General features: G+C 63.2%; 49 protein-coding genes (1 of these 49 running past the window's edge). 33 read left to right on the forward strand and 16 right to left on the reverse strand.

Annotated features, from left to right (window positions below; all coding sequences use genetic code 11):
• A partial coding sequence (locus HWX36_RS07265) for a carbohydrate porin (protein ID WP_175951507.1) occupies window positions 1-1,435 on the reverse strand: 1,435 nt, incomplete at its 3' end.
• Window positions 1,436-2,510: 1,075 nt separating this feature from the next.
• On the opposite strand from HWX36_RS07265, the gene HWX36_RS07270 reads away from it, so the two are divergent.
• Window positions 2,511-2,648 carry a hypothetical protein gene (locus tag HWX36_RS07270; protein WP_175951508.1) on the forward strand — a complete coding sequence of 46 codons (138 nt, stop codon included), beginning with the start codon at window positions 2,511-2,513 and terminating at the stop codon, window positions 2,646-2,648.
• An 807-nt stretch (window positions 2,649-3,455) separates the two neighbouring features.
• Here the strand turns inward: HWX36_RS07270 and HWX36_RS07275 are convergent.
• Window positions 3,456-4,166 carry a response regulator transcription factor gene (locus HWX36_RS07275; RefSeq protein WP_175951509.1) on the reverse strand — a complete coding sequence of 237 codons (711 nt, stop codon included), beginning with the start codon at window positions 4,164-4,166 and terminating at the stop codon, window positions 3,456-3,458.
• 489 nt (window positions 4,167-4,655) lie between these two features.
• Here HWX36_RS07275 and HWX36_RS07280 point away from each other — a divergent pair, with 489 nt between their 5' ends.
• From HWX36_RS07280 to HWX36_RS07290, 3 genes are all read left to right on the forward strand, one after another.
• Window positions 4,656-4,964 (forward strand): H-NS histone family protein, encoded by a 309-nt coding sequence (locus HWX36_RS07280; RefSeq protein ID WP_244136336.1) that lies wholly within the window; start codon window positions 4,656-4,658, stop codon window positions 4,962-4,964.
• Window positions 4,965-5,529: 565 nt separating this feature from the next.
• Window positions 5,530-10,902, forward strand: a complete 5,373-nt coding sequence (locus tag HWX36_RS07285; protein ID WP_279613382.1) for a YadA-like family protein — start codon at window positions 5,530-5,532, stop codon at window positions 10,900-10,902.
• Window positions 10,903-11,006: 104 nt separating this feature from the next.
• On the forward strand, window positions 11,007-11,801 hold the full coding sequence (locus tag HWX36_RS07290; RefSeq protein WP_244136342.1) for an EAL domain-containing protein: 795 nt from the start codon (window positions 11,007-11,009) through the stop codon (window positions 11,799-11,801).
• Between the two features lie 313 nt (window positions 11,802-12,114).
• On the opposite strand, the gene HWX36_RS07295 is transcribed toward HWX36_RS07290, so the two are convergent.
• Window positions 12,115-12,798: a GntR family transcriptional regulator gene (locus HWX36_RS07295; protein WP_175951511.1), complete on the reverse strand. Its 684-nt coding sequence runs from the start codon at window positions 12,796-12,798 to the stop codon at window positions 12,115-12,117.
• A gap of 522 nt (window positions 12,799-13,320) precedes the next feature.
• Here HWX36_RS07295 and HWX36_RS07300 point away from each other — a divergent pair.
• The 3 genes from HWX36_RS07300 to groL all read left to right on the forward strand — a co-directional run bounded on the left by HWX36_RS07300 (window position 13,321) and on the right by groL (window position 16,559).
• Entirely contained in the window at window positions 13,321-14,091 is a 771-nt protein-coding gene (locus HWX36_RS07300) for a response regulator transcription factor (RefSeq protein ID WP_175951512.1), read from the forward strand.
• A 487-nt stretch (window positions 14,092-14,578) separates the two neighbouring features.
• Entirely contained in the window at window positions 14,579-14,872 is a 294-nt protein-coding gene (gene groES / locus HWX36_RS07305) for a co-chaperone GroES (protein WP_175951513.1), read from the forward strand.
• A 46-nt stretch (window positions 14,873-14,918) separates the two neighbouring features.
• The gene (groL, locus tag HWX36_RS07310) at window positions 14,919-16,559 is read left to right on the forward strand and encodes a chaperonin GroEL (protein ID WP_175951514.1); all 1,641 of its coding nucleotides are present in this window, start codon (window positions 14,919-14,921) and stop codon (window positions 16,557-16,559) included.
• 192 nt (window positions 16,560-16,751) lie between these two features.
• Here the strand turns inward: groL and HWX36_RS07315 are convergent, their stop codons facing one another.
• Window positions 16,752-17,618, reverse strand: coding sequence for a hydroxymethylpyrimidine/phosphomethylpyrimidine kinase (locus HWX36_RS07315; protein ID WP_175951515.1), 867 nt, complete (start codon window positions 17,616-17,618; stop codon window positions 16,752-16,754).
• Between the two features lie 254 nt (window positions 17,619-17,872).
• Between HWX36_RS07315 and HWX36_RS07320 the strand changes: the two genes are divergently transcribed.
• From HWX36_RS07320 to HWX36_RS07355, 8 genes are all read left to right on the forward strand, one after another.
• Window positions 17,873-18,043 (forward strand): rubredoxin, encoded by a 171-nt coding sequence (locus HWX36_RS07320; RefSeq protein WP_004186709.1) that lies wholly within the window; start codon window positions 17,873-17,875, stop codon window positions 18,041-18,043.
• A gap of 104 nt (window positions 18,044-18,147) precedes the next feature.
• Window positions 18,148-19,449: a hypothetical protein gene (locus tag HWX36_RS07325; RefSeq protein WP_175951516.1), complete on the forward strand. Its 1,302-nt coding sequence runs from the start codon at window positions 18,148-18,150 to the stop codon at window positions 19,447-19,449.
• 182 nt (window positions 19,450-19,631) lie between these two features.
• Window positions 19,632-20,210: a YqgE/AlgH family protein gene (locus HWX36_RS07330; RefSeq protein WP_011351143.1), complete on the forward strand. Its 579-nt coding sequence runs from the start codon at window positions 19,632-19,634 to the stop codon at window positions 20,208-20,210.
• Complete coding sequence (gene ruvX / locus HWX36_RS07335; RefSeq protein ID WP_027788201.1) at window positions 20,207-20,656, forward strand: Holliday junction resolvase RuvX; 450 nt, start codon at window positions 20,207-20,209, stop codon at window positions 20,654-20,656. Before HWX36_RS07330 ends, ruvX begins: the two co-directional genes overlap by 4 nt.
• The gene (gene pyrR, locus HWX36_RS07340) at window positions 20,643-21,155 is read left to right on the forward strand and encodes a bifunctional pyr operon transcriptional regulator/uracil phosphoribosyltransferase PyrR (RefSeq protein ID WP_175951517.1); all 513 of its coding nucleotides are present in this window, start codon (window positions 20,643-20,645) and stop codon (window positions 21,153-21,155) included. The genes ruvX and pyrR overlap by 14 nt, the downstream gene beginning before the upstream one ends.
• A gap of 73 nt (window positions 21,156-21,228) precedes the next feature.
• Complete coding sequence (locus HWX36_RS07345; RefSeq protein WP_006476735.1) at window positions 21,229-22,260, forward strand: aspartate carbamoyltransferase catalytic subunit; 1,032 nt, start codon at window positions 21,229-21,231, stop codon at window positions 22,258-22,260.
• Between the two features lie 52 nt (window positions 22,261-22,312).
• On the forward strand, window positions 22,313-23,590 hold the full coding sequence (locus HWX36_RS07350; protein WP_175951518.1) for a dihydroorotase: 1,278 nt from the start codon (window positions 22,313-22,315) through the stop codon (window positions 23,588-23,590).
• Between the two features lie 19 nt (window positions 23,591-23,609).
• A complete protein-coding gene (locus HWX36_RS07355) occupies window positions 23,610-24,467 on the forward strand; it encodes a lysophospholipid acyltransferase family protein (protein WP_175951519.1) in 858 nt (285 codons plus the stop codon).
• A 32-nt stretch (window positions 24,468-24,499) separates the two neighbouring features.
• Here HWX36_RS07355 and HWX36_RS07360 read toward each other — a convergent pair whose 3' ends face one another.
• Window positions 24,500-25,354, reverse strand: coding sequence for a symmetrical bis(5'-nucleosyl)-tetraphosphatase (locus HWX36_RS07360; RefSeq protein WP_175951520.1), 855 nt, complete (start codon window positions 25,352-25,354; stop codon window positions 24,500-24,502).
• Between the two features lie 187 nt (window positions 25,355-25,541).
• Here HWX36_RS07360 and galU point away from each other — a divergent pair, with 187 nt between their 5' ends.
• The 14 genes from galU to HWX36_RS07430 all read left to right on the forward strand — a co-directional run bounded on the left by galU (window position 25,542) and on the right by HWX36_RS07430 (window position 40,897).
• Window positions 25,542-26,423 (forward strand): UTP--glucose-1-phosphate uridylyltransferase GalU, encoded by an 882-nt coding sequence (gene galU / locus HWX36_RS07365; protein ID WP_175951521.1) that lies wholly within the window; start codon window positions 25,542-25,544, stop codon window positions 26,421-26,423.
• A gap of 40 nt (window positions 26,424-26,463) precedes the next feature.
• Window positions 26,464-27,519 carry a dTDP-glucose 4,6-dehydratase gene (gene rfbB, locus HWX36_RS07370; protein ID WP_175951522.1) on the forward strand — a complete coding sequence of 352 codons (1,056 nt, stop codon included), beginning with the start codon at window positions 26,464-26,466 and terminating at the stop codon, window positions 27,517-27,519.
• A gap of 18 nt (window positions 27,520-27,537) precedes the next feature.
• A complete protein-coding gene (gene rfbA, locus HWX36_RS07375; protein ID WP_175951523.1) occupies window positions 27,538-28,431 on the forward strand; it encodes a glucose-1-phosphate thymidylyltransferase RfbA in 894 nt (297 codons plus the stop codon).
• A complete protein-coding gene (gene rfbC / locus HWX36_RS07380) occupies window positions 28,416-28,967 on the forward strand; it encodes a dTDP-4-dehydrorhamnose 3,5-epimerase (RefSeq protein ID WP_175951524.1) in 552 nt (183 codons plus the stop codon). Before rfbA ends, rfbC begins: the two co-directional genes overlap by 16 nt.
• Before the next feature lie 12 nt (window positions 28,968-28,979).
• Entirely contained in the window at window positions 28,980-29,915 is a 936-nt protein-coding gene (rfbD, locus tag HWX36_RS07385; RefSeq protein ID WP_175951525.1) for a dTDP-4-dehydrorhamnose reductase, read from the forward strand.
• Between the two features lie 377 nt (window positions 29,916-30,292).
• Window positions 30,293-31,105 (forward strand): glycosyltransferase, encoded by an 813-nt coding sequence (locus tag HWX36_RS07390; protein ID WP_244136343.1) that lies wholly within the window; start codon window positions 30,293-30,295, stop codon window positions 31,103-31,105.
• Window positions 31,102-32,067 (forward strand): NAD-dependent epimerase/dehydratase family protein, encoded by a 966-nt coding sequence (locus HWX36_RS07395; RefSeq protein ID WP_175951822.1) that lies wholly within the window; start codon window positions 31,102-31,104, stop codon window positions 32,065-32,067. Before HWX36_RS07390 ends, HWX36_RS07395 begins: the two co-directional genes overlap by 4 nt.
• A gap of 2 nt (window positions 32,068-32,069) precedes the next feature.
• Complete coding sequence (locus HWX36_RS07400; protein WP_175951527.1) at window positions 32,070-33,083, forward strand: glycosyltransferase family 4 protein; 1,014 nt, start codon at window positions 32,070-32,072, stop codon at window positions 33,081-33,083.
• 133 nt (window positions 33,084-33,216) lie between these two features.
• Entirely contained in the window at window positions 33,217-34,008 is a 792-nt protein-coding gene (locus HWX36_RS07405) for an ABC transporter permease (protein ID WP_175951528.1), read from the forward strand.
• A 14-nt stretch (window positions 34,009-34,022) separates the two neighbouring features.
• Window positions 34,023-34,772, forward strand: a complete 750-nt coding sequence (locus tag HWX36_RS07410; protein WP_175951823.1) for an ABC transporter ATP-binding protein — start codon at window positions 34,023-34,025, stop codon at window positions 34,770-34,772.
• Window positions 34,773-34,814: 42 nt separating this feature from the next.
• Window positions 34,815-36,668, forward strand: a complete 1,854-nt coding sequence (locus HWX36_RS07415; RefSeq protein WP_175951529.1) for a DUF4422 domain-containing protein — start codon at window positions 34,815-34,817, stop codon at window positions 36,666-36,668.
• A 247-nt stretch (window positions 36,669-36,915) separates the two neighbouring features.
• Entirely contained in the window at window positions 36,916-38,067 is a 1,152-nt protein-coding gene (glf, locus tag HWX36_RS07420; protein ID WP_175951530.1) for a UDP-galactopyranose mutase, read from the forward strand.
• On the forward strand, window positions 38,064-38,921 hold the full coding sequence (locus HWX36_RS07425) for a glycosyltransferase (RefSeq protein ID WP_175951531.1): 858 nt from the start codon (window positions 38,064-38,066) through the stop codon (window positions 38,919-38,921). Before glf ends, HWX36_RS07425 begins: the two co-directional genes overlap by 4 nt.
• A gap of 104 nt (window positions 38,922-39,025) precedes the next feature.
• Window positions 39,026-40,897: a nucleoside-diphosphate sugar epimerase/dehydratase gene (locus HWX36_RS07430; protein WP_175951824.1), complete on the forward strand. Its 1,872-nt coding sequence runs from the start codon at window positions 39,026-39,028 to the stop codon at window positions 40,895-40,897.
• Window positions 40,898-40,996: 99 nt separating this feature from the next.
• On the opposite strand, the gene HWX36_RS07435 is transcribed toward HWX36_RS07430, so the two are convergent.
• The 8 genes from HWX36_RS07435 to HWX36_RS07470 all read right to left on the reverse strand — a co-directional run bounded on the left by HWX36_RS07435 (window position 40,997) and on the right by HWX36_RS07470 (window position 50,706).
• The gene (locus HWX36_RS07435; protein WP_175951532.1) at window positions 40,997-42,217 is read right to left on the reverse strand and encodes a hypothetical protein; all 1,221 of its coding nucleotides are present in this window, start codon (window positions 42,215-42,217) and stop codon (window positions 40,997-40,999) included.
• A 121-nt stretch (window positions 42,218-42,338) separates the two neighbouring features.
• Window positions 42,339-43,868, reverse strand: coding sequence for a glycosyltransferase (locus tag HWX36_RS07440; RefSeq protein WP_175951533.1), 1,530 nt, complete (start codon window positions 43,866-43,868; stop codon window positions 42,339-42,341).
• Window positions 43,869-43,882: 14 nt separating this feature from the next.
• Window positions 43,883-45,016, reverse strand: a complete 1,134-nt coding sequence (locus HWX36_RS07445) for a glycosyltransferase family 2 protein (protein ID WP_175951534.1) — start codon at window positions 45,014-45,016, stop codon at window positions 43,883-43,885.
• A gap of 246 nt (window positions 45,017-45,262) precedes the next feature.
• Complete coding sequence (locus HWX36_RS07450; protein WP_175951535.1) at window positions 45,263-46,375, reverse strand: glycosyltransferase; 1,113 nt, start codon at window positions 46,373-46,375, stop codon at window positions 45,263-45,265.
• Between the two features lie 27 nt (window positions 46,376-46,402).
• Window positions 46,403-47,425: a UDP-glucose 4-epimerase GalE gene (gene galE, locus HWX36_RS07455; protein ID WP_175951536.1), complete on the reverse strand. Its 1,023-nt coding sequence runs from the start codon at window positions 47,423-47,425 to the stop codon at window positions 46,403-46,405.
• 15 nt (window positions 47,426-47,440) lie between these two features.
• Window positions 47,441-48,577, reverse strand: a complete 1,137-nt coding sequence (locus tag HWX36_RS07460; protein WP_175951537.1) for a glycosyltransferase family 4 protein — start codon at window positions 48,575-48,577, stop codon at window positions 47,441-47,443.
• Window positions 48,578-48,628: 51 nt separating this feature from the next.
• Entirely contained in the window at window positions 48,629-49,453 is an 825-nt protein-coding gene (locus tag HWX36_RS07465) for a glycosyltransferase (protein ID WP_175951538.1), read from the reverse strand.
• Window positions 49,450-50,706, reverse strand: a complete 1,257-nt coding sequence (locus HWX36_RS07470; protein WP_175951539.1) for an oligosaccharide flippase family protein — start codon at window positions 50,704-50,706, stop codon at window positions 49,450-49,452. Before HWX36_RS07470 ends, HWX36_RS07465 begins: the two co-directional genes overlap by 4 nt.
• A 262-nt stretch (window positions 50,707-50,968) precedes the next feature.
• Between HWX36_RS07470 and HWX36_RS07475 the strand changes: the two genes are divergently transcribed.
• The 4 genes from HWX36_RS07475 to waaA all read left to right on the forward strand — a co-directional run bounded on the left by HWX36_RS07475 (window position 50,969) and on the right by waaA (window position 55,844).
• Entirely contained in the window at window positions 50,969-52,363 is a 1,395-nt protein-coding gene (locus HWX36_RS07475) for a phosphomannomutase/phosphoglucomutase (protein WP_175951540.1), read from the forward strand.
• Window positions 52,364-52,537: 174 nt separating this feature from the next.
• Window positions 52,538-53,533, forward strand: a complete 996-nt coding sequence (gene waaC / locus HWX36_RS07480; RefSeq protein ID WP_175951541.1) for a lipopolysaccharide heptosyltransferase I — start codon at window positions 52,538-52,540, stop codon at window positions 53,531-53,533.
• Window positions 53,534-53,566: 33 nt separating this feature from the next.
• Window positions 53,567-54,451, forward strand: coding sequence for a Kdo hydroxylase family protein (locus HWX36_RS07485; RefSeq protein WP_089483544.1), 885 nt, complete (start codon window positions 53,567-53,569; stop codon window positions 54,449-54,451).
• A gap of 37 nt (window positions 54,452-54,488) precedes the next feature.
• Window positions 54,489-55,844 (forward strand): lipid IV(A) 3-deoxy-D-manno-octulosonic acid transferase, encoded by a 1,356-nt coding sequence (gene waaA, locus HWX36_RS07490; protein ID WP_175951542.1) that lies wholly within the window; start codon window positions 54,489-54,491, stop codon window positions 55,842-55,844.
• A gap of 62 nt (window positions 55,845-55,906) precedes the next feature.
• Here the strand turns inward: waaA and ureG are convergent, their stop codons facing one another.
• The 3 genes in view from ureG to ureE are tightly spaced (at most 18 nt apart) and all read right to left on the reverse strand, a layout consistent with a single transcriptional unit that may run on beyond the window.
• Window positions 55,907-56,554, reverse strand: a complete 648-nt coding sequence (gene ureG, locus HWX36_RS07495; protein WP_174986866.1) for an urease accessory protein UreG — start codon at window positions 56,552-56,554, stop codon at window positions 55,907-55,909.
• A gap of 18 nt (window positions 56,555-56,572) precedes the next feature.
• A complete protein-coding gene (locus HWX36_RS07500) occupies window positions 56,573-57,253 on the reverse strand; it encodes an urease accessory UreF family protein (RefSeq protein WP_175951543.1) in 681 nt (226 codons plus the stop codon).
• On the reverse strand, window positions 57,240-57,671 hold the 3' portion of the coding sequence (ureE, locus tag HWX36_RS07505; protein WP_175951544.1) for an urease accessory protein UreE. Its footprint extends 204 nt past the window's final position; only the last 432 of its 636 coding nucleotides appear in the window; its start codon lies beyond the right edge, outside the window — the gene reads right to left on this strand; it ends in the stop codon at window positions 57,240-57,242. Before ureE ends, HWX36_RS07500 begins: the two co-directional genes overlap by 14 nt.

Raw genomic sequence — 57,671 nt, forward strand, 5'->3', positions numbered from 1 at the left:
CGAACGTGTTGCGCAGCGGCTGGGTCGCGTCGCTCGGGTTCTGGCCGGCGCCGGCGTTGAACGTGTACTGCGCGTCGGCCTGGACGATCCACCACGGGTTGACCTGGTACTGGTAGGTCGCCTCGAGCGTCGTCTCGCGGGTGCGCACGCCGTACGGGCCGGTCGCGAACGTCCGCGCGGCCTGGTCGAGGTCGGTCACGTGGCTGCCGACCTGGATGTACGTGACGCCGAGGCCGACGCTGTCGTTGTCGCGGCCTTCGAACGGCGCCTTCAGCACGATCCCTGCGTTGGCCGAGAAGCTCACCAGGTTGCGGTCGCCCGGCGCACCCATCACGCGTGCGAACACGCCGAGGCTTTTCGCGCCGCTCGGGTCGGGGCGCCAGATCATCTGGTCGGCCACCGCGTAGAAGCTGTAGTTGCCGTGGTGCTGCTGCGCGTCGCCGTTCGATGCGGGATCCGAGAGCGACAATCCGTCGGTGCCCACGTTCTGGTCCGCGAAGCGGCCGTTGTGATACCAGACGCCGATCTTGTAGGTGCCCGGCAGCCCGTTCGAGCGGCCGGTGTCCATTTCGCCGTCGGCCGGCTGGTTCAGCGCGTACTGCAGCTCGCCGATGTAGAGCGCGCCGTTGTGCAGGTTGAAGTTGGTGCCGCTGAGGTTGCTCGGGTTGTTGCCGAGCGGATCGCCGTCGAACACGCCTGCGAGCGCAGTGAGCTTCGGCGTGATCTGCGCGCGCACGCGCATGCCGAGGCCGGCGAGCGGGTACGCGGGACCGCCGTTGGGCAGGTCGTACGAAGGCAGTGCGGGCCAGCCGAACATCGTGTTGACGAACGTGTTCGCATACGTGCTGACCATGAATTCCTGGTCCAGGCTCTGCTGGCCGATCTTCACGTCGACGCGCTTGTCGAGGAACGACTGCTGGTACCACAGCTCCCACAGGCGCGTCGTGCCCTGCGCCTCGATGCCGCTCGCGGTATTGAGCGTGCCGAGGTTCCGTGCACTCAGGTTGGTGCCGTGGATCTGCAGCGCGCTGACGTTGAAGGTGCCGCCGGCCAAGCCGATCGCTTTCTGCGTGTCGACCGTCAACGTGGCTGTCGTCAGTCCGTCGTAGGCACCGCCGCGGTTCAGGCCGCCGCGCAGGTTCGCGAGGTATTCGCTGGTTTCGGTGATCTGCAGCGTCGCGCCGTACTTGCCGAGCCACGGGCGGATGCCGCCCATGTCGCCGAGCAGGTTCTGGCGGGTCCAGACGCCGGTCCACATGTTGGTCGGCTTCGCCTGGATCGCCAGGTCGGCCTCGGGTGCTTCGGGCTGCGCGTCGACCGGCACTTCGGCGAAAGCCGTGCCGCTCGCGAACGACGCGCACGCGAGGATGGCCGCACAGGCGGCGGGGCGCATCCGGGCGCGGACGCTGTCTCCCTGGGACGACGCAAACTTCATATCAAATCCGTGGTTCTATTTAGTGTGGAATCCTGCTTGTCGGTCGCTGTCCGGACGCTCGGCGCCGATTGGCCGGAGCATGAAGATGAACGCAACGCGGCGCATCGTAGGAGTGTCAAATGGGAAAGTCAATGTAAACGAGAATGATTCGCATTAAATTACTGAATGTAATCCAAGGGCTTACGGACAGCGGGTATTACGCGTTTAGCAGAGAATTGAAACGTAAATATCGGCGTAATGAAAATGAATGGTCTGACGCGGATCGATAGATTAGCGAGGGGCGGCGCTAGAGACATCCGGCGCGCGCCAAGTGGCGCGTTCCAGAGGACGGAATCGGCGTCGCTATTGAGGTTCATTATGCGATGTCACCGGCCGCACGAACTCCGTGCTTTCCCGGTGCGCAAACAGGCCGGGTGAAATTCGCGAACCGTGCGAGCCCGCCGGCTGTGCGTGCGGCCGTTCGTCAGGGTTTGCGTTGTAAGGGTTTATTTGTCGTATTCGTGCGGGGTTCCGACGGTTGATGTTGAGGCTCGTTCAGATTCGGACGGACCTTTTTGCCGAAGCGAGGCTTCCGGACGAGGCGCGCTTCCGTCGTTGAGCCGATCGTTCGCTTGCTTTTGAATGGCCGGTTCTCGCAGGCCGGTGACGATGATCGCCGAAGGCCGCAAATGATCCCTCTTTCTGAATGTGACAATCGTTCAAATCTCGCCGTGTGCGGACGCGTACCATCGTCACTGCTCTGTTACCGGAGCATTTCCCCTCGGATTTGACGCCAAGCTCGTGCTTGGCTTTTTTTTGATGCAACGAGTGATGTAACCGCGGATGTGTTCAAGGTTTGTCGAAAGATCTGGCTTGCTATCGAGGCTCGAGATCTTTCACGACTTGTACGCCCTGTAGCGTCGGCGGCAACGTGTGCGCGACCGGCGGTATCAAGGTCGATGCGCACGGCGTAGCCGCCTGTTCGGCAATCGAATCGCCTCGAGGCTTGCAGTCACACTTCAGCTGCCCGTGGGTGCGTCCTCGCCGATGCGGTCGATCGGGACATCTGGACTAACGATGTAGTGGTGGCGCCGAAATGAATAAAGCGATGCTCGGCATGTGCGGTCTGGTGATCTGCGGACTTGTCGTGACACAGGTGATCGTCCTGGAGACGGCGCCGACACCGCAGGAAAAAGTCATACATGCCGCGGTAAAACCGGCGAAGGTGAAGTGAGGATGCGTGTTTTGTTGACGCTGTGGGGAAGTGCGGTCGCACTGGTTATTTTCCTGGTCTGGCTTGTCTATCATCCCGCACACGGCCAGCCTGTGCCACTTGATGCTCGACTGATCCAGGGCTCGACGAAGTCGATCATCGGGCAGCAGCGCGAGCGGGCCCGGTAACGCCGGCTCGTGCAGCTTCGAGTGTGGGTCGCGATCGTACCGATGCCCGAAATGACGTTTCCTCTTCGGCCCGGCACCCGGTTGGATTTCGGGCAGTTGAATCTGGGGGCGATGGATGCGATCCGTGGCTTCCGATTTGAGGTTGAGAAATGCAATATTCCCTGGATCGAATTCTGACCGTCACGGCGCTCGCCTGGCAATTGACGGCACCGACAGAGATGGAAGCCATAGTCAATGGCGCGTCGATCACTGATGTCGACAGGCAGTTGTCTGTGAAAGACAGGTTTAAGCCGACATAGGCGACGAATGCGTAGGCGAAGGCTCGCCAGGATGAACTCGTCGCACGGCGGTCTGTTCGGCGCGATCGTCCGACTGCAGGAACTAATCTTCACCGTGCAACTGAACGAGCAGTGACAGGATCACGCAGGGCCGTCGCCCGCCCCGTTTGCCCAGAATCCACGGCGGTATTCATCGATCACGGATCTCATCTTGAGCAGCGGCTCGTACACCGGCCGGTCGTGCACAACGTCATGGCTCTGGACTGGATTGGACAGCGTGACGCTCGAAAGGCCGAGGTCGTTGCCGTAACGACCTCGGCGCGTACGCGGTGCCCAAGTATTGAAACGAAGGCGAGCCTTGGCTATTCGGCATTGCTCGAGTGAGTCGAATCGACCAGTTCCAGGCGGTAGCCGTGGTTGTACACAGCGCGAAGCCGAACACCGTTTTCGGGGCAGAGACGCAGCTTGGACCGCACTCGATAGATATGGGTGTCGAGCGTACGGGAAATATGGTCGCTATGGCGCCCCCATATCGACTTGATCAGTGCTTCTCGCGGCATTGCGCGGCCACAATTTTGAAACAGTGCAACGGCAACGGTGAATTCTCTGGATGTCAGTTTGATCGGCTCATCGCTCAAGAATACGGTCTCGGTCGCAAGATCCAGACGATAACGACCAATATTGATCGATGTCGGATTTGAGTTAACTGGATAGGCCCGCCGCAGGAGAGCACGGACTCTTGCGATCAATTCATTGCGACGGATGGGCTTGACCATGTAGTCGTCGGCGCCTGCCTCAAGTGCGACGACAAGATGGTCCTCGCGCACTCGATTCGTCAGGAACAGCACGGGGAGATCTCTGCCGATTCGTGTGCGAATCCAGGCGAGGACTTCCAGTCCGGAGATATCCGGCAAGTTCCAGTCCAGCACGACCAGATTGACGGTGTCCGTTCCGAGGAAGCGGATGGCCTCCGCGCCCGCGGTGGCGCTCCGTACATCGTATCCCTCGGCGATCAGTGTGTCGCGGAGAAGCGCCACCTGTGCTGGTTCGTCGTCAACGGCAAGAATTTTCATTGGCACCATTTTTCATCGTGTTGCTCGAATCCGCGCATGCCTGCTTGCATTGGAGCTGATTACTTTTTTAAATAAATTGAAAGGCAATTGCAATGATTTGAATTGACGCCTCGTGGCCTCGTGGCCTCGCGGCAGGTCTGATTTGCGTAATAGAGTGGCATTTATCGACAATCTTTTTGTCAACTTTTATGAACGAATTGGATCAATTGGGGTGCGAATGATGTGTGACAAATGTTGTCAATTACTGCTCGTTGCAGATATACGATGCGTCATAGGGCTTGTTGAAGCAGGAGTAGGGCCCGCTCCGGATGTTTTTGTGTCTGGGATTGTGCGTAGGGCAGGGCGGGGCAGCGAATAATGATTGGCTGTCGCTAGTGTGCGATTCATCTGCGACAAGTAACAAATAATGAAGCGAATCGCATGATGTTTTCGGGTTGTCGGTTCGATCGACATTTTCTTGATGATGAACGGCGGTTTGTAATTATCTCAATGAGCAAGCTGGATTCGTTTCGACAGTATCTGGATACAAAATTGAAACTGGAGTCTCGGATTGCAGAGGAGCGCCGAAACGCCATGGAGGCGATTTTGCTCGAGATCAGGTATTGCGTTCGAGAGTTCGGTTTTGCTCCAGAAGATATTTTTACCGTCGATGTCCTGCGGCGGGCGACCAAGCGGCGGCCGCGCTACTTTGATCCTGTCAGTGGAGCGACATGGTCAGGGGTAGGGCGCGCGCCCGAGTGGATTCGCGATAAAGATCGCAAGCAGTTTGAGATATCCAGCCTTGATCGTGACGATTGACGCGTTCGATCTTCGCAGTGGAGTGAAGGTAGGATGTTCCGCGCCTCTAGGTGGTTGTGTCGCTTGGGATGAGTCAGGCGGGATCGAAATATAAAATGGTTGTCGTGCCAATTGACATGGCAAGCCTGGTGCCGTAGTGATCACGGTTTATGTCGTGAACTGAGGCGCCTCATTATTATTTAATTGTTGCAGCTAAAAAGGTTTCGGCTTTTCGAGGTGCTTCTGTCGTGGCTTACCCGATAAGTACGGTATGTGTCGATATGAGCGCCGGGAAACATGCGCGCACTCATTAAATTTCGATGAATTATATGTGTGGCACCTGCTTGAACATTGCGTGCTTGGCGAAATTGCTTGTCAAGGCGGTCGCTCAACGCCAAGCACTATCGAAACAACTAGTGTGGCTTGCGAGTAATCGAAGTGGTGCGTCTTCGGCAAGAGGCTAAAAATATTGTTTTGATGGCAGTTCATTAATTCATTTTCGATCAAAATTAAATTAATTAATTTGATGGTCGTGAGGTCAATGAGTGCCCGGGTGAATAACTAGGCGGGGTGGGTAATGAATCGGATATTTCGATCGATCTGGAATGAGTCGCTGGGCGTGTGGGTTGCGACGTCCGAGCTGACGCATGCGCGCGGTAAGGCTTCAAAGAGCGCTTGTTTGCAGGAAGGTGAGAATTCGTCTGACCAGAGCGCATTTCGCCCGCAGACGATGCGATTTGGGCCTGGTGTCTCAGGAATTCTGGCTGCAACAGGAATCTTGGCGACAGCAGCGTTGCCCCTTGATGCGTGGGCGGGTGCCATTGGAAATTGTAATGGCAATTCTGCGTCCACGACGAGTCTTCAGGGGACGAACACTTCGTTAACAACCGGTGCTTGGACTGGGTCCGAGGGAAACTGCGGAACCGGGACTGGCGTAATCATAGCGGAGAGCCCGAATGCTAGCGGCGGCGTCAGTGGCACTAAAGCCTATATCTGGGTCGGGCAGACCGGAAACAATGCCACGGGTACGATTACGCTCTACGGCCCAAGCGGGATAACGTTGTCAGGCGTGACATCGCTCAACAACAACAAGATCACGAATTTGGCGGCGGGTACGAATCCGACCGACGCGGTGAATTTTTCCCAATTGACGTCGTTGTCCACGTCGACCTCAACGGGTCTGTCCTCGGCGAACAGCTCGATTACCTCGCTGTCCACCGGTCTGAGCTCGACTAACAGCACGGTGTCGTCGCTGTCGACGTCGACGTCGACCGGTTTGTCGTCGGCCATCAGCTCGATTACGTCGTTGTCCAGTTCGACGTCGACGGGCTTGTCGTCGGCCAACAGCTCGATTACCTCATTGTCGACCTCGACCTCGACCGGTTTGTCATCGACCAACAGTTCGGTGTCGTCGCTGTCCACCTCGACCTCGACCGGTTTGTCATCGGCCAACAGCTCGATCTCCTCGCTGTCCACGTCGACCTCAACGGGCCTGTCGTCGGCTAACAGCTCGATCTCCTCGTTGTCCACCGGCCTGAGCTCAACCGATAGCACGGTGTCGTCGCTGTCGACATCCACGTCGACCGGTCTGTCGTCGGCCAACAGCTCGATTTCTTCGCTGTCCACGTCGACCTCGACGGGCTTGTCATCGGCCAACAGCTCGATTTCTTCGCTGTCCACGTCAACTTCAACGGGCTTGTCATCGGCGAACAGCTCGATCTCCTCGCTGTCCACCGGCCTGAGCTCGACGGATAGCACGGTGTCGTCCCTGTCGACTTCGACCTCGACGGGCCTGTCGTCGGCCAACAGCTCGATTTCTTCGCTGTCCACGTCGACGTCGACGGGCTTGTCGTCGGCCAACAGCTCGATTTCTTCGCTGTCGACGTCGACCTCGACGGGCTTGTCGTCGGCTAACAGCTCGATCTCCTCGCTGTCCACCGGCCTGAGCTCGACGGATAGCACGGTGTCGTCCCTGTCGACTTCGACCTCGACGGGCCTGTCGTCGGCCAACAGCTCGATTTCTTCGCTGTCCACGTCGACGTCGACGGGGCTGTCGTCGGCGAATAGCTCGATCTCCTCGTTGTCGACGTCGACTTCGACGGGCATCAGCTCGTTGTCGACCGGCCTGAGTTCGACAGATAGCACGGTGTCGTCCCTGTCGACTTCGACCTCGACCGGCTTGTCGTCGGCCAACAGCTCGATTTCTTCGCTGTCCACGTCAACTTCGACGGGCTTGTCGTCGGCTAACAGTTCGATCTCCTCGCTGTCCACCGGCCTGAGCTCGACGGATAGCACGGTGTCGTCGCTGTCGACGTCGACGTCGACGGGCTTGTCGTCGGCCAACAGCTCGATTTCTTCGCTGTCTACGTCGACGTCGACGGGGCTGTCGTCGGCGAATAGCTCGATCTCCTCGTTGTCGACGTCGACTTCGACGGGCATCAGCTCGTTGTCGACCGGCCTGAGTTCGACAGATAGCACGGTGTCGTCCCTGTCGACTTCGACCTCGACCGGCTTGTCGTCGGCCAACAGCTCGATTTCTTCGCTGTCCACGTCAACTTCGACGGGCTTGTCGTCGGCTAACAGTTCGATCTCCTCGCTGTCCACCGGCCTGAGCTCGACGGATAGCACGGTGTCGTCGCTGTCGACGTCGACGTCGACGGGCTTGTCGTCGGCCAACAGCTCGATTTCTTCGCTGTCCACATCGACCTCGACGGGGCTGTCGTCGGCGAACAGCTCGATCTCCTCGCTGTCGACCGGCCTGAGCTCGACAGATAGCACGGTGTCGTCCCTGTCGACTTCGACCTCGACGGGCTTGTCGTCGGCTAACAGCTCGATCTCCTCGTTGTCGACGTCGACTTCGACGGGCATCAGCTCGTTGTCGACCGGCCTGAGTTCGACAGATAGCACGGTGTCGTCCCTGTCGACTTCGACCTCGACCGGCTTGTCGTCGGCCAACAGCTCGATTTCTTCGCTGTCGACGTCGACCTCGACGGGCTTGTCGTCGGCGAACAGCTCGATCTCCTCGCTGTCGACCGGCCTGAGCTCGACGGATAGCACGGTGTCGTCCCTGTCGACTTCGACCTCGACGGGCCTGTCGTCGGCCAACAGCTCGATTTCTTCGCTGTCCACGTCGACGTCGACGGGGCTGTCGTCGGCGAATAGCTCGATCTCCTCGTTGTCGACGTCGACTTCGACGGGCATCAGCTCGTTGTCCACCGGCCTGAGCTCGACGGATAGCACGGTGTCATCGCTGTCGACATCGACGTCGACGGGCTTGTCGTCGGCCAACAGCTCGATTTCTTCGCTGTCCACGTCAACTTCGACGGGCATCAGCTCGCTGTCCACCGGCCTGAGCTCGACGGATAGCACGGTGTCATCGCTGTCGACTTCGACGTCGACGGGCTTGTCGTCGGCCAACAGCTCGATTTCTTCGCTGTCCACATCGACCTCGACGGGGCTGTCGTCGGCGAACAGCTCGATCTCCTCGCTGTCGACCGGCCTGAGCTCGACAGATAGCACGGTGTCGTCCCTGTCGACTTCGACCTCGACCGGCTTGTCGTCGGCCAACAGCTCGATTTCTTCGCTGTCCACGTCGACGTCGACGGGGCTGTCGTCGGCGAATAGCTCGATCTCCTCGTTGTCGACGTCGACTTCGACGGGCATCAGCTCGTTGTCGACCGGCCTGAGCTCGACGGATAGCACGGTGTCGTCGCTGTCGACTTCGACGTCGACGGGCTTGTCGTCGGCCAACAGCTCGATTTCTTCGCTGTCCACGTCAACCTCGACGGGCTTGTCGTCGGCTAACAGTTCGATCTCCTCGCTGTCCACCGGCCTGAGCTCGACGGATAGCACGGTGTCGTCGCTGTCGACGTCGACGTCGACGGGCTTGTCGTCGGCTAACAGCTCGATCTCCTCGCTGTCGACCGGCCTGAGCTCGACCGATAGCACGGTGTCGTCGCTGTCGACGTCGACCTCGACGGGCTTGTCTTCGGCCAACAGCTCGATTTCCTCGCTGTCCACATCGACCTCGACGGGGCTGTCGTCGGCAAACAGCTCGATCTCCTCGTTGTCCACGTCGACCTCGACGGGCATCAGCTCGTTGTCCACCGGCCTGAGTTCGGCCAATAGCTTGGTGGCATCGCTGTCGACGTCGACCTCGACCGGCTTGTCGTCGGCCAACAGCTCGATCTCCTCGCTGTCCACGTCGACCTCGACGAGCATCGACTCGCTGTCCACCGGCCTGAGCAGCACGAACAGCACGATCCTGTCCCTGTCCACCTCGACGTCGACCGGCATCGGCTCGCTTTCCACGGGCCTCAGCTCGACCAACAGTTCGATGACGTCGCTGTCCACGTCGACCTCGACCGCGATCGAAGCCGCGAAGACGCACTACTACAGCGTCAACGATGGCGGTACGGCAGGGGCGAACTATGCGAACAGCGCCGCGACGGGGATCTACTCGCTGGCCGCCGGCGTAGCCGCAACTGCCGCGGGCGCCAGCAGCGTCGCGGTCGGTAACGGCTCGAACGCGCAATCGGACGGCGCGGTCGCGATCGGTCAAAGCGCTTCGGCCACAGGAGGCAAGGCCGTGTCGATCGGCTCCGGCAACACCGCGAGCGGCGACGGCGCGGTCGCGATCGGCGACCCGAGCGTCGCGACGGGTACCGGCGCAGTCGCGATGGGTGCGGACGACACGGCGACCGGCACCGGGGCCGTGGCGCTCGGCAACGCGAACACGGCAACCGGCAACGGTGCGCTCGCACTCGGCAGCTCGAGCCAGGCCACCGCGGACAACACGATCGCACTCGGCAACCAGGCCACGGCAAGCGCCGTCGGTGCACAGGCCTACGGCTCGGGCGCCACGGCCAGCGCCACCAACGCGCTCGCGTTCGGTTCGAACGCCACCGCGAACGTCGCCAACTCGATCGCGCTCGGCGCGAACTCGGTCACCGGCAACGCGGTCGCGGTGTCGAGCGTCACGGTCGGCGGGGTCACGTACTCGGTCTTCGGCACCAATCCGGTGGGCGTCCTGAGCGTCGGTTCGCCGGGTGCGGAACGCCAGATCACGAACGTCGCTGCCGGCCAGGTCTCGGCCACCAGCACGGACGCGATCAACGGCAGCCAGTTGAACGCGACGAACCAGGCGGTCAACAACCTGTCGACGTCGACCGCGACGAACGTCGCATCGCTGTCGACCGGGATCAATTCGCTCTCGACGGGCCTGAGCGCGACCAACAGCAACGTGTCCTCGCTGTCCACATCGACGTCGACTGCGATCAACGCGCTGTCGACATCGACGGCGGCCGGCATCGGTTCGCTGTCGACCGGCCTGAGCACGACGAACAACAACGTGGCCTCGCTGTCGACCGGCGTAACGAACATCAACAACCAGTTGAGTCAGCTTTCCACGTTGATGACGACGAATACGACGAGCGCCGCCGGCGTCGCCGCCGACATGAACGGCACTGGCACCGACAAGCCGACCGTCACAGCCGGCTCGAACTCGGTGGCGATCGGCGCGAATTCGACGGATGGTGGCCGACAGAACGTGGTGTCGGTCGGCAGCGACACGCAGCAACGCCAGATCATCAATGTGGCACCGGGTACGCAGGGCACCGATGCGGTCAACGTGAACCAGCTCAATGCGGTGCAGTCGACGCTGTCGACGGCCCTGTCGGGCCAGCAGGCGCAGATCAACTCGCTGGGTTCGCAACTGCAGCAGACCGACCAGATGGCGAAGCAGGGCATCGCAGCCGTCGGCGCGATGGCGTCGATCCCGCAGCTCGATCGCGATTCCAACTTCGGGGTGGGGCTGGGTACGTCGACCTTCCTCGGCCAGAAGGCGATGGCGGTCAACATGCAGGCCCGCATCACGGACAACCTGAAGGCGTCGATCAACGGCGGCTTCAGCGGCGGTCAGCGGGTGATCGGCGCCGGCATGCTGTACCAGTGGAAGTAGCCGCATGTTGACGCACGGCCGACGGAAGGCAGGGTGCGGGAGCGAGGCTGTATCAGCAGGCGCTGCAATGCCGGGTGCATGCGTGGGAGATCGCTGTGGATGCTATGGCCATGCGTTGCAGTACTGATGATCTTGTCGAGGACGCGGAGCGTGGATTGGTTCGGAAAGAGTTCTTTTTCGTCTATCAACCCAAGCTCCGCCTTCAGACCGGATTGCTGTCCGGATTCGAGTCGTTGATACGCTGGCATCATCCGGAACGTGGTGTGTTGATGCCGGCGGCGTTCATTGACCTTGTCGAGAATTCGCATCTGACACGCCGATTTACGGATTACGTGATCGATGAGTCTGCGCGGGTGCTTGCTGGTTGGGCTGCACTCGGATACGACAACTTGTCTCTGTCTGCCAATTTTCCTGCTCGTGAAATTACCCGGGACGGCGTGGCAAAACGCTTGTCTCTTGTTCTGGATTCGCATGCCGTGTGTGCCGCGAATTTCCAAATTGAACTGACGGAATCCATCGATCCGGGGCCGATCGAAGCACTCGCAGCAGCTATCGCTTCGATTCGGAGGATGGGAGTGAGCGTTGCAATCGACGATTTTGGTTCGGGGTGTTGGTCGCTGAGCAAGTTGCATCGTCTCGAAGTGGATACGCTCAAGCTGGACCGGTCTTTCATGCGCGACGTCCACGAGAACGTCGAATCGAGAACCATGGTCGAAACGCTCGTCGAACTCGGGATCCGCTTGGGAAAGCATGTTGTCGTCGAGGGCGTTGAAACCGAGGCTCAATTTTCGTGGCTGCAAGCGATGCCACAAATCGATTGTCAGGGATACTATATTTCTGAACCCGTTCGAGAGGCGCAGGTGGACGGGCTGATCCATCGGTGCGGAATCGCGCGTTGACGGCACAGCCCGCAGTCGCGGGTTGCGACGGGCGTGATCCCGTAAATATCAGGACAGGATCGTCGTCCTCACATCGCAGTCATCGCGTTGCGTGCGCCGATCGTCAGTCGCGACGTCGAGGCGCTGCCGATATTCACGTGGCCGAAGCAAGGCTCGGAAGAGGTCGGTGCCGTATGTGCGGCGTTGAGTTTGCGCGGCATATGCCAGGCGTGGCGGCGTGCTCGCTTCGTCGAGGGTGTGAAATAAAGACGCGATGTAAAGATGAGACGGCGCCGCCCAAGTCAATGCGCTGAATGGCGGCAGCGGCGCGTTGTCAGACCGCAATTCGCAGATGATTCGGCTCGAAATCGCGGGTGAAGCAGTCTCGCGTAAATGCGTCTATATAGTCCATCATCAAGTCTGATGAAACCCCGGCTTGCTGCTCGTCGCCGTCAGCTATCGCGCGTGCGACCCGCGTGTGCTGCCGGCTTGCGGTCGGCAAGTCGTTCAATTGCTTGTGATACATGAAGTAAAAGCGGCGCGACAACGCATGTAACGGCGCAATGGCCTCGGCGGCGAAGCGATTTCGCGAAAACTGCGCGCTAAGTTGATTGACCGCGTATACGCGTCTCAAGTAGGCGACGACGTCGCGCGATTCACCTGCCACGTCGAGTTCGTCAGCGACGTCGCGGATCTGCGCGCGTTCCTCGGGCGAGGCGCGCCGCGCCGCGCGTTGCGCGATGAGGCGTTCCAGTTCGCGGCGTGTTTCGAGCACGAGCAACTGATCGTGAATGTTCGGGACGGTAATCATGATGCCGTGACGCGGAACGACCTGAACGAGATGCGAAGCAGCCAATCGTTGTACGGCCTCGCGAACGGGCGTTCTCCCGGTATTCAGCTTCTCCGCAAGCGACGCCTCCGACCAGACGCTGCCGGGCGCGAGCTCCAGCGTCACGATGAGTTCCTCGAGTTTCTGGTGAGCCTGTTCGGCAAGGGTGTTACCCGTCAGTCCGTTCATGTGCCTAAGCGATCGCCGAAAGAATATTACTAACATATTAGAGCGGGCGTCCCCTGTTTTCAACTCAAGGCTAAAAGGGTCAAGGTTAGGGAACGGGTTTACCCCCTTTGATCTCGTGCTAGCGCTTCGATATTCTACTGATATGTCAGTAACATCTAACTGACATGCTTGATGAGCGGGATGGGTTGCGTTGCATCCAGCGACGACGAATCTGTTCGACTCATTGCCGGCTCGAGGGGGGACGAGGGGCGTCAATAAGGGTGCCGGAGTACTTGGCAGTCTCGCGATGATCCGCTTGCGGCGTTCTGCCAACCGGTATCGCCCGCGCCGCACGTTGGCGCCCGGTGTATCGCGGGGAGGCGTGCTCTCAAAAACAGGGTGACCGATCGGGTGTTGAGGCGAGGCTGGTTTCAATCGATCGGCAGTGGTTAAAAATAAGACGTCAAGTTTGTACTGGTGTATCCGTGCGATCGATTTGGTGTGCGATGTAACTCATTCGGGTCGACGAAGGCTGGGGGTGTTATGAGTATCTTGTTGGTGGAAGGGGATCCGGGTCAGGCGTCCGCATTTGAAAGAGCGCTGCGAGGGACGAATCGGGAAATTTTCCGGGTGTGCGATAGCGCGAGAGCCGTCCGGTATCTTAAAAGGGAGATGGTCGACCTCATCGTGCTCGATTGGCGAATTCCGGATGCCGACGGCCTGAATTTGTTGCACTGGATTCGGGCTAATGTCGGAGACGAACCGGCCGTCTTGTTCCTGGCTGCGAGAACGCTTGAAGCAGATGTCGCTGCCGCGCTGGACGCAGGCGCCGACGAGTACATCGGTAAGCCGTTTCGCGAGATCGAGTTGGCCGCTCGCGTCAATGCGCTGTTGCGTCGAAAAGGCCGCAACAAAAAACTCGATAGCAGGGTCGAGATCGGCGCGTATGTTCTGAATCCGCTTGCGCGTACCATTGCGCTGCACGGGAAAATCATCGATTTGACGGCAAAGGAATTTGCGCTGGCAAATTTCTTGTTCAATAACATCGGGAGCGTGCTTTCCCGGGACTCGTTGTCGACGCTGGTATGGGGGCGGGCACTGGATGGAACATCCCGGAGTCTCGACACCCATATCTATCGACTTCGACAAAAGCTGGTGCTTCGTCCGGAAAACGGGCTTCAACTGTGTGCCGTGTATACGCATGGTTACCGGCTCGATACGGTCGACGAAGGTTTGACGGTGGCGCGTTTTGCGGTCCCTGCCCACGTGTCGCAGCGTGCCATTTCCGAGAGTCCGGTGCCCGCGCTGCTGTAGAAAATTCCGGTCGATTCGTCCGTTCAACGGGGCGAGGGTGCTGCCGCGCGTTCGAGTCGTGAGCGCAACGGAGCGTCCGCGCCCCATTTAATTTGTTGGATGCATCTCGATGTCCGGGATTTCCCTGGGGTACTGTGGTCACCGGGGGGATCCGTGCCGGCGGCTCGGACAAGCGGCTCAACACGTCTTTCCAGCTCACATCGGCTCTCGGATGCGGGTCTCTGTAAGTCATTGTTTTTGCTTGATATATCTCCGCTTTTTCTGCCTCGTCCCGGTCGTTCCGGGCACACGCTCAAGTGATCAAGGCTCAAAGCCGGGCGCGCCTCGCCGGCCCGAAAAAAAACCGCCGATCCCCCTTCTTGAATTTGTCAAAACCCGTCCATATAATTAGCACTCGCTGCACGAGAGTGCTAACAATTCTCTGCCAGGCGCCAAGCCGGGCAGATTCCCTAAGCGTTCTTCAATCTCAGTCAAGAGAGGAGTGAATATGAACCTTCGTCCTTTGCACGATCGCGTGATCGTCAAGCGCCTGGATCAAGAAACCAAGACCGCCTCGGGCATCGTGATCCCCGACGCCGCAGCTGAAAAGCCGGATCAGGGCGAAGTCCTGGCCGTCGGCCCGGGCAAGCGCGACGACAAGGGCGCGGCAATCGCGCTCGACGTGAAGGTCGGCGATCGCGTCCTGTTCGGCAAGTACGCAGGCCAGACCGTGAAGGTCGACGGCAACGAACTGCTGGTCATGCGCGAAGAAGACATCATGGCCGTGGTCAACGCCAAGTAAGCGTCCACCGACGGTACATATTCCCAAGAATTCAAGGAGTTAGAAGATGGCAGCTAAAGACGTCGTATTTGGCGATTCCGCCCGTTCGAAGATGGTCGAAGGCGTGAACATTCTCGCCAACGCAGTCAAGGTCACGCTGGGTCCGAAGGGCCGCAACGTCGTGCTCGAGCGCAGCTTCGGCGGCCCGACGGTCACCAAGGACGGTGTGTCGGTCGCGAAGGAAATCGAGCTGAAGGACAAGCTCCAGAACATGGGCGCGCAAATGGTCAAGGAAGTGGCTTCCAAGACCAGCGACAACGCAGGCGACGGCACGACGACGGCAACCGTCCTCGCGCAATCGATCGTCCGCGAAGGCATGAAGTACGTCGCATCGGGCATGAACCCGATGGACCTGAAGCGCGGCATCGACAAGGCAGTCGCAGCGGCTGTCGAAGAGCTGAAGAAGATCAGCAAGCCGTGCACGACGAACAAGGAAATCGCACAGGTCGGCTCGATCTCGGCGAACAGCGACACGTCGATCGGCGATCGCATCGCTGAAGCGATGGACAAGGTCGGCAAGGAAGGCGTCATCACCGTCGAAGACGGCAAGTCGCTGGCCGACGAACTCGACGTCGTCGAGGGCATGCAGTTCGATCGCGGCTACCTGTCGCCGTACTTCATCAACAATCCGGAAAAGCAAGTCGCCGTCCTCGACAACCCGTTCGTGCTGCTGCACGACAAGAAGGTGTCGAACATCCGTGATCTGCTGCCGGTGCTCGAGCAAGTCGCGAAGGCAGGCCGTCCGCTGCTGATCATCGCTGAAGACATCGAAGGCGAAGCGCTCGCAACGCTGGTCGTCAACAACATCCGCGGCATCCTGAAGACCGTTGCGGTCAAGGCGCCGGGCTTCGGCGATCGTCGCAAGGCGATGCTGGAAGACATCGCGATCCTGACCGGCGGCCAGGTGATCGCGGAAGAAACCGGCCTGACGCTCGAGAAGGCAACGCTGGCAGAACTGGGCCAGGCGAAGCGCATCGAAGTGGGCAAGGAAAACACGACGATCATCGACGGCGCAGGCGAAGCCGCGAACATCGAAGCACGCGTGAAGCAAGTGCGTGCGCAAATCGAAGAAGCGACGTCGGACTACGACCGTGAAAAGCTGCAAGAGCGCGTGGCCAAGCTGGCCGGCGGTGTTGCAGTGATCAAGGTCGGCGCAGCGACCGAAGTCGAAATGAAGGAAAAGAAGGCACGTGTCGAAGACGCACTGCACGCAACGCGCGCAGCTGTGGAAGAAGGCATCGTGGCAGGTGGCGGCGTTGCGCTGATCCGCGCTCGCACCGCGATCGCAGGCCTGACCGGCGCTAACGCCGACCAGAACGCCGGCATCAAGATCGTGCTGCGCGCCATGGAAGAGCCGCTGCGTCAGATCGTCACGAACGGCGGCGAAGAAGCCAGCGTCGTGGTGGCGGCAGTTGCTGCAGGCCAGGGCAACTACGGCTACAACGCGGCGACGGGCGAGTACGTCGACATGGTCGAAGCCGGTGTTGTCGATCCGACCAAGGTCACGCGTACCGCACTGCAGAACGCAGCTTCGGTTGCAGGCCTGCTGCTGACGACGGACGCAGCTGTTGCCGAACTGCCGAAGGAAGACGCACCGATGCCGGGCGGCATGCCGGGCGGCATGGGCGGCATGGGCATGGACATGTAATCGACTTCGGTCGATGGTGTCCGGAGCGCGCAGCGATGCGCGTTCCAGCCAAAAGAAAAGACCCGCAGCGATGCGGGTCTTTTTTATGTGCGCACGGATTTCGATGCATGCGCGGGGTGGCCGAAGATGCCGCGCCCCAAGGCCGTGACATGGGCAGCGGGCAGCGGCGTGGCATGCCCCGCCGTGTTCGCCTCAATGCCGGTGCGACGTCCTCGGCACCGGGTCGGCCTTCACGGCCGGTGGCGTGTCCGAGTCTTCGTTGCTGCGCGCCCAGAAGAACCGGTCGGGCAGGTACGCACCCATGCCGGGCCGGAACGCGTCACGCACGGACTGGTACAGGTATTCCTGCGCCTCGCGAACTGCTTCGGGCGGCTCCTGGCCGTTCGCGAGCAGTGCCGCGATGGCCGCGCCCAAGGTATCGGTGATGCCCATCAGCCGGTGCGGCGAGCGATCCCACATGTCCTCGCGGAGCTGGCCCTCCTCGCCGTACAGTGTGTTGACGAGCCGGTGCGAGCCCGTCTCGGACGACAGGATGTACTCGCAGCCCTGCGACAGCAGGTGCGAGACGGCCGCGTCGAGATTCGGCGCCTCGGCGTCGCCGTCGGGCTGCGCGAGCGCGATCAGCGTCGCGTAGTCGGCGACCAGCAGCGTGGTTTGCGGCGCGAGCAGGTCGGCGATCGATTCGCGCAGGTCGTCGGCTGCGAGCACGTGTTCGTCGTCGAGCGTGAAGTCCGGCGCGAGCACGAGCGGCACGCCGTCGTAGTCGGCGACGACCTCGGCGATTGCGCTCACGACTTCCGCGCGCGTCGCCGCGCCGATCTTGAACGCTGCAACCGGCATGTCTTCGAGCAGCATGCGCGCCTGGGCGGCGACCACGTCGGGATCGAGGCCGGTCACTTCGTCGCAGGCGGCCGAGTCGCGCACGGTGTAGCCCGTCAGGACGGACACGCCGTGACAGCCCATGCTCGCCAAGGTCATCAGATCGGCTTGAATGCCGGAGCCGCCAGTGGGATCGGATAGGCCGAAGGTGAGGACGATCGGAGGGGCGTTGCTGGACATGTAAAAATGGGGCAAGAGAAAAACGGGAAAGCGACGGGCATGCGGACGGCGAGGCGAAATGGGCATTTTTGGCCCTGTGTTGCCCGGCAGGCCGCACTTTTCAGTCATTATGCGGCGGAATCCGGCCTGCACGACGGATTTTTTAGCGCAGCGCAACGTAGTCGCGTTACTCCAGCGCGATTGCTAGGCAGTCCGGCCCCGACACGGTACCATCATGGCTCCCGAATTTACCGACTTTCCCGACGCGGCTTAAGATGGAATACAAGAGCTGGATGTGCCTGATTTGTGGCTGGATTTACGACGAAGAAGCCGGGCTGCCGGAAGAGGGCATTGCCCCGGGCACGCGCTGGGAAGACGTCCCGATCAACTGGACGTGTCCTGAATGCGGCGCCCGCAAGGAAGACTTCGAGATGGTCCAGATCTGACCGGACCCTTGGCCCACGGACACACCGCTCAGGCCTCGCATCGGCCCGGCGCTCGCGCGTCGAGGTTCGCGCGAGCAACTTGACGATGACAGGCGCGCGCGTCCATGAGGCCCGAACCGGCGAACGTTCCCCACCCTGACGCATTGCCCAACCCGCGCGGCGGGGCCGTGCGGGCGGCCGACGCATGGCTTGCGGCGGCCGCCGACGCTTTCGAGCATCGCGACGACGCGGCCGCGCCGCTGTCCGCTGCGGCGGCCGTGCTGGCGGAAGCCGGCTGGCTGCCGGCCGCGCGTTTCGCGGGGCAGTTGTCGGCCGCCGTGCCGTTCGTCGCCGTCGAGCCGACTTCGGCCGGCTGGCGTGCCGCGCTGCGCGATTTCCGCGCGGCCGTCGCACGTCACAACCTGCGCGAGCTCGCCTGCTCGCCCGTTCTCTTCGAACATTTCCGTGCATTGCGCGCGCAAAGCGCCGCCGACCTGCGCGCCAACGCGCCGCTCGACGCGCTCGCGCTCGTCGGCCGCGCGGTGCCGCCGGCCACGCTGCGCGCGCTGCCCGATGCGTTCGCGACCCGGATTCGTGCCCGCTACGAACAGGCGCTGCTTGGCGTGCTGCGTGCGGAACATCGCACGCCCGATGCGGCACTCGACGAACTCGAGGCGGTGCTGGCCGCACTCGTCGATGACGATCCATACGATTTCTGGCGGCTCGCGGCCGCGTGCGTGTGTGCGCTGCGTGCCAGCGGCGCGCCCGAGCTGAAGCGCTTTCTCGCGCGGATGAACCTGCTGCTCGGCGAGCACGCGCAGGGCCGGCGCAGTGCGCCGCCCGAACTCGTGCGCGAGACGGTGGCGCTGCTGTGGCGCGATTTCGCGCTGTTCGGCGCCGCGGCCGAGGATGTCGCGCTCGTCGACGTGCTGCACGACTACGGGCTCACGGTCGACTGGCACGTTGCCGGCACGCCCGCGTCCGAAGCGCTGTGGGAGGCCGATGCCGCCCGGGCCGAGCACGATGCGGTCGCCGCCGCGCCGACTCGCGCACTCGGCGTCGTGACGGTCAATGCGCATGCCTATGAGGATTTCCTGCAGACGGCCGATGCGTCGATGGCCGACCTCGCGGCCGATCCGGCCGGGGCCGACGCGGGTGCCGCATGGCATGCGTCCGGCGCGGCCTACCGGGTCGGCGCAGCCGCATGCGCGCTCGGGCTCGGTCACGCGGCGCTTCTGGCCGACACGCTCGGCCTGGCGTGGCGGCGTGCGGCGCACGGCGTGCCGCTCGCCGACGGCGGCCTCGATGCACACGGCCACGCGTCCGACATGCTGCGCGCGGCGCTGCTGAAGATTGCCGCCGGCGTTGCGCCGCCGGACCTCACTGCGGTGTCCGGCGCGCTCGGCGCGGCGCTCGGCCGGGCCTGACGAACGAGGGGGCGAACGCACGGCGGCGGCCCTTGCCGCGCGGGCCCGCAACACGCTCCCGACAGCGCCCGCGCGCGTGTTAGAGTGCCGTGTGATCCGTGCGCGCCGTTGCCAGCGCGGTGCGGCGTTGCTTGTTGATCGCGGCTCGGTCAGGCCGCGGCGTCTTTGCTAAAATTCAAACCATGTCAAAGCCTTCCGATCGCATCAATCTCACCAACCAGTTCCTGATCGCCATGCCGAACATGGCCGATCCGACGTTCTCGGGAACGGTGGTCTATCTTTGCGATCACAGCGAGCGCGGTGCGCTCGGCCTCGTCATCAATCGTCCTACCGACATCGATCTCGAATCGTTGTTCAACCGCATCGACCTGAAGCTCGACATCGAGCCGCTGTTGCACATCCCGGTGTACTTCGGCGGCCCGGTCCAGACCGAGCGCGGTTTCGTGCTGCACGAGCCGGTGGAGGGCGCGAGCTACAACTCGTCGATGTCGGTCGAGGGCGGGCTGGAGATGACCACGTCGAAGGACGTGCTCGAGGCGGTCGCGACGGGCACCGGCCCGAAGCGCTTCCTGCTGACGCTCGGCCATGCGGGCTGGGGGGCAGGGCAGCTCGAGGAAGAAATTTCCCGCAACGGCTGGCTGACCGTGGCCGCCGATCCGCGCATCGTGTTCGATACGCCGGCCGAAGAGCGCTTCGAAGCCGCACTCGGCCTGCTCGGCGTCAGTTCGTCGATGCTGTCCGGCGAAGCAGGGCACGCATGAGTGGCGCGAGCGCGCGCGATGCGACGCTCCTCGCGTTCGACTACGGCGAAAAGCGTATCGGCGTCGCGATCGGCAATGCGCTGACGCGCTCGGCCCGTGCGCTCGTCGTGATCCAGAACCTGAACCGCGAACACCGCTTCAAGGCGGTCGGCGACCTGCTGGCCGAATGGCGGCCGGACGCGCTCGTCGTCGGCCTGCCGATGCACCCTGACGGCACGCCGCACGACATGACGCAGCAGGCGAAACGCTTCGGCAATCAGCTGAACGGCCGCTTCGGGCTGCCCGTCACGTGGGTCGACGAGCGCTATTCGTCGGTCGAGGCCGAGGCCGGGCTGCGCGAGCGCAACGTGCGCGGCCGCGCCCGGGCCGAGATGCTCGATGCCGAGGCGGCGCGCGTCATCCTTCAACAGTATCTCGATCAATTGTCCGACCATGAGCACCATTGACGCCGAGGCGCTTTACCGCGACCTGCTCGACCAGATCCGCGCCGCATACGGCACGGCTTTCGCCGAACCGGGCGGCCCGCGGCTCGCCGGGATTTACAGCGGCGGCGCATGGCTCGCCGAGCGCCTCGCGCGCGATCTTGGCGCGCCGGCGTTCGGCGTCGTGAACGTCGCGCTGCACCGCGACGATTACGCGAAGAAGGGGCTGCACAGCCAGGCCAGCCCGACGTCGCTGCCGTTCGAGGTCGACGGCGCGCGCATCGTGCTCGTCGACGACGTGCTGTACACCGGGCGCACCGTGCGCGCGGCGCTCAACGAGCTGTTCGACTACGGCCGTCCGGCCGCGGTCGAGCTCGCGGTGCTCGCCGATCGCGGCGGCCGCGAATTGCCGGTCGCCGCGCGCTTCGCCGGCGGCGCGCTTGACGTGCCGGCCGGCGCGACGCTCGTGCTCGCGCGCGACGATGCGCAGTTCACGCTGCGCGCCGAGGCGGCCGGCGCCTGAACGACACGCGAACCGTATCCCGGGCCGCTGGTTTGCACCGCGGCCCGTTTGCATAGTTGGAATCACGCACATCATGACCACCGACACCACTGGCCGCACCGGCAATCCCGCTGCGGCCGCGAGCCCCGACCGGTTCCGCTACGGCTTCCTGAAGGGCAACCCGCAGCTCACGAAAAACGGCGAGCTGAAGCACCTGCTGTCGATCGAGGGCCTGCCGCGCTCGATCGTCAACCACATCCTCGATACGGCCGAGCAGTTCGTCAGCGTGACGGACCGTGAAGTGAAGAAGGTGCCGCTGCTGCGCGGCAAGTCCGTGTTCAACCTGTTCTTCGAGAACTCGACGCGCACGCGCACGACCTTCGAGATCGCCGCGACGCGCCTGTCGGCCGACGTGCTGAACCTGAACATCAACGCGTCGTCGACGAGCAAGGGCGAATCGCTGCTCGACACGATCAACAACCTGTCGGCGATGCATGCCGACCTGTTCGTCGTGCGTCACGCGTCGAGCGGCGCACCGTACCTGATTGCCGAGCACTGCGCGCCGCACGTGCACGTGATCAACGCCGGCGACGGCCGCCACGCGCACCCGACGCAGGGCCTGCTCGACATGTACACGATCCGTCACTACAAGCGCGACTTCACGAAGCTGCGCGTGGCGATCGTCGGCGACATCCTGCATTCGCGTGTCGCGCGCTCCGACATTCACGCGCTCACCACGCTCGGCGTGCCGGAAGTGCGCGCGATCGGCCCGCGCACGCTGCTGCCGGGCGGGCTCGAGCAGATGGGGGTGAAGGTGTTCCACAACCTCGACGAAGGGCTGAAGGGCGTCGACGTGATCATCATGCTGCGCCTGCAGAACGAACGGATGAGCGGCGCGCTGTTGCCGTCGGCACAGGAATACTTCAAGACCTGGGGCCTGACGCCCGAGCGCCTCGCGCTCGCCGCGCCCGACGCGATCGTGATGCACCCGGGCCCGATGAACCGGGGCGTCGAGATCGATTCGCAGGTCGCCGATGGCCCGCAGTCGGTGATCCTCAACCAGGTCACGTTCGGCATCGCCGTGCGGATGGCCGTGATGGGCATCGTCGCAGGCAACAGCGACTGAGCCCGCTTTCGCGCATCCTTATTCACGCAATCAACGCATTCACAGACAGCGCATGAAGATTCATATCAAAGGCGGCACGCTGATCGACCCGGTCGCCGGCACCGAGCAGCAGGCCGACGTATTCGTCGCGGCGGGCAAGATCGCCGCGCTCGGCACGGCGCCGGCCGGTTTCAACGCGGACCGGACGATCGACGCATCGGGCCTGATCGTCGCGCCCGGCCTCGTCGACCTGTGCGCGCGGCTGCGCGAGCCCGGCTACGAGCACAAGGCGACGCTCGCGTCCGAGATGGCCGCGGCCGTCGCGGGCGGTGTCACGACCCTCGTGTGCCCGCCGGATACCGACCCCGTGCTCGACGAGCCGGGCCTCGTCGAGATGCTCAAGTTCCGCGCGCGCAACCTGCACCAGGCGAACGTGCATCCGCTCGGCGCGCTGACGGTCGGTCTCAAGGGTGAAGTGATCACCGAGATGGTCGCGCTGACCGAGTCCGGTTGCGTCGGCTTCACGCACGCCAACGTGCCGGTGCGCGATACGCAGGTGCTGCTGCGTGCGCTGCAGTACGCGAGCACCTACGGCTACACCACGTGGCTGCGCCCGCAAGACGCATTCATCGGCCGCGGCGGTGTCGCCGCGAGCGGTGCGCTGGCGTCGCGGCTCGGGCTGTCCGGCGTGCCGGTCGCGGCCGAGACGATCGCGCTGCACACGATTTTCGAACTGATGCGCGTGACGGGCGCGCGCGTGCACCTCGCGCGGCTGTCGTCGGCGGCTGGCCTCGCGCTCGTGCGCGAGGCGAAGGCCGAGGGGCTGCCCGTGACCTGCGACGTCGGCGTCAATCACGTGCACCTGATCGACGTCGACATCGGCTACTTCGATTCGCAGTTCCGGCTCGATCCGCCGCTGCGCAGCGAGCGCGATCGCGAAGCGATTCGCGTGGCACTCGCCGACGGCACGATCGACGCGATCTGCTCCGACCACACGCCGGTCGACGACGACGAGAAACTGCTGCCGTTCGGCGAAGCGACGCCGGGTGCGACGGGGCTCGAACTGCTGCTGTCGCTGACGCTGAAGTGGGCGGACGAGACGCGTACGCCGCTCGCGCAGGCGCTGCGCCGCATCACCTCCGCACCGGCCGATGTGCTGAAGCTGCCGGCCGGCCGCCTCACCGAAGGCGGCGCGGCCGACCTGTGCGTGTTCGACCCGCGCGCGCACTGGCGCGTCGAGCCGCGTGCGCTGAAGAGCCAGGGCCACAACTCGCCGTTCCTCGGCTACGAACTGCCCGCCTGCGTGCGCACGACGCTCGTCGCCGGGCAGATCGCGTTCGAGCGCCCCTGAACCACGCCGGACTTTCGCCATGATTGCCCTTCGCAAGCTGCGTCTCGTCTTTCACCTGTTGCGCGGCATGGCGATCGTCGCGCTGCGTTTTTCGCATGTCACGCCCGCGCGGCGTGCCGAGATGACGCGCCGCTGGTCGCTCAAGCTGCTGCGGATCTGCGGGATGCGCCTCGTCGTCCATAACGACGGCGCACGGCTCGACGCGAGCGCGCTCGTGGTCGGCAATCACGTGTCCTGGCTCGACATCTACACGGTCAACGCGTGGCGGCCGACGCCGTTCGTGTCGAAGGCCGAGGTGCGGCAGTGGCCGGTCGTCGGCTGGCTCGCCGAAAAGCTCGACACCGTGTTCCTGCAGCGCGAGAAGCGCACCGAGGCGATGCGGGTCATGCACGAGATGGCGGAGCGCCTGCGCAACGGCGGGCTGATGTGCGTATTTCCGGAAGGGACGACGACCGACGGGCAGGAACTGCTGCCGTTCCATGCGAACCTGTTCCAGGCCGCGGTATCGGCCGGCTGTGCGGTGCAGCCGATCTGCCTGATGTACGAGGATGCGCAGCGGCGGCAGTCGGTTGCGCCTGCCTACACGGGCGAGTTGGCGCTTGGCAAGTCGCTCGACATGGTGTTGCGCGGTGGCCCGATCACCGCGCACCTGTACGTGTGCGAACCGATCGCGCCGGGCGGCGACCGGCGGGCGACGTCCGCCGCGGCGCGCGATGCGATCGCGGCTGCGCTCGCGACGCTACAGGCCAAGGTCGGCAAGCCGACGGCCGAGTCGCTTGCGGAATTGCAGAAGCATGCGTATCCGGCGACCGAGGTTGGCGCCGCAGCGGCAGGCAGCGAGGCGGCCGATGCGCCCGTGCCGGGGCGCGAGGGCTGAAGCGCTTTCCGGCGGCGCGAATCAGCCTTTGATCACTCACCGCCCGGCGCGCGGCACGCTTCGCACTGCACCTGCGTGACCGTGCGCTGCGCCGGATCGGCCGTCAGCCGCACGGCCGACAGCTGGTTACCCCACACACACCCCGAATCGAGCGCAACGACGTTCTCGCGCAGCATCAGGCCGAGCGCGGCCCAGTGGCCGAACACGACCGTCACGTCCTCCGTGCGGCGCCCCGGTACGTCGAACCACGGCAGGTAGCCAGGCGGCGCGCTGTCGGGGCCGCCGTTCGCCTTGAATTCCATCGCACCGTCGGGCGTGCAGAAGCGCACGCGCGTGAAGGCGTTGAACGCAACGCGCATCCGGTCGCGTTTCTTTAGGTTCGGGTTCCATTGGTTCGGTTCGTTGCCGTACAGGCCTTGAAGCGTGTCGCGCCAGTCGGGGGCGCGCAGCGCGCGCTGGAGTTCGTCGGCGAGCTCCAGCACGAGCGTGGCATCCCACTGTGGCAGCACGCCCGCATGCACGAGCAGCATCCCGTTCTCCGCATGCACGAACGGGCGGTGGCGGACCCAGTCGAGCAGCGCGTCGGCGTCGGGTGCGTCGAGGATCTCGCCGATCGTGTCGCCCGGGCGTTCGGTGCGCAGGCCGGCGGAGACCGCAAGCAGGTGGAGGTCGTGATTGCCGAGCACGACGGTCGCGCGCGGGCCGAGGTCGACGAGCGCTCGCAGCGCGGCGAGGGAGTCGGGGCCGCGGTTGACGACGTCGCCGCAGAACCACAGCGGCGTGTCGGGGTCGGGATTCAATTGCGCGAGAAGCGATCGAAACGGGGTATAGCAACCCTGCAGGTCGCCAAAGGCGAGTGGGGCGGCAATTCGAAGGGACGTACTCATGCGTGACGGTTTCCGGTTGCGTGCCGTCGGCTGACGAAATAAGGACGATGACAATAGCAAGCGACGTAATGGTGAAGCAAATGCGCGCTGTGCTTGGAGCATTCGTTCCCGACGAACGCGGCGGCACCGTGATTTTTTGCGCATATAATCTGCGCCAATTCGATGTGCAGATTCTAACTATCTCCCGATGTTAAAAGTTACCAAAGCCGTTTTTCCCGTTGCCGGTCTCGGCACGCGGTTCCTCCCGGCAACGAAGGCAAGTCCGAAGGAAATGCTGCCGGTCGTCGACAAGCCGCTGATCCAGTACGCAGTCGAGGAAGCGATCGCCGCCGGCATCACCGAGATGATCTTCGTCACCGGGCGCAGCAAGCGCGCGATCGAGGACCACTTCGACAAGTCGTACGAAGTCGAGGCCGAACTCGAGGCGCGCGGCAAGGCAAAGCTGCTCGAACTCGTGCGCAGCATCAAGCCGAGCCATGTCGACTGCTTCTACGTGCGCCAGCCGGAAGCGCTCGGTCTCGGTCATGCGGTGCTGTGCGCGGAAAAGCTCGTGGCCGACAACCCGTTCGCGGTGATCCTCGCCGACGACCTGCTCGACGGCAACCCGCCCGTGATGAAGCAGATGGTCGACGTGTTCGACCACTATCACAGCTCGGTGATCGGCGTCGAAGAGATCCCCCCGTCGGAGACGAAGTCGTACGGGATCATCGACGGCAAGGAGTGGGAAGAGTCGATCGTCAAGATGTCGGCGATCATCGAGAAGCCGGCGCCGGAAGTCGCGCCGTCGAACCTCGGCGTGGTCGGCCGCTACATCCTGAAGCCGCGGATCTTCGAGCACCTGCGCGCGCTGAAGCCCGGCGCGGGCGGCGAGCTGCAGCTCACCGACGCGATCCAGGCGCTGCTCGCCGACGAGCAAGTGCTGGCCTACAAGTACCAGGGCACGCGCTACGACTGCGGCAGCAAGCTCGGCTACCTGAAGGCGACGGTCGAATTCGCGCTGCGGCACGCGGAAGTCGGCGCGGAGTTCGACGCGTACCTGCGCGCGCGCGGCGCATACCGGGCACGCTGAGGGTCGGGGCAGCCTGTCGACAACCTAAGGAAACGAGCGAATGATATTGATCACTGGCGGGGCCGGCTTCATCGGCAGCAATTTCGTGCTGGATTGGCTCGGGATGAACGACGAACCCGTGCTGAATCTCGACAAGCTGACCTACGCCGGCAATGCGGAGACGCTCGCGCCGCTCGCGCATGATGCGCGCCACGTATTCGTGCGTGGCGACATTTGCGACCGTTCGCTCCTGGACGGTTTGTTTGCGCAGTATCGTCCGCGGGCGGTGCTGCACTTCGCCGCAGAGAGTCATGTCGACCGTTCGATTCACGGCCCGGGCGATTTCCTGCGGACGAACGTCGTCGGCACGTTTGAGCTGCTCGAGGCGGCCACGACATACTGGCGCTCGCTGACGGCGGGCGCGCGCGATGCGTTTCGCTTCCTGCATGTGTCGACTGACGAAGTGTTCGGCTCGCTCGACGCGACGGATCCCGCCTTCAATGAGCAGACGCCTTATGCGCCCAACAGCCCGTATTCTGCGAGCAAGGCTGCATCCGATCATTTCGTGCGGGCATGGCACCACACCTATGGATTGCCGACGCTGACGACGAACTGCTCGAACAATTACGGTCCTTATCAGTTTCCCGAGAAGCTGATTCCGCTGATGATCCTCAACGCGCTGGCCGGGAAGGCGCTACCGGTTTACGGCGATGGCCGGAACGTGCGCGACTGGCTGTATGTGGGAGATCATTGCGCGGCGATCCGTGCCGTTCTTGCGCATGGAACGCCGGGCGAAACCTACAATATCGGCGGCTGGAACGAAAAGGCGAACATCGACGTCGTGCAAACGATCTGCGCATTGCTCGATACGCTGCGTCCGAGCCCTGGGGGCGCGTCGTATGCGGACCAGATTGCCTACGTGAAGGATCGCCCCGGACATGACCGCCGGTACGCGATCGACGCGACGCGCATCGAGCGCGAACTCGGCTGGCGGCCGGCAGAAACGTTCGAGTCGGGGCTGGCGAAGACGGTGCGTTGGTATCTCGACCATGCAGCGTGGACTGAGGGCGTCACGAGCGGTGTGTATCGTCAATGGATCGACAGGCATTATGAGTGAATCATCGGGAGGCGATTGATGAAACGCAAGGGCATCATCCTCGCTGGCGGATCGGGCACGAGGCTGTATCCGATCACGCAGGCGATCTCGAAGCAACTGCTGCCGGTGTATGACAAGCCGATGATCTATTATCCGCTGACAACATTGATGCTGGCGGGGATTCGCGACGTGTTGATTATCTCGACGCCCGCCGATACACCGCGCTTCGAGATGTTGTTGGGGGATGGCGCCCAGTGGGGGATGAACCTGAGTTATGCGGTGCAGCCGTCGCCCGACGGACTTGCGCAGGCGTTCGTCATCGGTCGCGAGTTCGTCGGCCATGATCCCTGCGCGCTGATTCTCGGCGACAACATTTTCTATGGCCACGATCTCGCTCATCGTCTCGCGGCTGCGAATCTCCGTGCTGATGGCGGGACCGTGTTCGCCTATCACGTGAGCGATCCGCATCGCTATGGTGTCGTCGAATTCGATGCGAACTATCACGCGTTGTCGATTGAGGAGAAGCCCGTGAAGCCGCGCTCGAATTACGCGGTGACGGGCTTGTATTTCTATGACAACGACGTGTGCGATATCGCTGCAGAGATCAAGCCTTCGGCGCGCGGCGAACTCGAAATTACGGACGTCAACTCGCGATACCTCAAGGCAGGGCGGCTGAACGTCGAGATCATGGGGCGCGGCTACGCCTGGCTCGACACCGGAACCCACGATTCGCTGATCGAAGCGGCCACCTTCATCTCGACGCTGCAAAAGCGGCAAGGGCTGATGGTGGCGTGCCCGGAGGAAATCGCGTATCGCAATCGGTGGATCGATGGCGAGCAGTTGGCGAAACTGGCGGAGCCGCTGTCGAAGAGCGGCTACGGCCTTTACCTCAAGAATATTCTGATGGACAGGGCGATATGGCGATCACAGTAACGTCCGCCGCGCTGCCCGATGTGAAGATCATCGAGCCGCAGGTATTCGGCGACGCGAGAGGGTTCTTCTACGAGAGCTTCAACGCAAGCGAGTTCGGCAGGAATGTTGTCGCTGGCGTGACGTTCGTCCAGGATAATCATTCCTTTTCCTCGCGCGGCGTCTTGCGGGGGCTTCACTATCAAATCAAACACCCGCAGGGCAAGCTCGTGCGCGTCATTCAAGGTGAAGTCTTTGACGTAGCGGTCGACCTGCGGCGCAGTTCGCGCGATTTCGGAAAATGGTGCGGCGTGCACCTCAGCGCTGAGAACCGGCGACAAGTGTGGATTCCGCCGGGATTCGCACACGGTTTTCTCGTTCTGTCCGAAAGCGCGGAGTTCCTGTACAAGACGACGGACTACTGGCATGCGGAACACGAGCGATGCCTCGTCTGGAACGATCAATCGGTCGATATTTCCTGGCCGTGCGAAGGGGAGCCCGTGCTTGCCGACAAAGACGCACGGGGTAGCCGGCTGTGCGATGCGGACGTTTACGACTAACCGGGGTTGCAGATGACGGACAACGCGTGCCCGATCATTTTGTTGACGGGGGATAACGGTCAGGTCGGCTTTGCGCTCAAGCGCTCGTTGCAGGGGCTCGGGCGAGTCGTTGGCGTTGGCCGGCAGACGCTCGATCTGACGAACCAGGCGCAGATTCGATCGGTGGTGCGTGACGTGGCACCATCGATCATCGTCAATGCCGCCGCATACACCGCAGTCGACCGAGCCGAGACGGAGCATGTGCTGGCGCGGTCGATCAATGCAGAGGCGCCCGCGATACTGGCGGAAGAAGCACGGCGCATAGGCGCGGCAATCGTGCACTATTCGACGGATTATGTCTTCGACGGGGAGCTTGAGCGGCCTTACATCGAAACCGATCCCGCGAATCCCGTCAATGCGTACGGGCACGGCAAGCTCGAGGGAGAAGCGGCCGTTTCCCAGGTCGACGGCGATTATTTGATTCTGCGAACGAGCTGGGTCTACGGGCTGCGTGGCACCAATTTCCTGCGTACAATGCTGCGCCTCGGCCGTGATCGCGGCACGCTCTCGGTGGTGAACGACCAATTCGGTGCGCCGACGTGGAGCGGCACGATCGCGGCGATGACGGCGCACGTGCTGGCGCAGGTGCCACGGGCAGCGGACTTGCGGGACGCATGGTGGCGAGAAAAAAAGGGGTGCTACCATTTGACCGCAGGCGGCAGCACGTCGTGGTACGGATTCGCGCAGGCCATTTTCGATGAGGCCGCGCTGCCGGAGCGGCCGATCGTCAGCCCCGTTCCGGCGGCCAGCTACCCGGCCGTGGCGCGTCGGCCGGCCAATTCCAGGCTCTCGACGTCACGCTTCGAGGAGACCTTCGGATTGCACGTGCCGGACTGGCGTGACGTGCTGGGCATGGTCATGGAGGAGGCGCGGGAAACGCGCCCGGACGGATTGTCCGGCCGCGACTGACCGTGTCGATCCGAGTGCAAAGATGTATCAAATTGTTCGGTGAAAGTTCACGTCGGCATTACCGCTCCCTTATAATCACGGCTCGGCGAGGCGGGCTGCGGAACGGTCTTTCCGGTCGCGTACGGCTGCGAGGAGCGCCTTCGTGCTCATTGTGGGGCGGGATCTGACCGGCATGTCGAAGGGGCGTATGGCGAGCGGACGTAATTTTTACAATTTAAAGTTGTTTCGTGCCGTGCCTTCAGTACCATTCCGCCGGACTGTGGCCTGGCGAGGTCTTGCGCAGCGGATTCGCGTGACAGATGGGTGGCAGTAACGAAGGCAGTGCAACCACATTCTGTTAGATGATTAGCTCACCGCAACCTCAGTTTCTTCTTTCTATTTCAGTCGTTACCTTTCGCCCGGATCCAGTGCTGCTGGAGCGGACCCTCATGTCCGTCCTGACGGGTATGGAACCGCTGGAACGTGTTCGGCAGCAGATGGGATGCGGCGCGTTGGCGCAGCTGTATCTGGTCGACAATGGCGGCACGGAAGTGCCGGCATCCTGGTCGGCCCGACTCGCCGAGGCAGGCGTCGAACTGGTGGTGTTGCGTGGGCACGGTAACGTCGGATATGGGCGCGGGCACAATCTCGCGATTGAACGAGGGGACAGTCATTTTCATCTCGTACTGAATCCGGACGTCATTTCGCAGGCGGATACGCTGCCCGTGGCGATCGATCTGATGATGCGTCATCCGGATGTCGGCCTGGTCGTTCCGGAGGTGCGGGATTCCCGGGGCGAAACGCAGTTTCTGTGCCGACGTTACCCGAGTGTATTCGACCTGCTGCTCAGAGGGTTCGCGCCGCGTTTGATCAGAAACCTGTTCGGGCGGCGACTGGATCGTTACGAAATGCGCGACGCATATGACGCAGCCGACGAAGTATGGGATCCGCCCATCGTCAGCGGTTGTTTCATGTTTTATCGAAGCCGCGTTCTCCATACGCTCGGTGGATTTGATCCACGTTATTTCCTTTATTTCGAGGATTACGATCTGAGCCTGAGAACGGCGAAGGTTGCGCGCATCGTTTATTCGGCAAAGGTAAGGATCGTTCATTTCGGTGGCGGGGCCGCACGAAAAGGGTGGCTGCACGTGAAGCTTTTTGCGGCGTCGGCGATCCGTTTTTATAACCGTTTTGGATGGCGGTGGTTCTGATGCGCATTCTGGTAACCGGTGCCAACGGCTTCGTTGGGCGAGCCGTGTGCGCGGCGGCAGTACAGCGTCGACATGACGTGATCGCGCTCGTCCGGCGTGCGGGGACGTGTCCCCCCGATGTGCTCGAATGGGTATCGCCGGAGGCCGATTTCGCGTCGGTTGCCTGCAACTGGCCGGTCGGGGAGATCGATGCCGTGATTCATGCGGCCGCGCGTGTGCATCAGTTCGGTCAGCACGAGGCGACGATGCTAGACGCGTATCGTGCCACGAACGTCGACGGCGCTCTGCGCGTTGCCGAGTCAGCCTTTCGACATGGCTGCCGGCGCTTTCTCAATATCAGCAGCATCAAGGCGCTGGGGGAGTCCGACCGCGGGCGTCCGTTGCGTGAAAGCGATCAGGCAAACCCGACGGATGCCTACGGCATTTCGAAGCATGAGGCGGAAGTCGCGTTGGACGCATTGGCCGGGCGTTATGGCGCGCGGTGTACGTCAGTCCGGCCGCCGCTGGTCTACGGGCCTGGCGTGGGCGGCAATTTCGAGCGGCTGATGTCCGCGATATCGCGTCGTGTGCCGCTTCCGCTCGGCCGCGCGAATGCGGCACGGAGCCTGGTATTCGTCGGCAATCTCGCCGATGCGCTGTTGGCCCTTGCCGAGCAGGATGGTACGCTGCGCCCGGTTTATCACGTGGCGGATGCCGAGGTGTTGACGGTGAGCGAGCTGATCACGGCGCTCGGGCGGCATCTCGAGCAACCCGCAAGGCTGATTGGCTTCCCGATCAGTGTATTGAAATGGGGCGGCAGGCTTGCCGGCCGCACCGCCATGATCGAGCGGCTCGTCGAGCCGCTGCGTGTCGACGCCGGCGCGATCGGGGCGGACTTGGGATGGCGTCCCGCTTATTCGTCCGAAGAAGGGTTGGCGCGTACGGCGCAAGCCTATCGGGAGCATCTCGCGGAGGCGCAGTGAACATGGCGGCGCTGGTATCGGTATGGGGCGCGGGTATGCTGGCCGTGGCACTGTGCGCGGGGCTGTTGTGGACACTGCTTAGGACGCGGCTCGCGTGGAGACTCGCCGTCGACACACCGAACTGGCGTTCGATGCATTCGATGCCGGTCCCGCGCGTTGGCGGATGGGGCCTGATACCGGCGGCATGTGCGGCAACACTGGCGTTCGGCGGTTTCGGGGGGCTTGACGTCACGCCTTCGATGACGGGGGTGGTCGCGCTTGCCGCATTGTCGTTCGTTGACGATCGCCGTGGGTTGCCGGCGGCCGTGCGGTTCGCAGGGCATTTTCTGGTGGCCGTTGCGTTCGTCTGGTCGCAGCACGTGTTCGACACCGCGTGGCCGGCAATCGTGCTGTGCGTCGCGATGGTATGGATGACCAACCTGTACAACTTCATGGATGGCCTCGACGGGCTGGCCGGCGGAATGGCGTTGTTCGGGTTCGCAACCTATGCGTGGGTCGCGGCCGGGCACGCGCCGGGGCTCGCGTTGGCCGGTGCCGCAATGGCCGGCGCGGCACTGGGTTTCCTTGTGTTCAATTTTCCGCCCGCACGAATCTTTCTTGGTGATGCGGGATCGATTCCGCTGGGTTTCGCGGCGGCGGCACTCGGGGTGCAGGGATGGCTTGACCACGTATGGCCGTTGTGGTTTCCCGTGATGGTGTTCTCGCCGTTCATTGGCGATGCCACGCTGACCCTCGCGAAGCGCCTTGTCCGACGCGAAAAAGTCTGGGAGGCTCACCGTGAGCACTGCTATCAGCGCCTGGCCCGGATGGGATTCGGGCATCGGGCCACGATGCTGCTATGGTACGCGCTGATGGCGGCCGCCAGCCTGCTTGGTATCGGGTTGTTGCGGGTCGCGCCGGCGCTGCAATATGCGGGGGTGGCGCTCTGGTACGCCGGATTGCTGGCGGCGGCGTGCGGCGTTGGCGCCGCGTGGAAGCGTTTCGAGCGGCAGACGAACCGGGGCGGCGGCGGATAATCCCGCCCGGGTGCGGTCTCTCGGCGGGGCTCCGGGAGGTGGTGGCGGAACGGTCGGGACAAGGTTTCGCGACGGGCGCATCGGGCGCCCGGGCGATCAGGTTGCGATATCGCAGTTGGAAAAGCTAAAGAGCATGAATCATATCGATTATCGAAGGAATGAACTCATCGACACGGTGAAGGCCCCGCAGCTCTGGGGCTTGCTGGCCTGGTACGACATCAAGCAGCGCTACCGGCGTTCGGTGCTGGGGCCGTTCTGGATGACGCTGAGCACCGGGATCATGATCGCGACGCTTGGCGCGGTCTGGTCGCTGATCTTCAACATGAAGATCCACGAGTATCTGCCGTTCTACGCGGCAGGGCAGGTGATATGGTCGTTTTACGCGGCGCAAATCAACGAGGCGTGCACGGGCTTCATTCAGTTCGAGGGGTTGATGAAGCAGACGCGCCTGCCTTTGCCGTCTTTCATCTTGCGGCTCGTGGTCCGAAACCTGATCATTTTTGCGCACAACTTCCTGGTGGTCGCCGTGGTCATCACGTTTGTCGGGCCGGGCTGGTCGCCGACGGCGCTGATCGCGATCCCCGGGCTGCTGGTTGCGTCGACTGCAATCTTCTTCCTTTCCCTTTGCGTCGCGATTCCATGCACGCGCTTTCGCGACCTGCAGCCGGTCGTACAGAATCTGACCATGATCGGCTTCTATGTGACGCCGATTCTATGGCAGCCGAAGACGCTTGGCGCCAAGTTTGGGTGGCTTGTCGAACTGAATCCGGCCACGCATCTGCTGAACATCGTGCGCGAGCCGCTGCTGGGTGAAGTGCCGCCGCTCGCATCGTGGCTGTGGGTCGCCTGCATTATCGCGGTGACGGCGGCGGCCGCATCCGTCCTGTTGTCACGGTACCGCCACCGTGTTGCGTACTGGCTTTGATCATGAGTGGAAGAATGGATTCCGTACATATTCGTGCCGAAAACATCACTGTCGAATTCCCGATCTTCAACGCATCGCATCGATCACTGAAGAAGGCAGTGTTGCGGGCGACGACCGGCGGTCGCGTTGCGCACGACGCCGGCAAGCACGTCGTCGTGCGCGCGGTCAGTGGCGCGTCGTTCCAGTTCAATCCAGGTGATCGCGTCGCGCTTGTCGGGCACAACGGGGCAGGCAAGACAACGCTGCTTCGCGTGCTGTCAGGGGTCTACGCGCCGATTTCCGGACGGCTGGACGTGCAGGGGCGTATCGGATCGCTGCTCGACATGTCTCTGGGCATGGATCCCGAGGCAACGGGCTACGAAAACATCTTTCTCCGTGGCGTCGTGATGGGCCTGCGGCCGCGCGAAATCGAGGAGAAAATCGACGAGATCGCCGAGTTCAGCGAGTTGGGCGACTATCTCAACATGCCGACCCGGACGTATTCGAGCGGGATGGCGCTGCGACTCGCGTTCGCGGTGTCCACGGCCGTCCACCCGGACATCCTGTTGATGGACGAATGGCTTTCCGTCGGCGACGAGTCGTTCAACAAGAAGGCATCGAATCGCCTGAATTCACTCGTTGAGCGTTCGTCGATTCTCGTGATGGCGTCACATTCGCCCGATCTGGTGCGGAAGGTCTGCAACCGCAAAATCATTCTCGAAAAGGGGACCCTGACCGAGGTGCCCGTGGATCAGCCGAACAGCGCGAGCTCATCCGTCAGTTGAATCCAGGCAGCACCGCGTTCCAATTTTCGTATGCAATCCAATATGTCTGACAACACAAGCCCCGTGCATATCTATGTATGCCACCACAAGCCCGGCCCGAGCTTTACCGACGGCTGCTTCCTGCCGATCCAGGTCGGTGCGGCGCAGACGTCGACGGATCTTGGCATGCTGCGCGACGATACCGGCGATCACATTTCCGGCAAGAACAAGACCTTCTGCGAACTCACCGCGCTTTACTGGGCCTGGAAGAACGACGTCGGGGCGAAGTGGGTCGGGTTGATGCACTATCGCCGCCTGCTTGACTTCACCGGTGCGCGCCATAAGCCGGACGCGCACGGTTGCGTGAACTATGACGCGCTCGACGATGCAACGATCGACGCGCTCGGGCTGACGGGCGAAGCGGTTACTGCGGCCATTGCGTCGAAGCCGGGCCTGCTCGCGGTGCTGCCGGAGAAGTGGAGCGTGCGCAATGCCGGCAGCCGGAGCCTGCACGCCCACTACGTGAACGCGGACCATCACTTCGAGAAGGATCTCGACGTGCTGCGCGCCGTGATCGGTGAGTTATATCCGGCCGATCTCGACCACTACGATGAAGTGATGCGGGGGCACGACGGCTACTTCACGAATATCTTCGTGCTGCGTCGCGATGTGTTCGACGAGTATTGCTCGTGGCTCTTCGCGATCCTGTTCGAAGTGGAGCGCCGGCTCGACCTGACCAACTATTCCGTCGCGGCTCGACGCGTATTCGGCTATATGTCCGAGCGTCTTTTCAACGTGTTCGCGCGTCGCAAGTTCGCATCGGCCGACACGCATGTGGAACTCGAGCGCGTGTTCGTCAAGGATCAGAAGCCGCCATATCGCGCACCGACGCTGCTTGACGGAGAAGCCGTCAGCATCGTCACTGCGTCGGACGGCAACTTTGTCCCGCATCTGGCGGCTTTCATGGCGTCGGTGCAGGACAATCTGGCGGCCGGCCGGCAGCTCGACCTGATCGTGCTCGACGGCGGCATTCCGGCCGAGCAGCGCAGATTGCTCGAGTGGCAGTTCCGGGAAGGCGGGCCTGGGCGTCTGACTTTCATCGCATGTGCCGAACTGTTCTCCGACATTCCGGTTCATGCGCATTTTTCCGCGGCGACCTTCTATCGGCTCAGTCTCGGCGAATTGCTCGCCAACCACGATCGCGTCGTCTACGTGGATGCGGACACCATCGTCCTCGACGATCTGTCGTCGCTGTACGATATGGATCTGGAGGGTAATGCGGCCGCGGCAGTGCCCGACGTCATCATGCGCAGCTTTGCGGCGACGGGCGTGCCGGCCATGAAGGAAGCGGGCGGCGCGCGCGCGGGTGAATACCTGCGGAACTGGCTCGGGATGGGCGAGCGCGGGGATGACTATTTCCAGGCTGGATTGATCGTCATTGACCTGCAACGCTTTCGCGACATGAACATTCGTGAAAGGGCCTATCAGGACCTTATTTCCAAGCGTTACTGGTTTCTCGACCAGGACGTACTCAACCGTCACCTCGTCGGACAGGTCAAATTTCTCGACCTCGGCTGGAACGTCGTCAACGTGTCGATGGACGTGATCTCCGGCCTGACCACCAACCTGGCGACGAAGGTACGGGAAGTCTTCTCTGCGCCGAAGATGGTTCATTACGCGGGATTCGAGGCGAAGCCGTGGAACAACTCGATGGCGCCGCTTTCCCACTTCTACTGGTATTACCTGCGCAAGACGTTCTGGTATGAGGCGGTCATCGAGCGCCGCCCGCTTTCCGCGCCGACCATGGATGCCGGCCTGCGCCGCGGCCTGATGTACCGTGGCGCGCGTGCGCTCTGGCGTCGCTTGCCGAACTCGCTGCAGCGCAGGCTCTTCTGGGTGCGCGACCTGATGATGTGACGGGCGCGGCCGGCTGCATGCCGGTCGCGTTTCGGGAGATCCCGCATGATGAGAGATGGCTGTCTAGGCCATGGTTCATAGGGTCATCTTTCGTTACATTCTTCCCATTCTTCGTCCGCGAGTTGAGCGGACAATGCAGGCGAATTCGCCATGTTTCACGACATGCCGTGACAGGTCTACCAAGGCGACGGCGTGGCGTCGGCGTTGCATGTTGTGAACATTTAATTCATTCGACAGAGGGTTCGAAGTGCAAAAAGTTGGAATCGTAGGCGCCGGTTTTACCGGGGCGGTTATCGCGTACAAGCTCGCACGTGCTGGTTATCAGGTCGATGTGTTCGATAGCCGTTCGCATCTCGCCGGCAATTGCCACTCCGATCGCGATCCGGAAACCGGGGTGATGGTTCACACTTACGGCCCGCACATCTTTCACACGAGCCAGGAGCACGTGTGGAAATTCGTCAATGAGTTCGATGAGTTCATGCCGTTCGTCAACCGCGTCAAGGCGGTCGTGAAGGGGCGTGTATTCACGTTGCCGATCAACCTGCTGACGATCAACCAGTTCTTTGGCAAGGCGATGTCGCCGAGCGAAGCGAAGGCGTTCCTGGAGTCGATCGGCGACAAGTCGATCACCGATCCGAAGAACTTCGAAGAGCAGGCACTCCGCTTCGTCGGTCGCGATCTCTATGAAGCGTTTTTCCTGGGTTACACGACGAAGCAATGGGGTATGCACCCGACGGAGCTGCAGGCCAGCATCCTGAAGCGCCTGCCGGTGCGCTTCAACTACGACGACAATTACTACAACAGCAAGTATCAGGGGATGCCGAAGAATGGCTATACCTATATCGTCGAGAAACTGGTCGACCACCCGAACATCAAGGTTCATCTGAACCAGCGTTTCGACCGCAAGGAAGCAGCCGGTTACGATCACGTGTTCTACAGCGGTCCGGTCGACGGCTGGTTCGGTTTTCAGGATGGCCGTCTCGGTTATCGGACACTCGACTTCGAAGCATCGCGTCACGACGGCGACTACCAGGGCAATGCCGTGATCAACTATTGCGACGTGGACGTGCCCTGGACACGCATTTCGGAACACAAGCATTTCGCGCCGTGGGAAACCCATGAGCGGACGCTGATCTTCAAGGAACACAGCCGCTTTTGCGGCGAGGACGACGTGCCGTACTATCCGATTCGCCTGGCGAAGGAAAAGTCGATGCTCGCTCACTACGTGGGCCTCGCAAAGGGTGAGCGCAACGTGAGTTTCGTCGGTCGTCTCGGAACCTATCGCTATCTCGACATGCACGTGACGATCCAGGAGGCGCTGGAAGCTGCCGACGGGTTCCTCGCCGCGCGCGCGGCCGGTTCGGAAGTGCCGCAATTCTTCGTCGATCCGTTGCAATGAAAATTGCCGCTGTCGTCGTCACCCACAATCGACCCGCGCTGTTGATCGACGCGATCGACGCGCTGCGCGAGCAGACGCGGGTGATCGACGCGTTGATTGTGGTGGATAACGCGAGCGGCGACGAAACGGTCGAGGTACTGAAGCGAGTACAGGGTGTCGACGTACTCAGGCTGGACGAGAACGTCGGCGGCGCGGGCGGTTTTGCCGCCGGCGTGCAACGTGCACTGGATGTCGGCGCCGACTGGATCCTGCTGCTCGACGACGATGCGATCGCGGCGCCCTCGCTGGTCGAGCAGTTGCTCATATCGCTCGGGCAACTCGCTCACGAGCGGGTCGGCGCGATCTGTTCGACGGTGATGGAGTTCGGCGGGATTGCCCTGATGCACCGGCGGCGGTTCGATCCGGCTACGCTGAATGAACCAGTCGTCGGCGAAACCGAGTATCGCGCGGCGTCAGTGCGTATCGACTGCGGATCGTTCGTCGGTTTTCTCGTCAGCGCCGACGCGGTGCGAACCGTCGGCCTGCCGAATGCATCGTTCTTTCTTGCCTACGACGATACCGAGTATTCGCTGCGCCTCGGCCGGGCCGGCTGGTCGATCTGGCTCGCTCCCGCGGCAGTGGTCGATCACCGGCGGCCTGCCGGCGGGCGGTTGCGCAGCGGGCCGTACGGAATGAAACACTATTACAATTTGCGCAATCAGCTGGCCGTCTTTCGTCATTATGGAACGGCGCCAAAATGGCGCCTGGTCAAGCCGCTCGTAATGCACGGCTTCGTTGCGGCGAAGGACGGGCGGATCGATTCGCTGCGCCGCTGGCTGAAGGCGTGGCGCGACAGCTGGAATGTCAGGATTTGAACGAGAGCCTACGTATTGCGACGTGAGGCACGGCTGCAACGTCAAATCGGGCGGTACGCGTAGATCTGGATGGCCACCGAAATGGCTCAGGTGATGGGATGTCGATAATTCGAATCAAGGCCTCATGGCTATCGCTCAGTGCGTTTGCCTACGACCTCAGTGCGGTCGCGGCGGCGTGGTTGCTTGCCTACGTGGTGCGCTTCAACGGCAGTGTTCCGATCGATTTCCTGCATGGCGCCATCAGTGCGCTTGTCTGGGTGTTGCCGTTGCACGCTATCATCTTCAGGCTTGGCGGGTTGTATCGCGGCATGTGGGTGTTCGCGAGCCTGCCGGATCTCGTCCGCATCGCGAAGGCTCTCGGTGCGGCCGTCGTCCTCATCATGGTCGGGGCGGTGTTGTTCCAGCCGGTTCCGATCATTCCTCGCTCCGTTCTGTTTCTGTTCCCGCTGTTCCTGTTCGTGATGATGGGCGGTGCCCGCGCGTTATACCGGACGGCCAAGGAGTTTTATCAATACGGAGGTCTTGTCGCTCAGGGGAAGCCGGTGCTGTTGCTCGGTGCGGGCAATGCCGGTGCGAGTCTCGCGCGCGAACTGAAGCGATCGCCGGAATGGCGCTTGGTCGGGTTGCTCGATGACGACCCTGTGAAGAGTGGGCGCGAAATCTACGGCTACAAGGTATTGGGAGCGATTGCGGACCTGTCGGCCATTGCCGCATCGATGAAGGTCGAAAACGTCATCATTGCGATGCCTTCGGCGTCGATCGAGACGCGGCGCCGCATCGCCACGCTGTGCGTCCGGGCAGGCGTGAAGGCGATGGTGTTGCCCGCGCTGACCCCAGTCACGCAGGGGCAGGGTTTTCTTTCCCGTGTGCGTCACATCGATCTCGAGGATTTGCTCGGTCGCGATCCGGTACGAATCGATACGCCGCACGTCGAGGCGCTGCTGCGCAACCGGGTCGTCATGGTAACCGGCGCGGGTGGTTCGATCGGATCGGAGTTGTGCCGGCAGATCGTCCGCTTCGGACCCGCGCAACTCGTCGCATTCGACCTGTCCGAATACGCGATGTACCGCCTGACCGAAGAGCTTCGCGAGCACGGGCCGGGATTGCCGATTATCCCCATCGTGGGTGACGCGAAGGATTCGCTTTTGCTCGACCAGGTGTTTTCGCGCTACACGCCGCACATCGTGTTTCACGCTGCGGCATACAAGCATGTGCCCATGATGGAAGAGCACAATGCATGGCAGGCGGTGCGCAACAACGTACTGGGCACGTATCGGGTGGCGCGTACGGCAATCCGTTATGGGGTCAAGCACTTCGTGCTGATCTCGACCGACAAGGCCGTCAATCCGACCAACGTGATGGGTGCGAGCAAGCGGCTTGCCGAAATGGTTTGTCAGGCACTCCAGCAGACGAGCGAGCGTACGCAGTTCGAGACCGTGCGCTTCGGCAATGTGTTGGGCAGTGCCGGGAGCGTGATCCCGAAGTTTCAGCAGCAGATCTCGAAGGGCGGGCCCGTGACGGTTACCCATCCGGAGATCACCCGATTCTTCATGACGATCCCGGAGGCGGCGCAACTCGTGTTGCAGGCCTCCAGCATGGGGCAGGGGGGCGAGATATTCATTCTCGATATGGGCGATCCGGTACGCATCGTCGATCTTGCGCGAGACCTGATCCGCCTGTATGGCTTCACGGAAGACCAGATTCGCATCGAATTCACGGGATTACGTCCCGGCGAGAAGCTCTATGAGGAATTGCTCGCCTGCGATGAAACTACGACACGGACGCCCCATCCGAAGCTTCGGATCGCGGCGGCGCGGGAGGTTCGGGAGGGGCTGCCGGACGAATTGCTACCGTGGCTCATGCAGCATCGTGTGTTGAGCGACGAGGAGGTGCGGCGTGACCTGCGACAATGGGTGGCGGAGTATCAGCCGGTCAACGTGCCCCCGTTGCAGGCAGTCTACAAGGAATCCTACTGAGTCTAGACGGGTGCGGCACTGAGCCGCGTTGCGTGATGAAGCAAGCCGCGGGTGCCTACCGGAACCGGGAGGTCCGGAGGCTTGTGGGAAACGGCATGTTCAAGCAGTCGGCGCCCATCCGATATTCTGGTTGTAGAACGCGTTGGCAATTTGCAGTAAATCTTCGGGCGGCGTATGCAGGATGCATTCCGCGTCGGGTACCGCGGCGTCCTGAATCGCTTTCCACCATGCCTGCTTCTCGTCCGGAGGGGCGGCATGCACGGAGAAGGCGGGAATGCCGAACAGGGTGAGCGCGTGCATGATCAGGCTCGAATACACCGACACGATCGCCAATATCCTTTCCCGATTGTTCACGATGACCGACTCCACCAGCGGAGCATCGGTTTCGATCAGCCGCACACCGATGCGTGCCAGTTCCGACGTGCCAAAGACATCCTTGAGTGGGACCCGCGGGTGGGGGTGCAGCCACACATCGACCCCGATGCCGATCATCGCCCGAGCCATCGGTTCGTAGACCGACAGGAGGGCAAGCGGATCGCCCGAATAATCCGGCGGAGCGCCGGTAGCGAGAATCAGGATGTTGCGAGGGTTCTCGAATATCGGAACACGATAGGACGCGTTGTTACGCGTGAATATTCCGCGGAATATCGTTCCCGAGACAGGTGTCGTAATCAGTGGGGCATTGCGTAGCAGGGACGGGGACAGTGCGTAAAACAACGTCTCCTGCGAATGAGGGGCGGCGCGCAAAATCTGAAGATAGCTCGTGATGCCCTCTTCGAAATAATGATATTGCTTTGCGCGAAATTTTTTTGACAAAAATTGGGCCATTTCGATGAATGGCGAAAACAAGAAATCAAACTCGATGTTTGAAAACGGCAGTTCGCAATGGTCGTCCGAATTGTAATATTCCGAGTGAGAAACACACTGGACATCGACCCAGCGATCATTCGTCTGGTAGGCCCATTGAATATTGTGGCTTTCGGATTGGCGGTCGACCGGGATGAGGAGGTAGTCGTCGTACCGGACGTCGCTCTGCAAGGCAATGGTCGCGGCAATCGTGGTCGAAAAAAAACCGGTCGAAATAAAGAGCCGTTTCGGACGGGGATTTTCGATCGACGTCATGAGCCGCTCGCTCAATGTATCGAGACCGGCAGATTGATCCCTCAGCGACGCAGTTACCTGAGCTTGGTACTCGGTGAGTTGCTGTTTGATCGCAGTCACTTCACTCTGAAGTGTCGCAAAACGATGTTGACGGCGCACAAGCGATGTGATCGCATTTTTGAAATATTGCCCAATCCGCTTTTTGTGCGGTTGTTGCATGCTGCTTGCCCTCTTTGCTGACGATTTTTATCCTATTGTAAGGAGCTGAGTGGCCAATGCAACACACAAAAAAATACAAAACGTTACAGACGATACGCTGCGCCTGTAACGTTTTGGGGGCTTATTTCTTGATGGCGCGGGTAAATGCTTCTTTTTCCTGCGACAAGCCTTGGGCCAGCTTGTAGACGTCCTCGTTTCCGAGCAGCAGCAAGTTCGAAAAAATATCGCTAGCTGCTTGCGTACGATATTTTGATTTCAACTCGTCTTCCAGCAGGCTATCAACCCAGAAATGGGTGCTGATTTGTATTTGCTTGAAGAGCCTTTCCACGGAAAGCGTGCCGAGTGCGGACACGCGATCGTGCAGTGCCTTGAAGATGTCGAAATGGACAAACAGCCGTTCATCCTTGAATCCGACCGTCTGGCCCGGGCGCTCGAGCCGGTAGTGGTACATATGGCCGCTGGTGGCGACGGTGTGCGGGCGGCAGAACAGGACTTCGGCGTTGAACAGCAGATCGTCGAATCGCTTGATATCCGTGTGAAAGCGGACACCATGAACGTCCAGGAAGTTCTTCCGGAAGATCTTGCGCCAGATCGTGGGCGCATGAAGGACGACTTCATCGGGGTCGACGCGATAGCAGTCAAACAATGCGCGTTGAGCCGAACCGAAATGCTCCTCGACTTCGTGACTCGTGCCGCTGGCGCTGTATTCCTCGACGTAGCCGCACAGCGCGACGTCTGAGCCGGTGTCGATCGCCGCGCCGACGAGTTTCTCGAACATGCCTGGCGTTATCCAGTCGTCTCCGTCGACGAACCCGATGTAAGTCCCGCGGGCCTCGTCGAGGCCACGTTGGCGCGCCGCTGCACAGCCACCGTTGACCTGGGAAATCAGCCGGATGTTGGAGTACTTTTCCGCATAAGCGGCCGCAACCGCAGCAGTGTCGTCCTTGGAGCCGTCGTCAATTACCAGGACTTCGGACGTAATCCCGCTGATCGTTCCGAGCGAGTCGAGGCACTGCGGCAGGTAAGCGGAAATGTTGTATGCAGGAACAATGATGCTGACGTCGATTGCCTGCGCCTCGTTCCAGTGAATGACGTTCTGGCGCTCGACGCTATAGAGTCGAAACGTGCGTGCGAACGGCTTCAGTTTCTGATAGAGCTGCCGGGCCGGAAACCGGCTCTCTTCGAATCCGCCGATCAGCGTGTCGATCCTGGCGGAGCGGGAGATCTTTTCGACAATATCGAGGCTGAAAAAGGCCCAATCGATGTACGCAGCAACCTTGTCGCACTGCCATGCCGCGACAACGTTTGCAAAGTCGTCCAGCCGGTCAAGACAAACCATCCGGGAATCGGACTCCTGGGCGATGAGTGCCTTGAGCTGCTTGCGCTGCTCTTCGACCGGATGGTAGACAATCGCGCGGCGACTCGTATCCGACGCCACGAACTGAAACGCGCGCAGGGCGGCGTCGTTCGCAATGTGGAACAGCGTGTCCGCCCGGCTGGTGTAAAGCAGGCCCTCTGCATGATCAGAGGCGGTCAGCGACGCGCTGGCACGCTGGATTTCATCCATGTTCGCGTCAGAAGACAGCCAGCCGGTGCGTTCAGTATTGGCAATTCCGCTGGGAATGAAATCTGAAATGGCGAGTCTTGTCATGATGAATTCCTCTACTACTTGAAGCGGCGCATTAGGCCCGCTACGACAGTCTTGGCACGTCGGCGCATCGCCAGCTGGGCATGCTCTCTTCTTCCGGTGTCGAGATAAAACCGGAACGACGTTCGAACATCGGTTTTCTTCGAGACATATAGAGAGAGTTCTCGTGCTTTCTTGTTGAGAATCAACCAGAGCTTGTACGATCGGTCGTCGTTACGGGCGTTCGTGCCAAGCACTTCGTTCAGCCATGCATCCGGGAAAAGCTTGAATGCATCGGATAATTCGCCGACGAAACGCTCTCGCACCGGATGCGCGACGCTGGTGATGCACCAGAACGCGAAATCGACCAGGTGCGACACGATCTGCGCGCCCGATGTGCCCGGGAGGCTTGTAACGTCGGAGTCTGCCGCGACGGCCTGCACGATCCGGACAAAGTCGAGACGTTTCTCGTCGTTGCGACTGGTGATCTGCCCGGGGCGGTTGATGCGATAGAAATAGGCGGGCGCCGAGGTCAGCAGGATCTTCGATGCAATTGCGATGGCGCGGAAGTGCTTCGGCACGTCCTCGTAAATCAGCCCCATCGGAAATGCCCCGACCCGGTCGCGCAGGAAGTCGGCGCGATAGACACGATTGCACGACGACGCTTCGAAATGAGCGAGTTGCGGACACTCTTCGATATTCGTCAGCGCAAAGGCGTTGCCGTTCAGCACGGAGTCGAACACGGCCTTGTCGTTGAACGGCTTGAACTCGCCCGATCGCTGGTTGTACACCAGCGATCGCAGCCACGCGAAATCGCCGCCGTGGCGATCGAGCAGGCGCACGGCGTTCGCAAAGGCGCGTGCATCGATCCAGTCGTCGCTGTCGATCAGGCTGATATAGCGGCCACGTGCACGCCGGATGCCGGTATTACGAGCGGCGCTGAGCCCGCCTGCCCGATACTCGTCGTAATTCTGGGTGGAGTCGACAATGAGCTGGAGATTGGGGTGGCGCGCGCATATTTCGCTCACCATTTCCATCGTCCGGTCGGTCGATCGATCGTCGATCACGATCAACTCGAAGCTGATTCCAACGTCGCGAATCAGGCTGGTCAGGCAATCTTCTATAAAGGGCTCAACGTTATGGGCTGGAACAATGTAAGACAGATCAGTCACGGACTTATTTCTCCGGCTATGTCGCCTGCAGCGTAGTGGGGTAGCCTGGCGCTATTGGCAGAGAGCGACCCTGCTCCCGCAGCGGCTCAATGAAGCGCACGCTGTGTAGTAGCACTGAGCGAACCGGCGACGTAGCGAGTTACAGCGGGTGCTGAGAGGGGGCGGTTTGCATTCCGTTGCGGATTATACAGGAGTGTGCCGCAGGCCCTCGGATCGAGGGGGCGGCCCGAGGCCTGCGGTACCTCGTTAGCGCGTCGACGAATTGCGCGCTTTCCTCACCACCATCCACCTCGGCGCCCTGAACCGCACGATGCTGAGATACAGCCAGACGTAGGTGAACGCGAACAGCACGACGAACACGAACAGATGCACCGTGTGCCGCCAGAACAGCGTCGCGGGAATCACCGCGACGAGGCACAGCAGCCACAGGTACGGCGACGTCAGCGAATTGCGGCGCGTCAGGTCATGCGCGTGCTTCGTGCCGACGGCCCAGCGCATCAGCCGCTTGTACACGAGCATGTGCAGATGCACGCCGTCCGGAATGCCGGGTGACATCCCGCGGATGAACTTCTTCCGATAGATCGAGAAGCAGGTCTCGAAGATCGGATACATGAACAGCAGCACCGGGTACCACGCGGACACCTCGCGGTTGCGCATCACGAGCATGATCGCGAGTTCGGCCAGCATGAAGCCGATGAAATACGCGCCGCCGTCGCCGAGGAAGATCAGCCCGGCCGGGAAGTTCCACAGGAAGAAGCCGAGCACGGCGCCCATCATGATGATCGACGCGGACATGACGACCGGGTCGCCGACCTGGAATGCCACGTACGCCAGCGACGCGAACATCATGAAGCTGACCATCGACGCGAGCCCGTTGAACCCGTCGATGATGTTGATCGCATTCGCCAAGGCCGCAACCGCGAGCACCGTGATGAACGCCGAGATGGCCGCGTAGCCGAGCAGGAAATCGAGCGGCGGCACACTGATGCGCTTGACCGCGATACCGAGCAGCCAGAAGGCCAGCGCGGCCGCGCCCATCGTGCACAGCAGCCGCGCGCGCGGCGACACGCGCTTGGTCAGATCCTCGACAAGGCCGGACAGGAAGGCCGGCATTCCGCAGGCCACGATGCCGAGAATGCTGCCGGCGATCGTCGGATAGCGCCGGGACAGGATCAGCGCGGCAATGACGACGCCCGCGAGGATCCCGATGCCCCCGACCCGCGGCACGGGCCGCACGTGGAATTTCTGCACGCCGGCCAGATCGCTGTCGATCGAGAATTTCTCGTGAAGGTGCGCATAGCGCACGATGAACAGCGTGACGAGCAGGGAGACGACGAAGCCGGACGCGAAGCTGAGCATGGGACCGCTCGAAAAATGGACAGCGGATTATACAAAACCGCGCGGGTTCCCCTCCTGCCATCGCCAGTGATCGGCACACATTTCTTCGATGCCGAGCGCGGCGCGCCAGCCGATGATGTCGGCCGCGGCCTGCGGGTTCGCGTAGCACTCGGCGATGTCGCCCGGGCGGCGCGCGACGAGCTCGTACGGCACCGGGCGGCCCGACGCCTTTTCAAACGCCCGCACGACCTCCAGCACGCTGTAGCCCTGGCCGGTGCCGAGGTTCACGACGAAGCTCGCGTCGCGTTTCGCGAGCGCGTCGAGCGCGGCGATGTGGCCCTTTGCGAGATCGACGACGTGGATGTAATCGCGCACGCCCGTGCCGTCCGGCGTCGGGTAGTCGGAGCCGAACACGCGCAGCTTTTCCAGCTTGCCGACCGCGACCTGCGCGACGTATGGCATCAGGTTGTTCGGGATGCCGGCCGGATCCTCGCCGATCAGCCCGCTCGCGTGTGCGCCGACCGGGTTGAAGTAGCGCAGCGTCGCGATCCGCCACGACGGGTCGGAAACCTCGAGATCGCGCAGGATCTGCTCGGCGATCAGCTTCGACTGGCCGTACGGGTTCGTCGCGGACAGCGGGAACGATTCGTCGATCGGCGAGCGCTCGGGCACGCCGTACACGGTCGCGGACGAGCTGAACACGAACTGCCTGACGTTGCGCTCGCGCATCACCTTGAGCACGGCGAGCAGGCCGCCGAGGTTGTTCTGGTAGTACTCGAGCGGCTTCGCGACCGATTCGCCGACGGCCTTGAGCGCCGCGAAATGGATCGTGCCGGTGATCGGGTGTGCGTCGAATACCTTGCCGAGCGCCGCTTCGTCGCACACGTCGACCTGATGGAACGCGGGCGTCTTGCCCGTGATCCGCTCGATGCGGCGCACGGATTCGGCCTTGCTGTTGACGAGGTTGTCGACGATCACGACATCGTAGCCGTTGTCGAGCAGCTCGACGGCCGTGTGCGAGCCGATGTAGCCCGCGCCACCGGTAACGAGGATGGTGCCTTTAGTGGTCATTGCGGATGCGCTCCTTCAGAGGGGGATGCCGGTTAACGAGTGGATGGTACGCCGGTAGCGTTCGACGACTTGCTGTTCGTCGAATTCCGCCGTGACCTTCTGCCGGCCGCGCGCGCCCATCGCGTCGCGGCCGGCCGTTCCGAGTTCGATCATGCGAAGCAGTTGCTCCGCGAGGCTCGCGCTGTCGCGCACGCGGCATAGGAAGCCCGTTTCGCCGTCGGCGACGACGTCGCGGCAGCCCGGCACGTCGGTCGCAACGATCGGGCGGCCCATTGCCGACGCTTCCATCAGCGTGCGCGGCACGCCTTCGCGGTACGACGGCAGCACGACGCAGTCGGCCGCCGCGATATGCGGGCGCACGTCATGCGCCTCGCCGAGATATTCGATCACGCCTTCGCCGATCCACGCATCGACGTCCGCTTGGCCGATCGCGCTCGGATTATCGACGCCGAGCGGCCCGAGCAGCTGGAAGCGCGCGTTCGGGAAGCGTGCGCGCACGATGCGCGCGGCCTCCACGTATTCGCGCACGCCCTTGTCCCACAGCAGCCGGCCGATCAGGATGAAGACGGGCGCGTCGCCAGCGGGCAGCGGCACGGGCGCGAACTGTTCGAGATCGACGCCTTCGCCGTGCAGCAGCCGCGCGCGTTCGGGGTGTGCGAGCAACTGCTCGTCGGTGAAGGTCGCGAGATCGTCGCGGTTCAGGAACCACACTTCACGCGGGAAGCGGAACGCGAACCGGTACAGGCGCTTCGCGACGCTTGCCGCGCGGCTCTTCTGGATGAAGACGTAGCCGAGCCCGGTCGTCACCGCGATCGACGGCACGCGCGCGAGCCACGCGGCGACCGAGCCGTAGATGTTCGGCTTGATCGTGTAATGGAACACGAGATCGGGCTTCAGCGCGCGGTAGTGACGCACCAGCGCGGCGAGCGTGCCGAGATCCTCGCGCGGGCTCGTGCCTTTCGACGCGACCGCGAGCGCCACGTAGCGGCAGCCCATCTGCTCGAGCAAGGGCACGGTGCGGTCGTGCGGCGCAATGACGATGACCTCGGCGCCGCGCGCGACGAGCGCACGGATCAGCCCGTGGCGATACGTGTAGATCGCCCAGGCCGTGTTGCAGACGAGCGCGATGCGCAGCGGGGAGGTGGCGGACATGAAAAAAAGAATAAATAAAGCGTCGTAAATGCCGGATACGCCGAACGGGCGTCACGCGGACGGCCGCGCGGCGAACAGCGTCTGCTTGATCCGCTGCAGCGTGCGGTACGGCGTCACGAAATGCAGCAGGTTCTTGGCGAGGCCGGCCCAGTCGTACGGGTTCAGCACGTTGAAGTGGCTCAGCAGCAGCGTGAGCGTGGACACCAGCTGGCGCCGGCGCTTGGTCGCACTGATCCCGCCCTCGTTCAACTCGTAATAGAGGCCCAGTTCCGGCAGGTTCGCGCAATCGTAGCGTTGCATTAACCGCAAAAAAAGATCGAGATCCTCGGCCGCACGGTACTTTGCACGATAGTTGCCCACTTCGCGCACGGCGTCGATGCGCAACATCACAGAAGGATGCACGAGCGGCGAGCGCAGGAAGCGCGTGCGGCGCAGCGTGCCTGGATCGGCGGGCGGCGTCAGCATGAAGCGGGGCTCGCCGGCTCGGGACACGACTTGCGTCCACATGCCGACACAGGCCACGCGCGGGTGGGCGGCGAGATACGCGCGTTCCTTCGCGAGGCGCTGCGGCGCGGCGAGATCGCCCGCGTCGATGCGCGCCGCATAGCGGAAACCGCGCGCGGCGAGCGCGTCGATGCCGGCCGCGAGCGCACGCTCGATGCCGCCGTTCACCGGCATGCGCAGCACGTCGATCGTGAGGCCGGGCAGGTCGGGCGCGACGATCGGCGGCGTGCTGCCGTCATCGACGATCAGCACATGCACGGGCGTGTCTTCGCGAAACGATGCGAGGGTCCGAACGACGTCGTCGTGCCCGTTGTAGGCCGGCATCAGCACGGCCACGTCGTCGAGCGGGGTCGGGCAATCAGGGGACGTCATGGGCGCAGCTTGAAACGGATGTAATAAAAATTGACGGCGGCGGCGGCCAGATAGCCGGCCGCCAGCCCGACGAGCGCGCCGTACAGGCCGAGCCGCGGGATCGCGAACAGGTTGACGAGCGCGGCGATCGCGAGCGCGAGCAGCCATTTCGACAGCAACACGAATTTTGCTTGATATTTGAGAACGATAAGATTGCCTATCGCCTCGATGCCGGCGGGCACCGACAGCCAGACCGCCCAGCGGAAGATGTCGACCGACGCCTCGTAGCCGTGGCCGAACACCTTGCCGACGATCAGCGGGGCGGCGGCGTCGAGCACGAGCGCGCCGGCCGTCATCAGGCAGGCCGTCATCGCGATCAGCCGGACGATGTTGCGGCGCAGCCGCGCGACGTCCTGCACGCGGTAGACGAAGGCGGGCGCGATCGTCTGCGCAAGCATCAGCGCGAGCGTGATCCAGTTCTCGTTGAGCTGCTGCGCGGCCGAGTAGCGGCCGAGATCGGCGAACGATACGTGACGCTCGAGCATCAGGCGGTCGAGCTTCAGGAACAGGTACATGCAGATGAGGCCGAGCCAGAACACGGTGCCGGCCGTCGCAAAGTGCCTGAACAGCGGTTTGTCGAACGTCCAGCCGAGCGCGCCGCCGTTACGATGCCGGTAGTACAGCAGCAGCGCGAAGCCGATTGCGGCGGCCTCGAGCGCCCACAGCCACGCGAAGCGGGCGGGGCCCGCGGCCGCGCGGACCAGCAGCCAGACGAGCAGCGCCTTCGCCAGCGCGGTGACCATGCTGGTGACGAGCTGCGGCTTGCTGTAGGTCATGCTCTGCAGCCACGCGTTGATGACGCCGACGAAAGGCTCGCGGAACACCATCGTGACCGCCAGGCCCGCGAGCATCGCGCCGACCAGCGGATCGAAGGCGCCCGCGGCGATCGCGATCCAGGTCGCGACGAGCGCGGCGGCGGAGACGGCGATGCGCAGCGCGAATGCGCTGCCGAGCACCGCGCCGAGCTGGGCGGGCGGGCGCTGGACGATGGTCGGGACGAGGATTTCCGCGCCGCACACCCAGGTGAGCGGCGCCAGTACCAGGAGGAGCGTATTCGCATACTGCCATTTGCCGAACACATCTGGCCCGAAATAACGGGCCAGCAGGCCGCTGATCGCGATCGCGACACCGATCTGCGTGAGCCGCTCGAGCCCCAGCCAGACGAGATTCGCGACGGCCTTCGCGACATCCGGGTTGCCGAAGCGCTTCAGCATGCGCGGCAGCGGCGTGTGCGCAAGGCGGCCGGCAGGGCGCCCGGGGGCTGCAGGTTGGCGGCGACGGGACGGCTAGGCATTAAAATGGGCGGCATGCGCGTCATCAAAACCCGCGATTATAAGTGGGATCGGGGGCGCTTCCGCCGTTCCGGGCCAGCGGCTTCGTCCGTGGCGGGCCAGCATGTATCATGCGCGGCACCGGCGAGCGGCGGCCAGGCAAGCCAGACAATTTTCCATGCACGCAACCGAGAGAAGAGAATCGATGATCTCCCAATCCATCTTCAAGGCATATGACATTCGTGGCGTGGTCGGCAAGACGCTCGACACCGACACCGCGCGCGCGATCGGCCGGGCATTCGGCAGCGAAGTGCGCGCGCAGGGCGGCGACGCGGTCGTCGTCGCGCGCGACGGCCGCCTGTCCGGGCCGGACCTCGTCGGCGCGCTGGCCGACGGCTTGCGTGCGGCGGGCGTCGATGTCGTCGACGTCGGCATGGTGCCCACGCCGGTCGGTTATTTCGCGGCGAACGTCCCGCTCGCGCTGAAGGGCGGCGAGCGCCGCGTCGATTCGTGCATCGTCGTCACGGGCAGCCACAACCCGCCCGACTACAACGGCTTCAAGATGGTGCTGCGCGGCGCCGCGATCTACGGCGAGCAGATCCAGGCGCTGTACCAACGCATCGTCGACGAGCGTTTCGAGACGGGCAACGGCTCGTACGAACAGTTCGACGTGGCCGATCAATACATCGCGCGCATCGTCGGCGACATCAAGCCGGCCCGCCCGATGAAGCTCGTCGTCGACGCCGGCAACGGCGTGGCCGGCCCGCTCGCGACGCGCCTGTTCAAGGCGCTCGGCTGCGAGCTCGTCGAGCGCTTCACCGATATCGACGGCACGTTCCCGAACCACCACCCCGATCCCGCGCACCCGGAAAACCTGCAGGACGTGATCCAGGCGCTGAAGGACACCGACGCCGAGATCGGCTTCGCGTTCGACGGCGACGGCGACCGCCTCGGCGTCGTCACGAAGGACGGCCAGATCATCTATCCGGACCGCCAGCTGATGCTGTTCGCGGAAGAAGTGCTGTCGCGCAACCCGGGCGCGCAGATCATCTATGACGTGAAGTGCACGCGCCACCTCGCGCAATGGGTGAAGTCGAAGGGCGGCGAGCCGCTGATGTGGAAGACGGGCCACTCGCTCGTGAAGGCGAAGCTGCGCGAGACGGGTGCGCCGCTCGCCGGCGAGATGAGCGGCCACGTGTTCTTCAAGGATCGCTGGTACGGCTTCGACGACGGCCTCTACACGGGCGCGCGCCTGCTCGAGATCCTCGCGAAGACGGCCGATCCGAGCGCGCTGCTCAACAGCCTGCCGGACGCGATGAGCACGCCCGAATTGCAGCTGTGGCTCGACGAAGGCGAGAACTTCCGCCTGATCGACAAGCTGCAGAAAGAGGCGAAGTTCGACGGCGCCGAGGAAGTCGTGACGATCGACGGCCTGCGCGTCGAATACCCGGACGGCTTCGGCCTCGCACGTTCGTCGAACACGACGCCGGTGGTCGTGATGCGTTTCGAGGCGGAGACGCAGGAAGGCCTCGAGCGCATCAAGGAGGACTTCCGCCGCGTGCTGACGGCCGCGAAGCCGGACGTCAAGCTGCCGTTCTGAACGACGGCGGCCAGTGGCCGCCCACCGGACGACGGCCCGTTCGTCGTCCGTGCTTGTCCCGAAAAGCGGCGCGCGCCCCAGGCGCGCGGCCGCTTTTTGTCTGTCCGGCTCCTCGGGCGGGATAAAATCCTTCCTTTATGTCTGTCGCCGGCTGCCTGCCGGCGTTTTTTCAGCGTGCAAAAGATCCTGATCGTACGCGTGTCGTCGCTGGGCGACGTCGTGCACAACATGCCGGTGATCGCCGATATCCGGCGCCGCCACCCCGATGCGCAGATCGACTGGCTCGTCGAGGAAAGCTTCGTCGACCTGGTCAAGCTCGTCGACGGCGTGCGCAACGTGCTGCCGTTCTCGCTGCGCCGCTGGCGCAAGAGGCCGTTCTCGGGCGCCACGTGGCGCGAGATTCGCACGTTCCGCCAGCGCCTTGCGGCCGAGCAGTACGACCTCGTGATCGACTGCCAGGGCCTCATCAAGACGGCCTGGGTCGCGAGCTGGGCGCGCGGCCCGCTCGTCGGGCTCGGCAACCGCACCGACGGCGCCGGCTACGAGTGGCCGGTGCGCTTCATCTATCGCAAGCGCGTGCCGATCGCGCCGCGCACGCATGTCGTCGAGCGCTCGCGGCAACTCGTCGCCGCCGCGCTGGGCGACCCGGCGCCAACGCCGGCCGATCCGGTCGACTTCGGCCTCGATACGCGCGCGGCGGCGCTCGCGGTGGCCGCGCTCGGCCTGAACTTGCCGGTGCCGTACGTGGTGTTCGTCCATGCGACGTCGCGTGCCGACAAGCAGTGGCCGGACGCCGCGTGGATCGAACTCGGCCAGGCGCTCGTGCGGCGCGGTGCGTCGCTCGTGCTGCCGTGGGGCAACGACGCGGAGCGCGCGACCAGCGAGCGGCTCGCGAAGGAGTTCGGCGCGGCGGCGATCGTGCCGCCGCGGCTGTCGCTGCCGGCGGTAGTCGGGCTGATCGACGGCGCGGCCGCGACCGTCGGGGTTGATACAGGTCTGGTTCACATCGCGGCCGCGCTGAAGCGTCCGACGGTCGAACTGTACAATTTCGCGACGGCCTGGCGGACCGGCGGCTACTGGTCGCCGAACGTCGTCAATCTCGGCACGGCGGGGCAACCCCCGTCGATCGCGCAGGTGAAGTCGGCGCTCGCGGGCTTCGGTCTGCTGTAACGCCCGTCACATGCGAACCCACGCGAACCGAACATGAGCGAATCCCAGATCATCGAAGTCCCGTCCGCCGACTGGAGCGGACACAACCTGTCGGCGCCGCGCGAGCAGCTGCTGGCCGCCGTCGAGGAAGGCAAGGTGCTGTATTTCCCGCACCTGCGCTTCGCGATCGAAGGCGGCGAGGAAGCGCTGCTCGATCCGGCGCTCGCCGACCCGAAACGCAAGAACATCAGCCTCGCGCCGAACGGCGGCGCGCTCGCCGGCGTGCTTGGCGACAGCGTCACGCAGTCGGCGGTGCGCGCGCTCGTCGCGCGCTTCCAGCAGCAGGCCGGCACGCTCGTCGACGGCCTCTTTCCCGAATACCGCGGCAAGCTGCGCGTCGCGCCGACGAGCCTGCGGCTGATGCAGGTCGAGACGCGCCAGACGTCGTGGCGCAAGGACGACAGCCGGCTGCACGTCGACGCGTTCCCGTCGCGGCCGAACTACGGCGAGCGCATCCTGCGCGTGTTCACGAACGTGAACCCGGCCGGCGTGCCGCGCGTGTGGCGCGTCGGCGAGCCGTTCGAGGACGTCGCGAAGCGCTTCCTGCCGCACATCAAGCCGCAGTTGCCGGGCGCGGCGTGGCTGCTGAACCTGCTGCACGTGACGAAGTCGCCGCGCAGCGCGTACGACCACCTGATGCTGAACCTGCACGACAGCATGAAGGCCGATCTCGACTACCAGAAAACCTGCCCGCAGCAGACGATGCCGTTTCCGCCGGGCAGCGTGTGGATATGTTTCTCGGATCAGACTTCGCACGCTGTGATGTCCGGCCAGTTCATGCTCGAACAGACCTTCTTCCTGCCGGTCGACGCGATGGTCCGCCGCGAATGCGCGCCGCTTGGCATTCTCGAACGCCTGAAGGGCAGGGCGCTGGTTTGAGCGCGCATCTTCTCCGAAGCAAGACAAGGTCTGTTACATGCTGAGGGCGATCTATCGCGCGTTGTGGTGGCTCGTCGCACCGATCGCCGTCATCCGCCTTTACGTGCGCTCGCGCAAGGAGCGCGGCTATCGCGAACACATCGGCGAACGTTTCGGTTACGTGGCGGGCCGCTCGCGCGACGACCGCGCGCCGCTGATCTGGGTGCATGCGGTATCGGTCGGCGAGACGCGCGCGGCGCAGCCGCTGATCGACGCGCTGATGCACGCACGCCCCGATGCGCGCATCCTGCTCACGCACATGACGCCGAGCGGCCGCGCGACCGGCGAACAGATTTTCGGCGATCGCGTGCTGCGCTGCTACCTGCCGTACGACATGCCCGGCGCGGTACGGCGCTTCCTGCGCGCGTGGCGGCCGACGCTCGGCCTCGTGATGGAAACCGAGGTGTGGCCCACGCTGATCGACGAGTGCCGCCGTGCGGACGTGCCGCTGGTGCTGACCAATGCGCGCATGTCCGCGCGTTCTTTCCGGCGGGCATCGAAGTTCGGCGCGGCGACGCACGACGTGTTCGGCGGCTTCTCGCGCGTGCTCGCGCAGAGCCCGGCCGATGCGGAGCGGTTGACGTCGCTCGGCGCGCGCAACGTGACCGTGCTCGGCAACCTCAAGTTCGACATGGCGACGCCGCCCGAACTCGCGGCGCGCGGCCATGCGTGGCGCGACGCGATTGGCGCGCGGCCCGTGTGGGTTGCCGCGAGCACGCGCGAGAACGAAGAAGCGCTCGTGCTCGACGCCTTCGCGGCGATGCGCACGCCCGGCGCGCTGCTGGTGCTCGTGCCGCGTCATCCGCAGCGCTTCGCGGAGGTCGAGGCGCTCGTCGAGCGCAGCGGGCTCAAGTGCGTGCGGCGCTCCGTGTGGGCGGCCGACAAGGTGGCGCTCGCGTCCGGCAGGCCGGCTGCCGAGCCGCTGCCGGACGACGTGACGGTGCTGCTCGGCGATTCGATGGGCGAGCTCGGCGCGTATTACGCGGCGGCCGACATCGCGTTCATCGGCGGCAGCCTGCTGCCGCTCGGCGGCCAGAACCTGATCGAAGCGTGCGCGGTCGGCGTGCCGGTGCTGATCGGGAAGCACGTGTTCAACTTCACGCAGGCGACCGCCGACGCGGTCGCGGCCGGCGCGGCGCTGCAGGTCGAGGATCCGCTCGATCTCGCGCACGTGCTCGATGCGCTGTTCGCCGACAAGGCGCGGCGCATCGCGATGGGCGCGGCCGGCGCGGCGTTCGCGTCGCGCCACCGCGGCGCGACCGCACGCACGGTCGACGTGCTCGCGGCACTGCTGCCGCCCGCCGAGCGTGGCGGGCGCGCGCTGCAGGATGCGCAGGACACGTCCGACGAGTAGGGAAAGGCGGCGCAATGCCGCCGGGGCATGCGTGGCGGCACCGTATGGCGCCGCCGCGCTGCTCAGACCGTCAGCAGGCCTTTCTTCTCGATGAACGCGATGACGTCCGCGACGCCTTCGAGCGCTTTCAGGTTCGTCATCACGTAAGGCCGCTCGCCGCGCATCTTCTTCGTGTCGGACGCCATCACGTCGAGGTTCGCACCGACCAGCGGCGCGAGATCCGTCTTGTTGATCACGAGCAGGTCGGATTTCGTGATGCCGGGGCCGCCCTTGCGCGGAATCTTCTCGCCGCCCGCGACGTCGATCACGTAGATCGTCAGGTCCGACAGCTCGGGGCTGAAGGTCGCCGCGAGATTGTCGCCGCCGGATTCGATGAACACGATGTCGGCATCGGGAAAGCGCGACAGCATCCGGTCGACGGCCTCGAGATTGATCGACGCATCCTCGCGGATCGCCGTGTGCGGGCAGCCGCCCGTCTCGACGCCCATGATGCGTTCCTCGGGCAGCGCGCCCGCGACCGTCAGCAGCCGCTGGTCTTCCTTCGTATAGATGTCGTTGGTGATCGCGACGAGGTCGTACTGGTCGCGCATTGCCTTGCACAGCATTTCGAGCAGCGTGGTCTTGCCGGAGCCGACGGGGCCGCCGATGCCGACGCGCAGCGGCGGCAGTTTCTTCGTGCGGCGAGCGGGGGAGGGAGCAGGTGCGTTCATGGCGTGGGGCGTCGTGGTTCAGGAGCGGAACAACCGCGAATACTGGGTTTCGTGCCGCGCGGACAGGATGCCGAGCTGCGGCGCGAACGTGTTGACGGCGTCGGGCGGCGTCGCGAGCGCGCGGCGCACGGCCGCGTCGATCGCGCCGCGCAGCGCGACGATGATGCGTTGCCCGGCGAGCTGGCCGAGCGGCACGGCCTTCAGTGCGGCGGACGTCTGGTTCTCGACCCAGCCGAATGCGTACGCGGCGAGCACCGCTTCGGCGCTTGCGTCGTGCGCGGCGGCTGCGTATGCGAATGCAGTGGGCAGCGCGATTGGCGTCATCGCGGCGAGCGTCACGCGGCGCGCGGCATCGCCCCATTCGAGCGACGCGCAGAGCTGCGCGAGCGACCAGCCCATCTGTTCGGTCTCGCGGCGCAGTTCGGACGATTCGCGGCTCGCGACGAACCACGCGTTCTCCGTGGCGAGCGCATGCGAGTCGTGCGCGTGCCAGCGCGCGAGCTGGTGCGCGAGGAACGGCAGCTCGCCGTGCGCGAGCACGTCGGTCAGGCCGCTCGCGATCCAGTCGCGCGCGGTATCCGCGTCGTGGATCAGGTTTGCGTCGAGCGCCGCTTCGAGCCCCTGCGAATAGCTGAACGCGCCGATCGGCAGCGCCGGCGACGCAAGGTGCAGCAGCGCGACGAGTTCAGCGGTGGTCATGGCCGTGGCCGTGCGCGCAACCGGGACCATGCTGATGGTCGTGGTCGTGGTCGTGGTCGTGGTCGTGGTCGTGGTCGTGGTCGTGCGAATGCGAATGCGAGTGGCCGTGATGCTCGCCGAACACTTGCTGCGCGAGCGCGTAGTCCTCGGCGAACGTCGCATCGTGCCCGTGCTTGTGGCCGCCGCCGTACGCGCCGGCTTCCGGCTGGAACGGCGCAAGGATCTCCTCGACCTGCGAGCCGAGCCGGCGCAGCATGTCCGCGAGCACCGGGTCGGCTTCGAGCTTCAGGTAGCCGTCGCCGATCTCGACCGGCGTGTGACGGTTGCCGAGGTGGTATGCGGCGCGCATCAGCGTGAGCGGATCGGCCGCGCGCACGCGCAGCACGGCTTCGGGCGCCGCGGCAACGCGCACGAGCGC

The sequence above is a fragment of the Burkholderia sp. BCC0405 genome (genome assembly GCF_902833075.1).
GTDB lineage: Bacteria > Pseudomonadota > Gammaproteobacteria > Burkholderiales > Burkholderiaceae > Burkholderia.

Coding starts and splice junctions, on each gene's coding strand:
- HWX36_RS07270 (WP_175951508.1), top strand. CDS start 2,511: ATGAATAAAGCGATGCTCGGCATGTGCGGTCTGGTGATCTGCGGACTT.
- HWX36_RS07275 (WP_175951509.1), bottom strand. CDS start 4,166: ATGAAAATTCTTGCCGTTGACGACGAACCAGCACAGGTGGCGCTTCTC.
- HWX36_RS07280 (WP_244136336.1), top strand. CDS start 4,656: ATGAGCAAGCTGGATTCGTTTCGACAGTATCTGGATACAAAATTGAAA.
- HWX36_RS07290 (WP_244136342.1), top strand. CDS start 11,007: ATGGCCATGCGTTGCAGTACTGATGATCTTGTCGAGGACGCGGAGCGT.
- HWX36_RS07295 (WP_175951511.1), bottom strand. CDS start 12,798: ATGAACGGACTGACGGGTAACACCCTTGCCGAACAGGCTCACCAGAAA.
- HWX36_RS07300 (WP_175951512.1), top strand. CDS start 13,321: ATGAGTATCTTGTTGGTGGAAGGGGATCCGGGTCAGGCGTCCGCATTT.
- groES (WP_175951513.1), top strand. CDS start 14,579: ATGAACCTTCGTCCTTTGCACGATCGCGTGATCGTCAAGCGCCTGGAT.
- groL (WP_175951514.1), top strand. CDS start 14,919: ATGGCAGCTAAAGACGTCGTATTTGGCGATTCCGCCCGTTCGAAGATG.
- HWX36_RS07315 (WP_175951515.1), bottom strand. CDS start 17,618: ATGTCCAGCAACGCCCCTCCGATCGTCCTCACCTTCGGCCTATCCGAT.
- HWX36_RS07320 (WP_004186709.1), top strand. CDS start 17,873: ATGGAATACAAGAGCTGGATGTGCCTGATTTGTGGCTGGATTTACGAC.
- HWX36_RS07325 (WP_175951516.1), top strand. CDS start 18,148: ATGAGGCCCGAACCGGCGAACGTTCCCCACCCTGACGCATTGCCCAAC.
- HWX36_RS07330 (WP_011351143.1), top strand. CDS start 19,632: ATGTCAAAGCCTTCCGATCGCATCAATCTCACCAACCAGTTCCTGATC.
- ruvX (WP_027788201.1), top strand. CDS start 20,207: ATGAGTGGCGCGAGCGCGCGCGATGCGACGCTCCTCGCGTTCGACTAC.
- pyrR (WP_175951517.1), top strand. CDS start 20,643: ATGAGCACCATTGACGCCGAGGCGCTTTACCGCGACCTGCTCGACCAG.
- HWX36_RS07345 (WP_006476735.1), top strand. CDS start 21,229: ATGACCACCGACACCACTGGCCGCACCGGCAATCCCGCTGCGGCCGCG.
- HWX36_RS07350 (WP_175951518.1), top strand. CDS start 22,313: ATGAAGATTCATATCAAAGGCGGCACGCTGATCGACCCGGTCGCCGGC.
- HWX36_RS07355 (WP_175951519.1), top strand. CDS start 23,610: ATGATTGCCCTTCGCAAGCTGCGTCTCGTCTTTCACCTGTTGCGCGGC.
- HWX36_RS07360 (WP_175951520.1), bottom strand. CDS start 25,354: ATGAGTACGTCCCTTCGAATTGCCGCCCCACTCGCCTTTGGCGACCTG.
- galU (WP_175951521.1), top strand. CDS start 25,542: ATGTTAAAAGTTACCAAAGCCGTTTTTCCCGTTGCCGGTCTCGGCACG.
- rfbB (WP_175951522.1), top strand. CDS start 26,464: ATGATATTGATCACTGGCGGGGCCGGCTTCATCGGCAGCAATTTCGTG.
- rfbA (WP_175951523.1), top strand. CDS start 27,538: ATGAAACGCAAGGGCATCATCCTCGCTGGCGGATCGGGCACGAGGCTG.
- rfbC (WP_175951524.1), top strand. CDS start 28,416: ATGGCGATCACAGTAACGTCCGCCGCGCTGCCCGATGTGAAGATCATC.
- rfbD (WP_175951525.1), top strand. CDS start 28,980: ATGACGGACAACGCGTGCCCGATCATTTTGTTGACGGGGGATAACGGT.
- HWX36_RS07400 (WP_175951527.1), top strand. CDS start 32,070: ATGGCGGCGCTGGTATCGGTATGGGGCGCGGGTATGCTGGCCGTGGCA.
- HWX36_RS07405 (WP_175951528.1), top strand. CDS start 33,217: ATGAATCATATCGATTATCGAAGGAATGAACTCATCGACACGGTGAAG.
- HWX36_RS07410 (WP_175951823.1), top strand. CDS start 34,023: ATGGATTCCGTACATATTCGTGCCGAAAACATCACTGTCGAATTCCCG.
- HWX36_RS07415 (WP_175951529.1), top strand. CDS start 34,815: ATGTCTGACAACACAAGCCCCGTGCATATCTATGTATGCCACCACAAG.
- HWX36_RS07425 (WP_175951531.1), top strand. CDS start 38,064: ATGAAAATTGCCGCTGTCGTCGTCACCCACAATCGACCCGCGCTGTTG.
- HWX36_RS07435 (WP_175951532.1), bottom strand. CDS start 42,217: ATGCAACAACCGCACAAAAAGCGGATTGGGCAATATTTCAAAAATGCG.
- HWX36_RS07440 (WP_175951533.1), bottom strand. CDS start 43,868: ATGACAAGACTCGCCATTTCAGATTTCATTCCCAGCGGAATTGCCAAT.
- HWX36_RS07450 (WP_175951535.1), bottom strand. CDS start 46,375: ATGCTCAGCTTCGCGTCCGGCTTCGTCGTCTCCCTGCTCGTCACGCTG.
- galE (WP_175951536.1), bottom strand. CDS start 47,425: ATGACCACTAAAGGCACCATCCTCGTTACCGGTGGCGCGGGCTACATC.
- HWX36_RS07460 (WP_175951537.1), bottom strand. CDS start 48,577: ATGTCCGCCACCTCCCCGCTGCGCATCGCGCTCGTCTGCAACACGGCC.
- HWX36_RS07465 (WP_175951538.1), bottom strand. CDS start 49,453: ATGACGTCCCCTGATTGCCCGACCCCGCTCGACGACGTGGCCGTGCTG.
- HWX36_RS07470 (WP_175951539.1), bottom strand. CDS start 50,706: ATGCTGAAGCGCTTCGGCAACCCGGATGTCGCGAAGGCCGTCGCGAAT.
- HWX36_RS07475 (WP_175951540.1), top strand. CDS start 50,969: ATGATCTCCCAATCCATCTTCAAGGCATATGACATTCGTGGCGTGGTC.
- HWX36_RS07485 (WP_089483544.1), top strand. CDS start 53,567: ATGAGCGAATCCCAGATCATCGAAGTCCCGTCCGCCGACTGGAGCGGA.
- waaA (WP_175951542.1), top strand. CDS start 54,489: ATGCTGAGGGCGATCTATCGCGCGTTGTGGTGGCTCGTCGCACCGATC.
- ureG (WP_174986866.1), bottom strand. CDS start 56,554: ATGAACGCACCTGCTCCCTCCCCCGCTCGCCGCACGAAGAAACTGCCG.
- HWX36_RS07500 (WP_175951543.1), bottom strand. CDS start 57,253: ATGACCACCGCTGAACTCGTCGCGCTGCTGCACCTTGCGTCGCCGGCG.